Origin of the sequence: Psychrobacter sp. G (assembly GCF_000418305.1) — a bacterium.
Classification (GTDB): Bacteria; Pseudomonadota; Gammaproteobacteria; order Pseudomonadales; family Moraxellaceae; genus Psychrobacter; species Psychrobacter cryohalolentis.
Genome location: NC_021661.1, coordinates 2,939,972 through 2,997,642 on the forward strand (window position 1 = coordinate 2,939,972; position 57,671 = coordinate 2,997,642).

43 protein-coding genes, 4 tRNA genes and 3 rRNA genes (2 of these 50 running past the window's edge) are annotated in these 57,671 nt (G+C 44.0%); 24 read left to right on the forward strand and 26 right to left on the reverse strand.

All coding sequences use genetic code 11. The annotated features are described in order from the left end of the window. The 5 genes from gltX to PSYCG_RS12350 form a co-directional block, all read left to right on the forward strand. A protein-coding gene (gene gltX / locus PSYCG_RS12330; protein ID WP_020444468.1) for a glutamate--tRNA ligase crosses the window boundary here: on the forward strand, positions 1-192 show its final stretch. Its footprint begins 1,338 nt before the window's first position; the window shows 192 of its 1,530 coding nt (coding positions 1,339-1,530); the start codon falls outside the window, past its left edge; it ends in the stop codon at positions 190-192. Between the two features lie 145 nt (positions 193-337). Beyond that, positions 338-703: a hypothetical protein gene (locus PSYCG_RS12335; protein WP_020444469.1), complete on the forward strand. Its 366-nt coding sequence runs from the start codon at positions 338-340 to the stop codon at positions 701-703. 122 nt (positions 704-825) lie between these two features. Then, positions 826-901, forward strand: a tRNA-Ala gene (locus PSYCG_RS12340). Between the two features lie 146 nt (positions 902-1,047). Further along, a tRNA-Glu gene (locus tag PSYCG_RS12345) sits at positions 1,048-1,123 on the forward strand. Positions 1,124-1,342: 219 nt separating this feature from the next. Beyond that, the gene (locus PSYCG_RS12350) at positions 1,343-1,996 is read left to right on the forward strand and encodes a LysE family translocator (protein WP_020444470.1); all 654 of its coding nucleotides are present in this window, start codon (positions 1,343-1,345) and stop codon (positions 1,994-1,996) included. An 88-nt stretch (positions 1,997-2,084) separates the two neighbouring features. On the opposite strand, the gene acnA is transcribed toward PSYCG_RS12350, so the two are convergent. Beyond that, a complete protein-coding gene (gene acnA / locus PSYCG_RS12355) occupies positions 2,085-4,892 on the reverse strand; it encodes an aconitate hydratase AcnA (protein ID WP_020444471.1) in 2,808 nt (935 codons plus the stop codon). Between the two features lie 411 nt (positions 4,893-5,303). Next, complete coding sequence (locus PSYCG_RS12360) at positions 5,304-6,347, reverse strand: DUF3025 domain-containing protein (protein WP_020444472.1); 1,044 nt, start codon at positions 6,345-6,347, stop codon at positions 5,304-5,306. Positions 6,348-6,461: 114 nt separating this feature from the next. On the opposite strand from PSYCG_RS12360, the gene PSYCG_RS12365 reads away from it, so the two are divergent. After that, positions 6,462-7,178, forward strand: coding sequence for a metal-dependent hydrolase (locus PSYCG_RS12365; RefSeq protein ID WP_020444473.1), 717 nt, complete (start codon positions 6,462-6,464; stop codon positions 7,176-7,178). 42 nt (positions 7,179-7,220) lie between these two features. Further along, positions 7,221-7,784 carry a YchJ family protein gene (locus tag PSYCG_RS12370; protein ID WP_041772335.1) on the forward strand — a complete coding sequence of 188 codons (564 nt, stop codon included), beginning with the start codon at positions 7,221-7,223 and terminating at the stop codon, positions 7,782-7,784. Between the two features lie 23 nt (positions 7,785-7,807). On the opposite strand, the gene PSYCG_RS12375 is transcribed toward PSYCG_RS12370, so the two are convergent. From PSYCG_RS12375 to PSYCG_RS12385, 3 genes are read right to left on the reverse strand one after another with little or no spacing between them, the layout of a single operon-like run. Continuing rightward, positions 7,808-8,716 carry a class II glutamine amidotransferase gene (locus tag PSYCG_RS12375; RefSeq protein WP_020444475.1) on the reverse strand — a complete coding sequence of 303 codons (909 nt, stop codon included), beginning with the start codon at positions 8,714-8,716 and terminating at the stop codon, positions 7,808-7,810. Further along, positions 8,717-8,977 carry a hypothetical protein gene (locus tag PSYCG_RS12380; RefSeq protein ID WP_020444476.1) on the reverse strand — a complete coding sequence of 87 codons (261 nt, stop codon included), beginning with the start codon at positions 8,975-8,977 and terminating at the stop codon, positions 8,717-8,719. A 43-nt stretch (positions 8,978-9,020) separates the two neighbouring features. Continuing rightward, positions 9,021-10,190, reverse strand: a complete 1,170-nt coding sequence (locus tag PSYCG_RS12385) for a homoserine kinase (protein WP_020444477.1) — start codon at positions 10,188-10,190, stop codon at positions 9,021-9,023. Positions 10,191-10,378: 188 nt separating this feature from the next. Here PSYCG_RS12385 and hisF point away from each other — a divergent pair, with 188 nt between their 5' ends. The 9 genes from hisF to PSYCG_RS12425 all read left to right on the forward strand — a co-directional run bounded on the left by hisF (position 10,379) and on the right by PSYCG_RS12425 (position 20,634). Then, positions 10,379-11,161 (forward strand): imidazole glycerol phosphate synthase subunit HisF, encoded by a 783-nt coding sequence (gene hisF, locus PSYCG_RS12390; RefSeq protein ID WP_011514696.1) that lies wholly within the window; start codon positions 10,379-10,381, stop codon positions 11,159-11,161. Positions 11,162-11,366: 205 nt separating this feature from the next. After that, positions 11,367-11,888: a 6,7-dimethyl-8-ribityllumazine synthase gene (ribE, locus tag PSYCG_RS12395; protein WP_011514697.1), complete on the forward strand. Its 522-nt coding sequence runs from the start codon at positions 11,367-11,369 to the stop codon at positions 11,886-11,888. A gap of 230 nt (positions 11,889-12,118) precedes the next feature. Then, the gene (gene nusB / locus PSYCG_RS13150; RefSeq protein WP_020444478.1) at positions 12,119-13,180 is read left to right on the forward strand and encodes a transcription antitermination factor NusB; all 1,062 of its coding nucleotides are present in this window, start codon (positions 12,119-12,121) and stop codon (positions 13,178-13,180) included. Between the two features lie 2 nt (positions 13,181-13,182). After that, on the forward strand, positions 13,183-14,217 hold the full coding sequence (gene thiL / locus PSYCG_RS12405; RefSeq protein ID WP_020444479.1) for a thiamine-phosphate kinase: 1,035 nt from the start codon (positions 13,183-13,185) through the stop codon (positions 14,215-14,217). Positions 14,218-14,220: 3 nt separating this feature from the next. Beyond that, positions 14,221-14,799 carry a phosphatidylglycerophosphatase A gene (locus tag PSYCG_RS12410; protein WP_020444480.1) on the forward strand — a complete coding sequence of 193 codons (579 nt, stop codon included), beginning with the start codon at positions 14,221-14,223 and terminating at the stop codon, positions 14,797-14,799. Between the two features lie 183 nt (positions 14,800-14,982). Further along, positions 14,983-16,359 (forward strand): bifunctional UDP-N-acetylglucosamine diphosphorylase/glucosamine-1-phosphate N-acetyltransferase GlmU, encoded by a 1,377-nt coding sequence (gene glmU / locus PSYCG_RS12415; RefSeq protein ID WP_041772337.1) that lies wholly within the window; start codon positions 14,983-14,985, stop codon positions 16,357-16,359. Between the two features lie 149 nt (positions 16,360-16,508). After that, positions 16,509-18,353, forward strand: coding sequence for a glutamine--fructose-6-phosphate transaminase (isomerizing) (glmS, locus tag PSYCG_RS12420; RefSeq protein WP_020444482.1), 1,845 nt, complete (start codon positions 16,509-16,511; stop codon positions 18,351-18,353). A 323-nt stretch (positions 18,354-18,676) separates the two neighbouring features. Further along, positions 18,677-18,904 carry a TnsA endonuclease N-terminal domain-containing protein gene (locus tag PSYCG_RS13775; protein WP_084674203.1) on the forward strand — a complete coding sequence of 76 codons (228 nt, stop codon included), beginning with the start codon at positions 18,677-18,679 and terminating at the stop codon, positions 18,902-18,904. Positions 18,905-19,677: 773 nt separating this feature from the next. Further along, the gene (locus PSYCG_RS12425) at positions 19,678-20,634 is read left to right on the forward strand and encodes a GlxA family transcriptional regulator (RefSeq protein WP_020444485.1); all 957 of its coding nucleotides are present in this window, start codon (positions 19,678-19,680) and stop codon (positions 20,632-20,634) included. A gap of 41 nt (positions 20,635-20,675) precedes the next feature. On the opposite strand, the gene caiE is transcribed toward PSYCG_RS12425, so the two are convergent. Genes caiE through PSYCG_RS12440 form a run of 3 tightly spaced genes read right to left on the reverse strand, consistent with a single transcriptional unit; the run spans position 20,676 to position 22,864 of the window. Next, entirely contained in the window at positions 20,676-21,266 is a 591-nt protein-coding gene (caiE, locus tag PSYCG_RS12430) for a carnitine operon protein CaiE (RefSeq protein ID WP_020444486.1), read from the reverse strand. Between the two features lie 16 nt (positions 21,267-21,282). Next, positions 21,283-22,065: an SDR family oxidoreductase gene (locus PSYCG_RS12435; protein ID WP_020444487.1), complete on the reverse strand. Its 783-nt coding sequence runs from the start codon at positions 22,063-22,065 to the stop codon at positions 21,283-21,285. Between the two features lie 13 nt (positions 22,066-22,078). Then, positions 22,079-22,864, reverse strand: coding sequence for an enoyl-CoA hydratase-related protein (locus PSYCG_RS12440; RefSeq protein ID WP_020444488.1), 786 nt, complete (start codon positions 22,862-22,864; stop codon positions 22,079-22,081). 281 nt (positions 22,865-23,145) lie between these two features. On the opposite strand from PSYCG_RS12440, the gene PSYCG_RS12445 reads away from it, so the two are divergent. The 3 genes from PSYCG_RS12445 (at position 23,146) to PSYCG_RS12455 (ending at position 28,260) form a co-directional block, all read left to right on the forward strand. Continuing rightward, complete coding sequence (locus PSYCG_RS12445; protein WP_020444489.1) at positions 23,146-24,312, forward strand: acyl-CoA dehydrogenase family protein; 1,167 nt, start codon at positions 23,146-23,148, stop codon at positions 24,310-24,312. A 62-nt stretch (positions 24,313-24,374) separates the two neighbouring features. Further along, a complete protein-coding gene (locus PSYCG_RS12450; protein ID WP_020444490.1) occupies positions 24,375-26,468 on the forward strand; it encodes an acetate--CoA ligase family protein in 2,094 nt (697 codons plus the stop codon). Between the two features lie 163 nt (positions 26,469-26,631). Then, positions 26,632-28,260 (forward strand): BCCT family transporter, encoded by a 1,629-nt coding sequence (locus PSYCG_RS12455; protein ID WP_201765217.1) that lies wholly within the window; start codon positions 26,632-26,634, stop codon positions 28,258-28,260. Positions 28,261-29,150: 890 nt separating this feature from the next. Here PSYCG_RS12455 and ahr read toward each other — a convergent pair. The 5 genes from ahr to recG form a co-directional block, all read right to left on the reverse strand. Then, positions 29,151-30,152 (reverse strand): NADPH-dependent aldehyde reductase Ahr, encoded by a 1,002-nt coding sequence (gene ahr / locus PSYCG_RS12460; protein WP_020444493.1) that lies wholly within the window; start codon positions 30,150-30,152, stop codon positions 29,151-29,153. A 369-nt stretch (positions 30,153-30,521) separates the two neighbouring features. Further along, positions 30,522-33,620 (reverse strand): efflux RND transporter permease subunit, encoded by a 3,099-nt coding sequence (locus tag PSYCG_RS12465; RefSeq protein ID WP_020444494.1) that lies wholly within the window; start codon positions 33,618-33,620, stop codon positions 30,522-30,524. Then, positions 33,617-34,939, reverse strand: coding sequence for an efflux RND transporter periplasmic adaptor subunit (locus PSYCG_RS12470; protein WP_020444495.1), 1,323 nt, complete (start codon positions 34,937-34,939; stop codon positions 33,617-33,619). Before PSYCG_RS12470 ends, PSYCG_RS12465 begins: the two co-directional genes overlap by 4 nt. 398 nt (positions 34,940-35,337) lie before the next feature. Beyond that, on the reverse strand, positions 35,338-36,453 hold the full coding sequence (locus PSYCG_RS12475; RefSeq protein ID WP_020444496.1) for an OmpW/AlkL family protein: 1,116 nt from the start codon (positions 36,451-36,453) through the stop codon (positions 35,338-35,340). 426 nt (positions 36,454-36,879) lie between these two features. Beyond that, positions 36,880-39,234: an ATP-dependent DNA helicase RecG gene (gene recG / locus PSYCG_RS12480; RefSeq protein WP_020444497.1), complete on the reverse strand. Its 2,355-nt coding sequence runs from the start codon at positions 39,232-39,234 to the stop codon at positions 36,880-36,882. Between the two features lie 267 nt (positions 39,235-39,501). Between recG and PSYCG_RS12485 the strand changes: the two genes are divergently transcribed. Continuing rightward, the gene (locus PSYCG_RS12485) at positions 39,502-40,509 is read left to right on the forward strand and encodes a patatin-like phospholipase family protein (RefSeq protein ID WP_051130950.1); all 1,008 of its coding nucleotides are present in this window, start codon (positions 39,502-39,504) and stop codon (positions 40,507-40,509) included. Between the two features lie 123 nt (positions 40,510-40,632). Here the strand turns inward: PSYCG_RS12485 and PSYCG_RS12490 are convergent, their stop codons facing one another. Continuing rightward, entirely contained in the window at positions 40,633-41,220 is a 588-nt protein-coding gene (locus PSYCG_RS12490; RefSeq protein WP_011514709.1) for a hypothetical protein, read from the reverse strand. 402 nt (positions 41,221-41,622) lie between these two features. On the opposite strand from PSYCG_RS12490, the gene argA reads away from it, so the two are divergent. Beyond that, a complete protein-coding gene (gene argA / locus PSYCG_RS12495) occupies positions 41,623-42,945 on the forward strand; it encodes an amino-acid N-acetyltransferase (RefSeq protein WP_020444499.1) in 1,323 nt (440 codons plus the stop codon). A gap of 128 nt (positions 42,946-43,073) precedes the next feature. Here the strand turns inward: argA and PSYCG_RS12500 are convergent, their stop codons facing one another. Further along, entirely contained in the window at positions 43,074-43,805 is a 732-nt protein-coding gene (locus PSYCG_RS12500; protein WP_020444500.1) for an FKBP-type peptidyl-prolyl cis-trans isomerase, read from the reverse strand. 426 nt (positions 43,806-44,231) lie between these two features. Here PSYCG_RS12500 and PSYCG_RS12505 point away from each other — a divergent pair, with 426 nt between their 5' ends. Beyond that, positions 44,232-45,929, forward strand: a complete 1,698-nt coding sequence (locus tag PSYCG_RS12505) for a mechanosensitive ion channel (RefSeq protein WP_020444501.1) — start codon at positions 44,232-44,234, stop codon at positions 45,927-45,929. Positions 45,930-46,050: 121 nt separating this feature from the next. Here the strand turns inward: PSYCG_RS12505 and PSYCG_RS12510 are convergent, their stop codons facing one another. Then, the gene (locus tag PSYCG_RS12510) at positions 46,051-47,382 is read right to left on the reverse strand and encodes a hypothetical protein (protein ID WP_020444502.1); all 1,332 of its coding nucleotides are present in this window, start codon (positions 47,380-47,382) and stop codon (positions 46,051-46,053) included. Positions 47,383-47,706: 324 nt separating this feature from the next. Here PSYCG_RS12510 and PSYCG_RS12515 point away from each other — a divergent pair, with 324 nt between their 5' ends. Then, entirely contained in the window at positions 47,707-48,519 is an 813-nt protein-coding gene (locus PSYCG_RS12515; protein ID WP_020444503.1) for an SDR family NAD(P)-dependent oxidoreductase, read from the forward strand. 131 nt (positions 48,520-48,650) lie between these two features. On the opposite strand, the gene PSYCG_RS12520 is transcribed toward PSYCG_RS12515, so the two are convergent. From PSYCG_RS12520 to PSYCG_RS12530, 3 genes are all read right to left on the reverse strand, one after another. After that, entirely contained in the window at positions 48,651-49,382 is a 732-nt protein-coding gene (locus tag PSYCG_RS12520; protein ID WP_020444504.1) for a lysophospholipid acyltransferase family protein, read from the reverse strand. Between the two features lie 134 nt (positions 49,383-49,516). After that, positions 49,517-51,403, reverse strand: a complete 1,887-nt coding sequence (gene parE, locus PSYCG_RS12525) for a DNA topoisomerase IV subunit B (RefSeq protein ID WP_020444505.1) — start codon at positions 51,401-51,403, stop codon at positions 49,517-49,519. Positions 51,404-51,513: 110 nt separating this feature from the next. Beyond that, positions 51,514-52,146, reverse strand: coding sequence for a YqiA/YcfP family alpha/beta fold hydrolase (locus tag PSYCG_RS12530; protein ID WP_020444506.1), 633 nt, complete (start codon positions 52,144-52,146; stop codon positions 51,514-51,516). Positions 52,147-52,334: 188 nt separating this feature from the next. On the opposite strand from PSYCG_RS12530, the gene PSYCG_RS12535 reads away from it, so the two are divergent. Continuing rightward, the gene (locus PSYCG_RS12535; RefSeq protein WP_020444507.1) at positions 52,335-52,595 is read left to right on the forward strand and encodes a DUF1289 domain-containing protein; all 261 of its coding nucleotides are present in this window, start codon (positions 52,335-52,337) and stop codon (positions 52,593-52,595) included. Between the two features lie 42 nt (positions 52,596-52,637). On the opposite strand, the gene PSYCG_RS12540 is transcribed toward PSYCG_RS12535, so the two are convergent. The 7 genes from PSYCG_RS12540 to PSYCG_RS12570 form a co-directional block, all read right to left on the reverse strand. Next, positions 52,638-53,027 carry a hypothetical protein gene (locus PSYCG_RS12540; protein WP_020444508.1) on the reverse strand — a complete coding sequence of 130 codons (390 nt, stop codon included), beginning with the start codon at positions 53,025-53,027 and terminating at the stop codon, positions 52,638-52,640. A 117-nt stretch (positions 53,028-53,144) separates the two neighbouring features. Continuing rightward, a complete protein-coding gene (locus tag PSYCG_RS12545; protein WP_020444509.1) occupies positions 53,145-53,549 on the reverse strand; it encodes a hypothetical protein in 405 nt (134 codons plus the stop codon). Positions 53,550-53,889: 340 nt separating this feature from the next. After that, positions 53,890-54,003 (reverse strand): 5S ribosomal RNA (rrf, locus tag PSYCG_RS12550). Between the two features lie 182 nt (positions 54,004-54,185). Next, positions 54,186-57,047: ribosomal RNA gene (locus PSYCG_RS12555) — 23S ribosomal RNA — on the reverse strand. 366 nt (positions 57,048-57,413) lie between these two features. After that, positions 57,414-57,489 (reverse strand) — tRNA-Ala (locus PSYCG_RS12560). A gap of 6 nt (positions 57,490-57,495) precedes the next feature. Then, positions 57,496-57,572 (reverse strand) — tRNA-Ile (locus tag PSYCG_RS12565). Between the two features lie 85 nt (positions 57,573-57,657). Further along, positions 57,658-57,671, reverse strand: a 16S ribosomal RNA gene (locus tag PSYCG_RS12570); it runs 1,525 nt beyond the window's last position. Together the 16S, 23S and 5S rRNA genes with 2 tRNA genes alongside form the textbook arrangement of a ribosomal RNA operon.

Here is a 57,671-nt window from a genome sequence, read left to right on the forward strand (position 1 = left end):
CCGTTCTTTATCGCTATCGCTGGTAGCACCTCATCGACGCCAGTCATGAACTCTATGGCAATTATCGGCGCTGATATGACATTGACACGCTTGCGTCATGCGATTGACGTACTTGGTGGTTTGGGCAAAAAGAAGCTGAAAAAACTAGAGAAACAAGCGGCAGAGTTGCCAGATTTTTTGGCAGCTGAATAGTTGTTTGTTAATAATATTGTTGATTCATAATACTATTAGTGAATAAAAAAGAGGGGTCAGGCTATTACTGACCCCTCTTTACATGAATCTCAGCATTTGCATACGAATACTGAATCTCTATTTAATATTTAAATTGGAAATAAAAATGGCAGCCAAGACCGTCACAATAGAAAGTAAAGATTATGTCTTTAACACGCTAAAAGAAGCTCAAAAATACTATGATGCAATCATAAAAGAGCTATACGATACCAAGCTAATCCTCACGACCGGTCAAGACTTTGATGACTTAAAGTGGATATATCTCTCTTATTGCAGTTATATCAATCATAATGTCGATCGATTGAAAGAATCTGACATCATTGGTTTTAAAGGTATCAGCACAGTACAACTAAAAGGTGGGCAATATATCCCCACAGAATGCGGTGCAGTTATTTTTTCAGATGGTACTGAAGAAGAATTCTTTACCGATAAAGCCATCAAAGAGATAGCCAGTCAGCAAAACCCACGCTAAATTGGGCTTAGTAAGTTAATAAAATAGCTTTGAACACTTTTTTTTGCATATTTATGCATTATTTTTAAAATAGCAGTTGACAAGACTGCTGGTCTTACATAAAATACGCACACTCTTAGCGAGGGGCTATAGCTCAGTTGGTAGAGCACTTGCATGGCATGCAAGGGGTCAACGGTTCGACTCCGTTTAGCTCCACCATACTATTTATTGCAAAGCTCAGTTCACTGAAACTTTAACGTAAATACTCGCTAGTAGGACGATATCAGCACCTAGGCAATGCTTACTTACTAAGCTATCTGATATTGTGAAGTACCGTTGTAACCACTGGTTATAACACTCTATGCGTCCCCATCGTCTAGAGGCCTAGGACACCGCCCTTTCACGGCGGTAACGGGGGTTCGAATCCCCCTGGGGACGCCACTATACGGCGTCACTTATTAGCACTTTTGCTTAGCATCAGATTAGACTAGTAAGCGAACAATAAAAAATTCCAGTCATCATACGGTGACTGGAATTTTTTATGTCTGTCATTTCTGAAAAATGCGAGCAAGGCTATATAAACCTTTGGGAATATTGATAGAATGCAAAGGCGCTCTATAACATATCGAGCTTAACTGCGATCACAAGGAAGTATTGGCTATGTTTGGTATTGAGAATTATCTCGGGTTTGTCATGGCAGCTATCTTGTTAAACCTAACCCCTGGCACCGATAGCATGTATATCATTACTCGTAGTATGTCACAGGGACAAACTGCAGGATTCTACTCTGTATTTGGTATTATCTCTGGTATTTTAGTACATACTTTGCTGGCTGCGCTCGGATTGTCCGTCCTATTAGCTAATTCACCATTTGCATTTACGCTAGTGAAATATATTGGCGCAAGCTACTTATGCTATCTAGGCTTTAAAATGCTGACTAGCAAACCAGTACCTTTACTTGCCAGTAATTTACCCATTGAAGAAAAATTAGCGTCTACTCGACCGTTAGATAGGTGGCAGATATATAAGCAAGGGGTCATAACTAATACCTTTAATCCAAAAGTCGCCTTATTCTTTTTGGCGTTCTTCCCACAGTTTATCGACTCGAGTTACGGTAATAGCATGCTGTCTTTTTTAGGTCTTGGGCTAACTTTTGCTACGACCGGTTTTATGTGGTTCTCGTGCTTGGCATTACTGTCGTCAAAGTTCAGTGAAAATCTGCGTAAGAATCCTACTATTGAAGTAATTTTAAATAGAATAAGCGGTGTGATATTTATCGGCATGGGAGTCAAGCTGCTGACTGAGAAAGGTTGAGCAATAAAATTACCTAAGCACGATAATATTGCATAAAAGAGCCCAATCATATGATTGGGCTCTTTGTCATACTAAGTCTAATCAATTATTACGCAGCGTCTTTGCTCTCAGCTGCCAGTTGACGTAGCACATAGTGCAATACACCGCCATGACGCACATACTCGCGCTCTTTTGGCGTCTGTAACATGACATTGACATCAAAGCTCTCAGACGAACCATCGGCACGCGTAGCCGTGACTTTGGCGGTCTTGCTCTCACCATTATCTAGACCTGTGATACTAAGCACTTCAGAGCCGTCTAAGTTAAAGGTCGCTGCATTTTCACCATCTTTAAAGGTCAATGGCAAGACACCCATACCGACTAGGTTTGAGCGGTGAATACGCTCAAACGAGCTGGTCAATACCGCTTTTACACCGAGTAGGATTGTTCCCTTCGCCGCCCAGTCACGGCTAGAGCCAGAACCATATTCTGCACCGCCAAGTACCACGAGCGGACGCTTGTCTTCTTTATACTTCATCGCCGCATCATAGATAGCCATTTCTTGACCGTCTTTTAGCGTGGCGCTATCGCCATTGAAGTAATAGGTATAACCGCCCTCTTTGCCCGCCATCATGGCGTTTTTGATACGGATATTGGCAAAAGTACCACGAGTCATGACCGCATCGTTACCACGGCGTGAGCCATAACTGTTGAAGTCAGCTTCCATCACACCACGCCCTTGCAAGTACTTACCCGCAGGAGAATCAGCATCGATATTACCAGCTGGTGAGATATGATCGGTGGTGATTGAATCACCGAACAACCCTAAGATACGCGCGCCTTCGATATCAGGGATACCTTCCGGCTCCATGGTCATGCCATCAAAGAACGGTGGGTTCTTAATGTACGTAGACTCTTCGCTCCATGGATACAGCTGGCTATCGGCTGAGCTAATCGCGTTCCATGCTGCACTACCGTCAAACACTTCGCCATAGTTTTTGCGGAACATATCGGCGTCGATATTATTGGCAATTAGCTCGTTAATTTCTTCTGACGTTGGCCAGATGTCTTTTAGGAATACATCATTGCCTTCTTGGTCTTGTCCTAGCGGATGCGTGGTCAAGTCAATATCGACAGTACCTGCCAGCGCATAAGCGACTACCAATGGCGGTGATGCCAAGTAGCTGGCTTTTACGTGCGAGTGAATACGACCTTCAAAGTTACGGTTACCTGATAGTACAGCAGCGGCAACCAAATCACCTTCTTCGATAGCCTCTTCAATCGCCCCTAATAGCGGACCTGAGTTACCGATACAAGTGGTACAGCCATAACCAACCAGATAGAAGCCTATTTTCTCTAGCTCATCCATCAATTTGGCTTTTTCAAGATAATCAGTTACTACTTTTGACCCTGGAGCCAGTGAAGTTTTAACCCATGGTTTAGCTGTTAGGCCTTTTGCCGCGGCTTTTTTGGCAACCAAACCTGCGCCAATCATCACTGCTGGGTTTGAGGTATTGGTACAAGAAGTAATCGCTGCGATAACGACAGAACCATCACGCAATCTATACTCTTCGTCTTCGATTTTGACCGTGCAGTAAGTACTGCCTTCCGCGCAAAAAGGATTAGGTTTTGCCGCGAGCGTTTTTGCTTGCTCTTGCTTACCGCCTTCTTCATCGAAGCGAACCTTGGCTTCAACTTCTTTCTTACGGTCTTTGGTCATCGCCGTCAAGGTTTCGCCAAATTTTTCATGCATATCAGATAGATTAATACGCTGTTGTGGCAAGTTCGGACCAGCAAGTGCGGGCTGTACTGATGATAAATCCAATTCCAACTTACTTGAGTAGGTCGCTGCTGGCGTATCTGCATCATGCCATAAGCCTTGCGCCTTGGCATATTTTTCAACCAACTCTATTTGGGCTTCATCACGACCTGATAGACGTAGATAATCAATCGCCATTTGGTCAATCGGGAAAATACCGCAGGTTGCACCATATTCTGGTGACATATTGGCAATGGTGGCACGATCTGCAAGTGGCATACTATGTAAGCCTTCGCCATAAAATTCGACGAACTTACCAACCACACCATGCGCACGCAGCATCTCAACGACGCGTAACACTAAATCCGTTGCAGTAACGCCTTCGGTTAACTTACCTTTTAGCTCAAAACCAACCACTTGTGGGATGAGCATTGATGATGGCTGACCAAGCATTGCCGCTTCCGCTTCAATACCGCCCACGCCCCAACCAAGTACACCAATACCATTAATCATAGTAGTGTGACTGTCAGTACCAAATACCGTATCAGGATAAGCGGTCAGCTCACCGTCGACATCAGCAGCCATTACCACACGGGCCAAGTACTCTAAGTTAACCTGATGCACAATACCTGTGGCTGGTGGCACGACAACGAAGTTTTTAAAGGCATTCTTGCCCCAATGCAGAAATTCATAGCGCTCATTATTACGCTTGAACTCAATCTTTTCGTTAAGATCTATGGCATCTTCGCGGCCATAAGCATCGACTTGTACTGAGTGATCGACGACCAATTCACTTGGGATAAACGGGTTAATTTGCTCAGCTTTGCCGCCAAGCTCAACTACGGCATCACGCATCGCTGCCAAATCGACTACCGATGGCACACCAGTAAAATCTTGCAGGACAACACGGGCTGGCATAAAGGCTATTTCTTTTGACGCTTCTGCGCCTGCATCCCAATTGGCGACCGCTTCGATGTGATTTTTGCCAACAGACTGCCCGTCATCTTCATTACGCAATAAGTTTTCTAAAACGACTTTCATGCAAAATGGTAACTTGCTGATGTTTTCGTAAGTCTCGGTTAGCTTGGGCAGACTATAATAGGTATGGTCCTTGCTATCGACCGTAATGGTGTCTTTTACATTAAAAATATCACTCATGGTAGCTTCCTTATCGTTGTTATAGATCCTGAACATAAATGACTCTTGAACTAATATGACTATCAATCAATAAGCATTTATGCTGATAATTGGTGGCTAAATAATAGTGCTTAAATTTTTACTAAATGAATTTAATGGCTAACTTTAGTAGCTGTTATTAACAACTCAAATTAATGACTCATAAGAGTTGCTAAGAAAAATAGACCGCTGTATTTTTATACTAACAAAATCTTAGGTAACAAAAGACATAAGCATATCTTTAGTATTTAACAGTAACGTCCTTTTACCATAACAAATAACCCGAGCTTTGTTAACGTCTAGACGTAGTCAAATCGTGGCACAATCGTAAACGTAACAATGCTTTAGCGGTTAAGCATTAACGGTTAACTCGTAAGGTATTCCCTTATCTTTTTATTTTTGACGGCGACCACTGCGAAACACTTGGCTATCATCATAAAAGTTAGGCTTGGCATTTTCAGCCCAAAAATGCGGCACACCCAAAATAGGCAATGGAGACAGTTTGCGCGGTGTCACATCCGGTTGTGATAATAATGCCTCCATATAATCAGCTACTTTCTGATCCAAATGACTAATACGCTCAGATAGCGATAAGACAAAAAAATCTGGCGTCACATAAATAACAATACTATGGGCGCATAATGCCTTGCGCGGCTGAAGTAGCTTCTCTAATAGTGCATGACCAAAAATATAAACCGCCGCCCGAGAGTGGTTATTCGATTGCTTTGGCTTATCCCACTGCTCGCGCGGTTCTACCAAACTTTTTTGCCAGTCAAAATCCACTAGTGCCTCACCAATACTAGGCTCTGCTGTCACTAAAATCGCGCCGTTCTCATCAAGTACGGTAATGGTATCGCGGACACGCCCGCGACTGGCACCAATACCTTGTTGATTGATTTCAAGCATATGATAATAATTCAGCAGGGCTTTGGTCTTAGGAAAGGTTAGCCAAATGCTACCGTTAAATAAATCATGCAAATTATTACGGGTCGGAATATTACCAGTCGTACCGATAAAACTCTCGTACGCTTCGCCTTCTGGCAGCGCATTTTGTGAGACAAATCGTAAGGTGTGGGATTGATTGTTTAGTGCAGGTTTGGTTTGCGGTAATGACTGAAGTAGGTCATCAGCCTGTTGCTGCAACACTGTATTTAAAACCTTGGCGATAATATCAGGTGAGTTTTCAATTTTATCTGTCTGAGCAGGGTCGTTCTTTAAGCCACTTAGCTGAGTAATGGCGTGACTTATATAATCTAACTGATTTAAGTGACACAGCCATGGCGCTTGCCAGTCAATAACAACAAAGCTGTCATCAAGCCTGCTATCACCTGCAGACGAGTTATCAATAACAGCTTCAACAGGCGCATTAACAAGCGCATCGAAAGGAGCGTTGCAAAGATTGGTATTAGGCTTGGCAGGTAATTCAGTGGCGGTCATATTCACTATCTCTATTAGACGACTGGCGTGGCTATGGTATCATGGAGCGCTTTTTTACGGCTAGACGAGCCGCTCGAAATGACGTTTTCGTGCGCTACTTATTGATGAGTTTTTATGGCAAATTTTAACACCCACTTAAATGTCGCATTCATGGTCAGTGGTACGATGAGTCTAACGGTTTATAAAGCTGGCTTGATTGATGATTCAGGTTTTTTGATGTGTGTGGCGCTCGGTACCATCGGGGGACTGTTGCCTGATTTAGATTCAGATAACTCGACGCCCATTAAACTTGGTTTTAATATTACCTCGTTTATTTTTGCCTTTGGTCTGGTAATGCATTGGCGTAGTGAGCTGAGTTTACTGGCGCTCATAGCATTATGGCTAGCAGGCTACGGCTTTATGCGTTATGTGGTATTTTCGATTTTTACCAATATGACCGTGCATCGCGGTGTCATTCATTCGGTGCCCTATATGGCGATAATGGGGCTTGGAATGACCTATATTAGCTACGATATTTTACACTTACCGTTGACGGTTAGCTGGTTTTACGGCTTGTTTTTATTCGGCGGTGCGATAGTGCATTTGGCATTGGATGAGCTATATAGTGTGAATTTATCCAATATGAAAATGAAGCGCTCATCGGGTACGGCGATGAAGTTCTATCAGCATAAAGATAAATGGTGGTATCTGCTACTGTACGTCATCCTTGCGCTCCTGCTATATTTTGCGCCACCGTTTGATGGTTTTTGGCAGCAGCTACTTGACCCCGCACCTTGGGCAAAGCTTAAAATCGGTCTATGGCCAGAATTGATAAAAAACTGGCTAAATTAAAACTTATGAAGCTATCAAAACGAATAATAACTTGAGTAAATAATGTCAATTTCCCTACCAATCTGCCCTTGCCAAATGAACCCGTCATCGGATGACATTAGCGCGCTGCTACTTTATCAAGATTGCTGCCAGCCTTACCATAACAGTTTATTGAGCGAAGAAACTGATAAAGCTGACGGCATAAAAACTGACACTGCTGAACGCCTCATGCGGTCGCGTTATAGTGCCTTTGTGTTGGTCAAGACAAACTATATCGTCAAGACTACACTACCCGCGCAGCAAGCATTACTTGATATTCATTCGATTGAGAGTTGGGCAAAAAAGACGGATTGGGCAGGATTGGAAATCGTCGCGCACACACCAAAGCTAGGTAAACGTCATGCGCAAGTTGAATTTAAGGCTTACTTTAATGTCTCTGATAATGAAGATGATGGCTTGCAGGCGCATCATGAATTGTCTGCCTTTGTAAAAGTAACAGACAAAACGAACAACGATGCGCGTTGGTACTTTTTAGATCCAACAGTAGAAATGACTATAACCCAAAAACAGCCGTGTATTTGCGGTTCGGGTGAGAAATTTAAGCGTTGTTGTGGAATGTATATTTAATTAACATCCACTATTCCCCACTCCTAAACACTCGCCCCAACTGCCCGTGCTACCGCAACGCCTTCCTCAATCGTCAAAAACTTGCGCTGGCTTGGGCTGTCTTTATAAATGACATCCCCATCTTGAAATATTAAACACTCATTGACTGCCAACTGTTGCCATTTTTCATTTTCAGTCAATGGCACAGTCACTAAGATAGTCACTTTATCTTTATCAGTGGTTACATCACCAAAGTTAATCGCCAAATCATCATCTGCTAATTTCGCTTCACCAAATGGCGCTTTGCGCGTGAGATAAAACAGTAAACTGCCAGCATAAGCCAATTGCCATTGACCATTCGATATTAAGCAATTAAACAAACCGTTAGCTGATAAATAACGACATTGGGTGGTCAAAAAGTTAAATAGTGTTTTGTCATCTGGACGAGTTTTAAAGCTGCTTTTCAGGCGATTAACCAGATAGCAGAACGCCATTTCAGAATCAGTTGTGCCGACTGGTTGGCAATGTGAGGCATTACCATTGTCTTGCAGGCGCTGGCAGCGTTTAATAAATTCGCTATTCATCTGTCCATTATGCGCAAATACCCACTGCTCGCCCCAGACTTCACGGACAAAAGGATGGGTATTCGCCAAACAATTCTGACCTTGGGTGGCTTTACGAATATGTGCGATAACATTCATCGCTTTAATTGGATAATTATTAACCAAATCAGCAACGGGCGATAAATGGCTTGGGCGATTGTCATGGAATAAGCGTAGACCAGTCGAGGCATTGTCCGACTTTTCACTATTAGTGCATTCGCTACGCTCAAAAAATGCAATACCAAAACCATCCTCATGACTGTCTGTCATGCCGCCGCGACGACGGAAGCCTGCAAAGCTAAAACCAATATCGGTTGGTGTATTACAGTTCATACCTAAAAGTTGACACATTTATAGAGTACCGCCGTTATTGTCGTCTGTTTCAGACAAGCTTGCCGCATCCTTATCAATACTATCCAAAATGCGTTTGGCATGTACCAAATCGGTATCTTGTACCCAAAGCACGATGCCAGAATTCATACCAGGCATCGCACTCAGCGGTTGTAGAGAAACAGTAATATCGTTATTACGCAGCAAATTGGCATGTAACTCACCTTGGATATTGGTATCGTAGCGTGCCAGTTTGTGCCAGTTATCAACTTGATCGGTCATGAGTTCGCCTTTATATTTGTGATACAAGAATGCTCAAAAAAAATTATACTAATTGATCGAGCGTATATTCTTTAATAATAAAATCGCTGCTACTACCTAAACTATCACATGTTTGCTCAGCTTGCGTAATACTGCTAAACACACCGGCTATCGGCTTTTTGATCTTATTATTAATAGCTAACAGTACAAATACCGTATTTTGTGCTTTTTCAACATGTGACCAATGATAAGCAGCTAGACGCTTCATCAAGTCAGGGTTTTTGACCATGATGTTATCACCGGTACGACCTTCGGTACGGTTATAATGAATGACGTTGAGACGTAATAGCCAAAAAATCACCGCAGCTTTTGCGAGCATAACAGGTAGTGCATGCTTTTCATCTTCACCGAGCATGCGTTTCGACTCATAGCCTTGCAAAAAAGCCGCCATTTTGCTGCGGTCAAAATTCACCGACTCGCCTTGTTCAGCCATACCCCAAGTAGTACAAAAGTCATTAATGGTAATGGCAATATCCATCACATAATGCTCGACGCTGACTTCGGTGAAATCTAATAACCCCGTCAGACGCGCTTCACCTTTTTGACTGTTATTTAAAGATAAGTTCCATAAGGTATTATCAGCAAACATGTCTAAATGACATAAGCCTTTTGGCAAAGTTGCAAGCGGCAAGTCCGTATAAGACTGCCAAATATCGCTCATCAGTTTGGCTTCATCAGCTGGCATAAACTGGCTTTCACGGTCGCGCACATCGCTCCATGGGTATAACGGCACGCCATACTGCTCGCTTGGCTGTAATGCTTGCAAAGTTTCATGCAACATTGCTAAAGCGGCGCCAATTTCATGGCACATCGCTTGCGTGGTCTGCTGTGGATGCGAGCCTGCCAAACAGGGCACTAGCGTAATCGCTTTATTGTCATAGCGTATGACATAACATTTTTCTGCACTATCAACCAATGATAACGGCGCCGCTACCGGCAATTTACCGTCTAGTTGATTTAAGATGACCGCCATCTTTTCGATGTCTTCTGGTGGACGTTCTTCAAACAAGGTAAACACATAAGAATGTGCACCATCTACATCGTCAGTCGTCTGAATAAACCAGTTAGAGTTTTTGATACCTTGGGTAATCGGAATGGCACGGGCGAATGACACGCCAAAACGTTGGCAAAAGGTAGCAAATTGGTCATCGGTTAACTGGGTATAGACGGACATGACATCTCACTTATGGCAATTAAATAAAGGTAAATAGGATAAATATAGACGGTGATGGCGACGATTGCACCGCTTATAGATAAACTTTGGCAAAAAGCACATTAATCTTGCGAAAACCTGCCTGAGATGGCGGTGATTTTGCTAGACTAGCGCTTATAGAATGAATTGATTATAAGGTGAAAGACCCTATGTTAGCAAAGCGTATAATCCCTTGTTTGGACGTTGATAATGGGCGCGTGGTCAAAGGCGTACAATTTGTCGATATTAAAGATGCAGGCGACCCTGTCGAAGTGGCGAAACGCTACAATGAACAAGGCGCCGATGAGATTACTTTTTTGGACATTACCGCAACCAATGACGAGCGTGACACCACTTATCATACGGTAGAACGTATGGCGGAAACGGTATTTGTGCCATTAACTGTCGGCGGCGGTGTGCGTAAAATTGCCGATATTCGTAATTTGCTTAATGCAGGCGCGGATAAAGTAGCGATCAATTCTGCTGCAGTATTTACTCCTGAGTTCGTCGGTGAAGCCTCGCAAAAATTTGGCAATCAATGTATCGTCGTTGCTATCGATGCCAAGCGCGTTGCTGATATTGAGGTTGATGGCATTATCATGCCACGCTGGGAGATTTTTACCCACGGCGGTCGTAAGCCAACGGGCATTGATGCCGTCGCTTGGGCAAGCAAAATGGCTGAGCTTGGCGCCGGTGAATTATTGGTAACTTCTATGGATGGCGATGGCACCAAAAAAGGTTACGATTTGGCGCTCATGAAGCAAATTACCAGTCGTGTAAATGTACCAGTTATCGCGTCAGGTGGCGTCGGTAATTTACAGCATTTAGCCGAAGGCGTATTAGAAGGCGGCGTCGATGCCGTCCTTGCTGCCAGTATTTTTCACTTTGGTGAATATACCGTTCAAGAAGCCAAAGCATATATGGCAGCGCAAGGCATACAAATGCGTTTGTAAGACGTTGGTAAAATACAAACATAGTAGAAAAAAATGTTATCATAGCGCTAACTGCTTATTATCATTTGGTTTTCGTTCATTTGACTGCCTATTTATCTGCTCACTAGCCAATTAAATAAGCGATTTGAACCTAGCAATATATTTAGATTCCTAATACTTAGATTCTTATACTTCTATTAATAGCCTATTCGGCAAAGGATTTTTTATGTCAAATTTACAACAGCAACGCAATGACGTGACCCATATTGATGGCAATTTACATCAAAACGAGGACGTGCGTATCGGTATCGTCGTCGGTCGTTTTAATGGTTTTGTCGTTGAGTCATTGGTTGATGGTGCGATTGATGCATTGCTTCGTCATGGCGTATTGGGCAGTAACATCACCGTGATTCGTGTGCCGGGTGCTTTCGAGTTGCCATTGGTTGCACAGCGCGCTGCTGAGTCTGATCGCTTTGACGCTATCGTTGCTTTGGGTGCGATTATCCGTGGTAGCACGCCGCATTTTGACTTTGTCGCAAGCGAATCTGCTAAAGGTTTAAGCAGTGTTGCCATTGACTATAATATTCCAGTAGCAAACGGCGTATTGACTACTGACAGCATCGAGCAAGCGATTGAGCGTGCTGGTACTAAAGCTGGTAATAAAGGTTCAGAAGCAGCGATGGTTGTACTAGAAATGCTTGCTGTGTTATCACAGTTAGACATTGATGATGGCAGCGAAGACGCTTAATTGCACTCACTGTTAGCCGCATTTATGAGTATAAAATTATTATTTATTGTTTGAAATGGGGCTATGGTTATAACGATAGCCCTCAGCACTTTACAATAGCATTAGCATTAATATTTTAAATGATTATCGAACATTCATCTCCAAGACTGACTAGCAACATTTGCGAGTCGACCACTATTTAACATTTTATTTTTAAACTTATTATCTCAAAAACTAGGTATAGACCCCTTATGACTGACCAACTCAAGCGCGCTATTAGCGCTGCACAAACCGCACAAGTTAATGACCAACAAGCTGAAGCCACGCGCATCGCGAGCAGCAGTGCGGGTGATCAAACCTTTGATATGAGTGAGTCTTCTTATAAGACCAGTCACACTGCTATTCGTAAGGCACGCCGCTTTGCTATGCAAGGTCTATATGAATGGCTGGTTACTGACCGCCGTTTTGATATCGATGGCAAGCTTGGTTGGAAAGCCAATGCCCCGCACGATATTGCTGCTCGTACACGCGCGACCAATGCCATGCATACTGTACATATTGGCTACTATCATGAAATGATGCGCGATATCCCAGAGCAGATTGATGCCTTAGATGCGCTTATTAGCCAGCATCTAGATCGTGAAATTAATAAACTCGATACGGTTGAACATGCCATTCTTTTGGTTGGCGCTTACGAGCTACAAAATCGTTTAGAAATTCCGTACAAAGTGGTACTTGATGAAGCGATGAAGCTAAACAATCATTTTGGCGCAACCGATGCACATAAACTAATTAATGCCGTCTTAGATAGAATGGCAGTTGAGCTACGTGCTGCCGAAGTAGAAGCGGATAGCAAAGCCAATCTTCGCACCTCACAAAAAGCAGCAGCCAAGCCTGTTACTAAAGCGGATAAAAACACAGATATCAATGCTAATAATAGTGATATCGAAGAAAAGCCAACAGCATCAAATAAACCACGTATCAGTGCTAATAATGCCAGTGTTAAACGCAATAGTGTCAGTAAAGCTTTAGCAAATATTACTGATTACAAAGCCAGTAAGCAGAACGATACTCAAAATACGGTTGAGGAAATTATTATTAAACCGACTAGCATCGAAACAGTCATCGTTGATAAAGCAGACGAGATTGCCGTTACTGCCGAAAACATTGCCAATGATCAGCCAGTAGAAGAAAACATCGCTGCTAGCAATGACAAAGTTACAGCAGAGGTCGAATTACTTGACTCGAATAGCGTTGATTTTGATACCAAAAGTGCTGAATTAAACGATACTGATGAAAAAAGCCAAGACTAGCCATGAATGAATTTGAGCTGATTGAGCGTATATTTTCACAGATGCAAGCGGCACAATCATTATCGAATGGTGTCGAAAAAGGCATCGGTGATGATGCGGCAGTGATGGCGTTGCCTATAGGCTCGCGCTTGGTCAGCTGCATTGATACTTTGGTTCAAGGTCGACACTTTAGTGCTGGTTGGGATCAAGTTAATGAGCTGGCATTTGCTATCGGTTATAAAGCAGTAGCCGTTAACGTCTCGGACATTGCGGCGATGGGTGCCACGCCGCATAGCATTTTACTGGCATTAGCATTACCTCAGCGCCTTGCTAATAGTCAGTGGCTGACTGAGTTTGCCAAAGGTTTATTTCATGCTTGCCAGTTATTTGGCGTAACCCTTATCGGCGGCGATACGACCCGTAATGATAGCTTAGTGTTAAGTGTCAGTGCCCAAGGGCTGCTTGCCGCAGATACTCCAGCTGTCTATCGCTCAGGTGCGCAAGTCGGTGATAAAATTTATGTATCAGGTACACTTGGTGATGCCGCTTATGCCTTACAGCACCCTGATAATGCTATCGGTATTGAACTTGCGCATCGACTTCATATGCCAACACCACGTATTAGCTTAGGTGCAGCACTAGCACAAATCGGTGCAACGTCAATGATAGATATCTCTGATGGTCTTTATCAAGATCTTGGTCATATCTGCGAGCAAAGCGGCATCGCTATGAGACTTAATTTGGAAGCTCTTCCTACCAGTAACCCTTTAGCTAGTATCGATGTATCTGAGCGGCTATTGTGTCAATTGGCTGGTGGCGATGATTATGAGTTGGCTTTTACCTTGCCTCCCCATATCGAGCCGCCTTCTTGTACCGACGTTAATACGCCTGTGACTTACATTGGTAATGTGATTGCATTGGCGAGTGATAGAAATACAGATAATGCGGCGCATAAACGTCCTGAACTTTATTATCAAGATCAGCCAGTAACACCCACCCATCCCTCACCGTTTATTACTTGGCCCAATCTTACGGGTTACCAACATTTTGCAGGTTAACCCATGACCGATCACGACCTAGTTAAGCCCGATATCCGTAAAGCCAATGATTGCCCTCCTCTGCCAACCAACGCCACCATACTTGACCGCGCAGTTTATTGGCTCGGTATTGGCTTAGGCAGTGGTTTACCTCGCCGGGCACCCGGCACTTGGGGTACGGTTGGCGGCTTAATCGTTGCAATACCGCTGCTAAGCTTAGGTTTTATACCATTTTTAATTATTACACTTTTATCTTGCATCATTGGTATCTGGATATGTGGTCGCACCTCAGATTTGATGGGCGGTCATGATGACCCACATATCGTCTGGGATGAGTGGGCAGGTATATGGATTACCTTATTGCCGTTGTCTTATATAGGTATTGCTGACGGTAATTTTTGGCACAATATCTCGCAACCTTTTTCTGTCGCTGCTCTGATCATGATCTTTATACTCTTTCGCTTTTTTGACATCATTAAGCCACCACCCATTGGATGGGCAGATAAAAAAGTCGCTGGCGGTCTAGGCATTATGTTAGATGACATTATTGCTGGCATTATGGCAGCGGCAGTTTGGGTTATTATTTATAATATGATCCTCTAATTTTACATTAGCAGCGCATTTATTTTATCTTGTAACCAGATGGTTATACCACAACAACTTTCATCATTTAATATTGCTGTTAGCGATAGCTGAATTACAAAGAGGTCACGACATAGCGTTTTAGTTAAATGCCAATTTACGCTATAATCTCAAATTATATTTTGTTACATTTGTAGGGCTATTATGACATCTTCTCTTTCGGTAATTATCCTCGCTGCTGGTAAAGGCACGCGTATGCAGTCGGCCAAGCCAAAAGTGCTACAGACATTGGCTGGCAAGTCATTGCTAGGTCACGTGTTAGACACTTGCCATCAATTGACGGTTGATGACACCATCATTGTCCATGGTTTTGGTGGCGAGCAAGTACAACATCACATTGACCAGCAATATGCGCATTTGCCCATTACTTGGGTCGCCCAAACTGAGCAGTTGGGCACGGGACATGCGGTCAAAGTGACTCTGTCTGAGTTACCAAAAGATGGACAAAGCCTCATTCTTTACGGCGACGTGCCATTGGTTAGCTGTCAAACTTTAGCGACACTACAGGATGCCAATACTGACGGTATGTCTATGTTGACGCTAACCGTAGATAATCCATTTGGTCTTGGTCGTATTAAACGTGATAAAGATGGCAATATTGAAGCCATTATTGAGCAAAAAGACGCCAATAGCGATGAGCAGCAGATACAAGAAATTAATAGCGGTATTTACTGCGTCGATAACGCTTTATTGCATAAATTTTTGCCCAAGCTATCAAATGACAATGCGCAGCAAGAATACTATCTGACCGATATTGTCAAAATGGCGGTTGCTGATGGCATCACTATTGCAGCGATTGAGCCTGAGTATACCTTTGAGATTGAAGGCGTGAATAACCGCCAACAACTTGCTAGCTTAGAGCGTACATGGCAAGGTAAACTGGTCGCTGACTTACAAGAAGCAGGGGTACAGTTCGCTGACCCTACTCGTGTCGATATTCGTGGCACCTTGAGCGCAGGTCAGGACGTGTTTGTCGATGTGGGTGTGGTATTTGAAGGCGATTGTGTCTTAGGTGATAATGTTTATATTGAAGCGGGCTGTGTCATTAAAAACGCCCAGATAGGCAACGCTTGTCATATAAAACCTTATTGCGTGATTGATAGCGCTGAAGTTGGCGCAGGTGTAGATATTGGTCCTTTTGCGCATTTACGTCCTGAGACCGTACTCTCTGACAACAGCAAAGTCGGTAATTTTGTCGAAATTAAAAAATCAACGATTGGTGATGGTAGCAAGGTTAATCATCTAAGCTATATTGGTGATGCCACTATTGGTACTGGTGTCAACGTTGGCGCTGGTGTGATTACTTGCAATTATGATGGTGTGAATAAATCACAAACCATCATTGAAGATAATGCCTTTATTGGCTCTAACTCAAGTCTAGTGGCACCAGTGAAAATTGGTGATACCGCTACTGTGGCAGCTGGTTCAGTAATTACTAAAAACGTTGATGCTCATGCACTAGCCTTTGGTCGTGCTCGTCAAACACAGAAAAATGACTTTAAGCGTCCGACTAAAAAATAATGGCAGCGTTGACAGTTAGCTAAATAAAAACGGCTCTTAGCAATCTCAAGCAGTACGACAATGATTTGTGGTGCTGCTTATTTATATTTATAGATTAACCAGACATCGTCATATATCGAAATACTAATAATTAAATTTAAGGAATAGTTATGTGCGGAATAGTTGGAGCAGTGGCTGAGCGTAATATCGCCAATATCTTACTTGAGGGACTTAAGCGCCTAGAATATAGAGGCTATGATTCTGCTGGTCTGACTGTCATTCGTGATGGCGAGCTCCACCGTGAGCGCCAAGTGGGTAAAGTTCAGGCCTTAGTCGATGCCGTCGCAGTCAACCCAGAGTTTTTCGATGGTCATATTGGTATTGCGCATACACGCTGGGCAACGCATGGCGAGCCGGCTCAGCGTAACGCCCATCCGCATGTTTCAGGCAAGATTGCTGTGGTACATAATGGTATCGTTGAAAACTACGCCGAGCTAAAAGAAGAATTAATTGCCAAAGGGTACGAGTTTACCTCGCAAACCGATACCGAAGTCGTCGCGCATCTTATTAACGATATCTATAAAGCAACGCCTGACTTATTAGAAGCCGTTCGCACTGTCACTCCTTTATTACATGGCGCATTTGCCCTTGGCGTTATCCATATTGATTGCCCAGAAGAGCTTATTACGGTACGTTTGGGCTCTCCTTTAGTGATTGGCGTCGGTATTGGCGAAAACTTTATCGCCTCCGATCAATTGGCACTTTTACCAGTGACCAATCGTTTTATGTATCTAGAGGAAGGCGATATTGCCCGATTAACGCGTAATAGTATTCAGGTTTACGCTAATGGTATCGAGGTCACACGCCAAATCCATGAAATTGACGCAGCACAACACAATGCGGACAAAGGCGAATTTAAGCATTATATGCTCAAGGAAATCTACGAGCAGCCAGATGCCGTCGCTCGCACTCTCGAGATGGCATTAGATAATGATGGGCCAACTAAACTGCGTGATGATTTTCTGCAACGTCATGAAACGCAATTAAAAGGCATTAAGCACGTACAAGTGATCGCTTGTGGTACTAGCTATCATTCAGGTTTGGTCGCAAAATATTGGTTTGAGAGTCTTATTCGTGTGCCTTGCTCAGTGGAAGTTGCCAGTGAGTTCCGTTATCGCAATCCAGTCGTCATTGATAACTCTTTAGTGATTTGTATTTCTCAGTCGGGCGAGACTGCTGATACTTTATCTGCACTACGTGATATTCAAAAACAGTCTCCTATTGGACTGGTAAGTCTGGCATTATGCAATGTGCCAACCTCATCATTGGTACGTGAAACGGATATCTTCTTACCAACGCTTGCCGGTCCCGAGATTGGCGTGGCATCTACCAAAGCCTTTACCACTCAGCTTGCGGCACTGATGTTATTGTTATTAAAGGTAGGTGTGACCCAACAGCGCATGACTGATGAAAATTTGAGCACGCTACTTGGTCAACTGCAACAACTACCGGGTCAGCTCCATGCCAGCTTACACCTCGACGCGCCTATCAAGATCATGAGTGAGCATTTTGAATATAAGAAAAGCTGCTTATTCTTAGGTCGTGGTTTACAGTTCCCAATTGCTCTAGAAGGCGCATTAAAGTTAAAGGAAATCTCTTATATCCACGCTGAAGGCTATGCAGCAGGCGAGCTGAAGCACGGACCATTGGCATTAGTGGATAAAGATATGCCTATCGTGGTGCTAGCCCCAAAAGACAGTATGTTTGATAAGCTAAAAGCCAATATGCAAGAAGTACATGCCCGTCATGGTGAGTTGTTTGTCTTTGCAAGCGAATCCAGTCAAATGGTCGCAGCAGATAGATTGCACGTGGTGTATGTGCCAGATGTTTGCGAAACGCTTGCGCCGATTGTTTATAGCGTGCCAGTACAATTGCTGTCATATCATGTCGCAGTAATGCGCGGTACAGACGTTGATCAGCCACGTAACCTAGCAAAATCAGTTACAGTCGAATAATGTTTACCAATTTAACAATATTTATTGTCAGCGAGTAATTACTTATCATACTGAGTAATTACCTATCATACTATTGTGTGATGATTAATCCTTTGCTATCTTGTATTAACGAGATGGCAAAGGATTTTTTTTGAATAACAAAAATACAAAAAGAGCTATGACAAATAAGTCTTCAAAAGATTATCAGCCATTTGTCAAAGTAGCTGATATATCCTCACTTGGAAGATCTCACCGTGTCTTTGGTCATAAGACTAAACGAACACACCACCTGGTCTTGAGCTTGCGGTATTTTTCTTTTCGAGTGACAAAGTAGTACTGAAGGTATACAAGAGCAGTTCCCTCTAGATATCAATATAACTAAGCAAATTGCTGATGATATAGGAATTAAGCATCCATCTCAAAAAGGTGAGTTCAAAATAATGACTACTGACTTTTACGTTATATCTAAAAACATTAAATCAGTAACGTCTCAATTAGCGCTGCAAGCTAAATATAGCAATCATTTAGATGATACTAGGACTATAGAGAAGTTAGAGTTAGAACGCAGATAATGGGAACAAAAAGATATGGATTTCAAAATCATTACTGAAAAAGACATTTCTAGAGCTGTAACTGACAATATAAAATGGTTGTCTCCCTCTGAAAATACTTATCTGATTACTATTGAAGAAAACGATTTTAATTTCTATTCAGAGCAGATGATTAAGAGCCCTACTCTAAAAATCATAGATTGATGGTAATTCTAAAAAAACTTATTGCTGAAAGGCTTCGCACGGTTAACTTATTGGGGTTTGGCACGTTCGAAACTACAAACAAGCGACAAGAGCGGCGTGTATCCTAAATCTTTCAGAGTAAAAGTTCTTGCGCAATCGATGACAACCGTCAAATTCCTTTGTCCAAAACTGGTCGTCCCATACAATCAATGCAATCCATCTCTTGATGCTGTACGATCCGCATAAATTGGTACATGTATATTTTATGCATGTATATTTTCCCGTTGTGTAGCCCTAAAAAGATCTTCATAAGAGTCATGCACACCTAAGAATAGGGGTGTCACTAGAAAATTATCTTTGCCATTCCCCCACTATCCACTGTACTGATGGCTGGCTGTGCCACAAACTCCGTTTAGACTATGCCTTCTAAACAAAGGGCTTTACTCATTTCTGAATTCTAATACTCACTGTTTTCTGGCGAGTAAACTAGATGGGAAATAACTGAATGGACTTAGCCTAAAAACCTAAATTCGGGGACAAATTTATCTAGTGTAGATACTTACATATTCCGTTGTCTGTTATAGTATTCAGTAAAAACTTGGTTTATCACTATGATCCTAAAGCCTGATAAAGATGGCGCCTTTACTATTTCCTTTCTGCTTTTACCTGAATACGCAATGGTCGCCCTACTGTCTGCTATTGAGCCGCTGCGAGTAGCGAACCGCTTTGCCGGCCGCGAGATTTTTCGTTGGCAATTGCTTTCCGAGGACGGCCCATCAGTGGTAGCGAGCAATCTATTGGCTTTGCAACAAACAGTTGCCATCTGTGATGCTGCAGCCCCCCTTAATCTTTTTGTCTGCTCTAGCTTTAATCCGAAAAACTATATCCGGGATGAAACTGTTGCTTGGCTTAAAAAACTCAACCGAGGAGGCTCTTTAATAGGTGCCATGGACACCGGCTGCTATCTTCTGGCTGCAGCTGGGCTTCTGAAAAATCGCAAAATAGCCCTGCACTGGGAAGCAGCACCTTCCTTTCAAGAAGATCATCCCGAACTGGAACTCACCAACGAGCTGTTTGAAGTGGAGCACAATCTGATCACCTGTGCCGGCGGAACCTCGGCCATCGATCTGATGCTTTATATCATTCAGGCAGAGCTAGGTCACGGTCTCGCAATCAAGGTTTGTGAACAGTTTATAAAAAGTGGTATCCGTCAGAAATCGGACAAGCAACGCATCGACTTATCCGCACGTCTCAAAATATACCATCCACGCCTTCTGCGCGTGTTGGAGAAGATGGAAGCAAATCTGGAGTCTCCCTTGTCCACCAAAGAGCTGGCAAAGTACGCACACATTTCCGTTCGGCAGCTGGAACGCCTGTTCCGCAGTTTTCTGAACAACTCACCTTCTGGCTATTACAAGAAGTTGCGGCTGGAACGGTCTCGACAGTTGCTGAAAGAGTCCAGCTTAAGCATTTCTGAAATCAGAATCATCTGCGGATTCAATTCAGCTCCCCATTTCACCCGAAGCTACCGCAAACAGTTCGCTCGCAGCCCAAGTGAAGACCGTTGACATACATCAATTTTTTTTGAATATACCACTTCGATTCTATCTCATACTTTGGGTTGTACGACGGTCACTCCTTTTAGTCTAGGGCGATCTGCTTCCATCTCTAGCAGCGGCGAAACCACGTTCATGCTCGCGGCTGAGCGCAAGACCAACGACTGATATTCTTTTGTATTGAGGCTTTTCCAATGCAAGTCCTGTTCGCTAACCTCACGAATCACTTTGGCAGGCGAACCTACCAACAACTGGCGGGGTGCCCCTTTAAAGCCGGCCTTAACAAAACTGCCGGCGGCAACGATGCTGTCCTCACCAATAATGGCTCCGTCCATCACTACCGCATTCATACCCACTAGCGCATTACGCTTTACTATGCAGCCATGAAGAATTGCGCCGTGCCCAATATGGCCGTTAGCCTCAACAACGGTGTCAGTGTCGCAATATCCATGCATCACACAACTGTCCTGAAGATTGGAACCATCCTCTAAGATTAAGCGGCCATAGTCTCCACGCAGAGATGCTAGCGGGGCAATGTAAACATTAGAGCCAACAATCACATCACCGATCAGCACTGCTGTGGGGTGAACATAAGCACTAGGATGCACCACCGGAATCAAACCTTCAAACTCATAACAGGGCATAAAAGTCATCCTTTGATTAACGTTGCGGAGACGCGCCTGTCAAGTGTTCACCACCATCCAGAGCGAGACATGTGCCGGTGATAAAACCAGCAGCGGGTGATGCCAAATAAGCTACTGATTGAGCAACTTCTTCGGGTAAACCCATGCGCTTTATCAATAGCTTATTGATGCCCTCCTGCAGCGCAACTGGGTCATACTGATCCAATGCTTCAGTCTTGATAGTGCCCGGTGCCACGGCATTCACTCGAATACCAAGATTTGACCATTCCCAAGCTAGAGTTCGGGTTAAGTTGACGACACCTTCTCTGGCAGCACCTGCGTGCGCCATACCGGGCAGCCCGTTGGCCTGGCACAAAACAATATTAATGATACATCCGGGGAGCTTGCGGTTTATACAGTGCCGGGCAAAAGCCTGACACATAAGAAAAGTGCCAGTGAGGTTAAGGTCAACAACCGACCGAAAGCCATTAGGAGAGAGCTCTAGGGCAGGCGCAGCAAATTGTCCACCAGCGTTATTAATCAATATATCAATACCAATTCCCTGCAGCTCTAGCTGTTCTATTAGACCTGCCACAGAGTCGCTATCACGGATATTAACTTCCAGTTCGATCGCATCGACACCAGCCTCACGCAGGCTCTTTCCCGCTTCAATCAATCGTTCTTGGTCTCGAGCCGCAATCACCACCCGAGCCCCCAAAGTACCGAAATTACGAGCTATTGCCAGGCCAATGCCGCTCCCGCCACCGGTTATCAAAACCGTTTTACCAGCAAACAAATCAGATCTAAATATATTTTCCATAACCTATCTCCTTTTAACACCCTTTCCAAATTGGGGGGCGGCCTTCCGCAAAAGCATTGCTGCCTTCTTCGGCATCCTGTGATTGCAGCATGCGTCTGTAAGCCGGCAACGATCCGCTACGCTGAAGTTCAAACGCTTGCTGTACGGAAAGTGATTCTCCGGCAGAGACTAGTTCCATGATTCCCTGTTGAGCCAAGGGGGCACTTGCAGCGACTCTTCCGGCCAGCGCCAGTGCCGTCGCTATCAATTCGTCCGGGGCAACAACGGCGTTCACTAATCCCCAACGCAGAGCCTCGTCTGCACTCAGGCGACTACCCGTTAATAGCATCTCCATAGCAACTGCTCGAGGCAACCGCTTGGGTAGACGAAACACGCCACCTGAATCAGGAACAATACCAATCTGAGCTTCGGGTAGGAAGAACTGAGCATGGTCAGCTGCCACGATTAAATCGCAGGCCAAAACCAGTTCAAAACCACCACCAACTGCCATGCCGTTAACCGCTGCAATAACAGGCTTGGTCAGACTGAAAAGTTCGGTCAGCCCGGCAAAACCACCAGGGCCGTGGTGAGCATCTACCGCTTCCCCCGCGGCGGCGCCTTTAAGATCCCAGCCCGCTGAAAAGAAGCGCTGGCCGGCTCCAGTAATAATCGCGACCTGAAGAGAAGGGTTCTGCTCAAATTCAGCCAAGGCCTCGTAAAGCTCAAGACTTGTGGCGCAGTCAATCGCGTTAGCTTTGGGGCGATTCAAGGTGATTAATAACGCTGAGCCCCTGTGTTCGGTATGTACAGACACTGACATATTGTTCAATCCATAGTTTGTTTTTGTATTGGTTGTTCCATTGCCACCACCTTAGCGCAAAGCCCGATATACCCATTGCACAAAATCGTCATAAAAATGCACCAAAACGACAGAACAGATTTTACGCCACAAAACGACACCGCTCATTGTCGTATTTCATGATAAATACGTCGTTTTTGGTCAACCACACCCTTGCACTCCTGCGTAGAGTTAATAGGAGTTTAGGCCCGTAAACAAACGGCACGTAATCAGCAACACTAACATTCCCTGGAGACTTTACAATGGATTTTAATCTTTCCAAAGAGCATCTTGAACTGCAAGCAAAAGCCAAAGAGTTTACCGAAACCGTTCTCTTCCCTCATGAAATGGAGTGTGAAGAAAATGACGGCATCAGCCGTGAAACCCACCAAAAGATTATTGATGCCACATTGGCGTGGGGCTTTAACGCACCAAACCACAGCAAGGAAGATGGCGGCCAAGGCTTTAGTATCTTTGAACAGACCATTCTCAACGAGCAACTAGGCAAAGCCACTGGCGCCATCTGGGACGCGCTTTGGTATCCCTCCTATCCCATGCGCTTCGCTACTCAGGCGCAAAAAGAAGAATATTTAATCCCGACTTGTCAGGGCAAACGTCGCGACGCCTATGCCATTACTGAAGCTGATGCAGGCTCTGACCCGACTCAGTGCATGACCCGTGCAGACAAGGTCGAGGGTGGCTGGAAAATCAACGGTGAAAAATGGTTCGTAACCATCGGAGACATTGCCGATTATATTCTAGTACACGCTCACGTAGATGGTGATTCAACCAAACCCACCGTATTTTTTGTTGAAAAGAACTTGCCTGGTGTAGAGCTCAAACGCACACCGCTTTATACCCACCATTTTGCGTTCAAGCACCCTGAGTACATCTTCAACGACGTGATTGTTGGAGAAGATAAAATTCTAGGCGAAATCGGCCAAGGCTACGATATGACCAAGGATTGGTTTGTTGAAGCACGCCTAGGAATAGCCGCCCGTTGCGTTGGTGGCGCCATTCGAGCCGCTGAAGAAGCAAACAAGTTTGCCGCCGAACGCATCCAATTTGGCCAACCGATTAATAACTTTCAAGCGATCGAATTCATGCTTGCTGATATGGGCGTCGAAATCATGGCCGCCAAGTCCATGCTCTACCGATTGAGCTGGGAAATCGACCAGACCAGCGATCGCAAGCTTAATCACGCCAAAGCGGCAGCATTGAAGCTGTATTGCTCCGAAATGGTGGGCCGAGTTTGCGACAAGGCTGTACAAATTCTGGGTGGTCGCGGTTATATGCGTGAACAAGCGGTTGAGCGTTTGTGGCGTGACACCCGAGTCGACCGTATCTGGGAAGGCACTTCAGAAATCCAACGTGTTATTATCAGCGGCCAAATTAAGAAGCGTGGCCTCGATATTTACACTGGTTGGTAAGTCCCCTAGGGCGCGTACGAGCGCACCCTAACTCTTTTTTTGGGCTTATAAGGTTTCTAATCATGACAAAACAAGAAAATCTTCAACGACTGCTTTCACCGCGCAGTATTGTATTTATTGGCGGTTCCAACCTGGCACTTCCTATCCAAAACACTCGAGACATCGGCTTTGATGGCGAAATATGGGTGGTTAATCCCAAGTACGACGAAATCGCTGATATACCCTGTTTCGCCAGCATTGATGATTTACCTGGCACTCCTGACGCAGCGTTCGTATCCATCAACGCTAAGCTGACGGTTCAAGCCGTCGCCGACCTGAATAAACGTGGGTGCGGCGGCGTGGTTTGTTACGCCGCTGGCTTTGCTGAGGTAGGCAACAATGGCGATGAACTGCAAGACTCACTGATAGAAGCGGCCGGAGATATGGCATTAGTGGGCCCCAATTGCTATGGCTTGCTAAATTTTACCAACGGCGTCGCGTTATGGCCGGATCGCCTTTGTGGTGAGCGTACCGATAAAGGCGTCGCTATCATCAGCCAAAGTGGTAACGTAGCGCTGAATCTGACCATGCACGGCCGCTCACTTTCAATCACCCATGTAATCAGCGTTGGCAATCAGGCGGTATTAGGCGCAGGCGACTATATCGAGCCACTGCTCGAAGACGATCGTGTAACCGCCATCGGTTTTTATATCGAGGGGCTAAAAGACATTGAAACGTTTAGCCGCGCTGCCCTGAAGGCTTTAGATAAAGGCATTCCTCTGGTAGTTCTCAAGGCAGGCACCTCAGAGATCGGCACCCAGCTGACCATGAGTCATACCAGCTCCTTAGCGGGCTCTGATGACATGTATCAGGCGATGTTCGATAGGCTGGGCATCCTACGTGTGCACTCTTTGTCTGAATTGCTTGAAACCCTAAAGATTGCCTCTCTGTGCGAACTTCCCAAAGGGGATCGTATCGGCGTGCTGACCTGCTCTGGCGGTGATAGTGCCATGCTAGCTGATAGCCTGGATCACTATAATCTTCAGCTGCCAAGCTTATCCAAGGTACAGGAACAAAAACTAGGTGAATGGCTGCCCGATTTTGCCAGCTTTTCCAACCCCCTAGACTACAACACCTCAATTTGGGGCAACCTTGAAGCCTGTACCGAGGTATTTGGCATTATGATGGAGGGCGACTATGACGTTACCGTATTAGCTTTGGACTTCCCCAAACAGGGTATTGGTAACGATTACGAATGGCAAGTGGCGGTTGACTCTTTAATTGCGGCTCACGCCAACCACCCCAAGACCTGCGCCGTGATCTCTAACCTCAGCGAGCTAATGCCGGAGAACGCCCGCCAGCGGTTAGCGAAAGCTGGTATTGCACCATTGCAAAGTCTGAAAGACGGTGTTGCAGCGTTGGCACGGCTTGTGCGTTATGGCGAGCGCCGCCGTCAAGTGGCCGCAATGTATGACTCTGAGCAACTACTTCTGCGTGGGCCTTTATTGGTGGAAGGCGAGAGCAAGATGCTAGATGAGTGGGCCTCTAAACAACTGGTTAGCCACTATGGCCTGCAACTACCTGGCGGTCGCTGTGTAAACAAAGCAGATGTGGTAGAAGCAGCGGACGAAGTTGGCTACCCGGTGGTGATGAAAGGGGTCAGCGACAGGCTGGCTCACAAGACCGAGGCTGGGGCCGTCATGCTCAATCTTAAAGATGGCAGCGCCGTGGCCAGCGCCGTTGAGGTAATGGCGGGGCGCCTAGCCGAACAGGGACTCGCCGATGCCCGCTTTCTGATCGAACCTATGATTTCAGACTTTGTTGGCGAGCTGATCATTGGCCTCAAACGAGATGAACAGTTCGGACTGGCATTGATTATTGGTACGGGCGGGATTCTGGTCAACCTGCTCAACGACAGTGCAATTATGCTGCTGCCAATCACCCGCGAAGCAGCTAGTACGGCTGTTCTATCACTCAAAGGCAGCGCGTTGCTGCGGGGTTTTCGAGGCCGCCCGGAAGGCGACTTGGAAGCCGTAGTAGATGCCATTATGGCCGTAGCTGATTTTGCTATGGATCACTGGGACAGTGTTACCGAACTGGATATCAACCCCTTGATGGTCAGGCCTAAAGGTAAAGGTGCAGTTGCTGCCGATGCCTTGATTCGATTACAACAATAGCTTTTTTCTACCGGTTCACACACATTTTTATTGAAACGATTTTTTAAATATTAGAAAAATATAAGGTATCAATAATTGACAGTGCCGGTAATAATCACCTCAAGCAATAACAAATAAAACTTGAGGTACCCCTCCCTAAAGGACTATGTGTGAGGTAAAGGTAATGAATACCGTTCAAAAAAACAAAAAATTAACGATCGACCCGGGAATTTTCTGGTCTTCGCTAATTGCTATTTTAGCTGCAAGCATTCCTCTTGCTTTATATCCAGAGGCGGGAAAAGCCGCTGTTGATGGACTTTTAAGTTTGTTCACCGGCACCTTCGGTTGGCTCTACTTACTAACCGGAATCGGCAGTTTCTTTTTTATGGTCTGGCTTGCATACGGCCCTCTGGGGCGGATCAAAATGGGCGCACCCGACGAGCAGCCAGAGTTCAGGACCATTCCTTGGATTTCCATGCTGTTCTGTGCAGGAATCGGCATCTCAATCTGTAACTGGGCCTTTGTAGAACCGCTCTACCTCTTGTCAGGTCCGCCTTTGGGTATCGAAGGCGGCACCACTGAGGCAGCCGAATGGGCCGCCATGTATCCGATGTTCCATTGGGGCGTAGTGCCCTGGGCGCTGTATTTGATGCCCGCCCTACCTATGGCGTATGTTCTATACGTACGCAAGGTCAATGTATTGCGCCTCAGCGAAGCCTGCCGCGGTATACTCGGCAACGCAGTCGACGGTCCTATTGGCAAGCTGATCGACGTCGTTGTGATCTTTTCGATCGTCGGTGGTGTGGGAACCTCTCTAGGACTTTCCGTGCCTTTGGTGTCCGCCCTCTTTCAGGAGATGTTCGGACTGGCAGATTCATTTGGATTGCAGATGGGGATCCTGACCGCCTGGACCGCGATGATAGCCTGGAGTGTTTATAACGGTCTGAACAAGGGAATTCAGACGCTATCAAATATCAATGCGGCGCTAGGTTTTCTGCTGCTGTTTTTTGTCTTGATTGTGGGGCCAACGATCTTTCTGTTGAACCTTTGGACTAACAGTGTAGGATTGTTCTTAGATAATTTTTTCCGCATTAACTTCTGGACTGATCCAGTGGCAAAGGGTGGCTTCCCCGAGAGCTGGACCATCTTCTACTGGGCTTGGTGGATCGCTTACGCGCCTATGATGGGGTTGTTTGTAGCACGTATCTCGCGCGGTCGTACCATTAAGAACATAATCGTTAATGGCGTAGTCTGGGGTACCCTCGGCTGCTGGGCCTTCTTTGCAATCTGGGGCGGTTATGCTATTGACCTGCAGCTTAGTGGTGTAGTCGATCTGCAGGCGATTTTGAGCAGCGATGGCATACCGGCAACAGTCGTAGCGATCTTGAAAACCTTGCCAGTAGCATGGTTGGTAATCCCGTTATTCACACTGCTATGCTTTGTGTTTCTGGCCACAACTGTAGATTCTTCCGCCTACATGCTGGCATCTATCTGCACCAAGGAACTTACCGGTTATGAAGAGCCAGCCAGATGGAATCGTATCTTGTGGACCCTTATGCTTGCCTTGGTTGGTGTAGGGCTGCTATCCGTTGGCGGCCTCAAAGCGGTTCAGACCTCCACTATCCTGGTAGCACTACCGATGATACCAGTACTTATTATCATGTCTGCATCTTTGGTTCGCTGGGCTTACCGTGACTTTGGCGCCGAACTCTCTCCATACGCCATCGCCCGCTGCCAGGTTCAGGGAAAGACTGTAGTGGTACAACAGTACGATGATGGCAAGAAAGTGACGCTCGACGACGGCAAAGAATAGGTGTTCAATTCTAATCCGGATTACTTCGTCAACGCCAAGCTAGAACTGAAGCGTTAAACTCAATGCAACAAGACTGACAGTTCAGCCGGCTTTTTAAATCCTTCTCGAGTTCAGAGGCCCCCAACCGGAGCCTCTGATTTTTTTGCGCCCGATTTTTATGAGGGTCTTCTGAGCGTAATAAATAGGAGTACATCATGAGCATTATCAACATCGGTGTGATCGGCGCCGGACAAATAAGTCTTGGCACCGCCCAAGTCTTGGCTACTCATATAATTAAGACATTTTAACGAATAAGTATGAAACAAACCGATATAGAAGAGAATGAAAGTAAGCCAGAAAGAGATCGTCAAGCGGATCATTCTTCACAAGTATGCTCTCGGTAGTATTGGAGTTAGAAATAGTCAGATTAATATCAAAAATAGATCCTGTATATTCATATCCAACGTATCAAATATAGCATAGTATTTAAAATAGAAGCCATTAATAATATGGGAACATCAGTATGATAGCTAATTACTAAATATTAGGCTCAATAGGTAAGATTAACTAAACGAGTATGATAGGTAATTATTATTAGCCATTTATAGCTTTTATACTTATCAAGGATTTAGAACACTTCTAGTATGATAGGTAATTACTCAATGACATTTATTGTCAGCGAGTAATAAAGTATCATATTAGACAATTCATTCTATTGACTCAACTATTAGCCCTTGCTGTTGTTTAATACCACAGCAAGGGTTTTTTATGCGCTCAAAAAAAAGCAAAAATGGCTTAAAGAAAGTAGAGGTACAATACAAAAAAAATAGCGATAACTCATCATTTATCATTTGAGGTATCACTACTATGACTATGCTTCGTTACCTTTAATAACTTTTAGCCAATAACTTTTAGTCTCTTTCTAATACCACTCTATAGCGAGCGTTACCACTCTCTAGGCGCTCAAATGCTTCATTGATATCAGACATTTTATACGTTTCAGTCACTGGCTGAATATTATGTCGAGCGGCAAAGTCTAACATTTTTCGCAGGGTTGACGGTGATCCAACTGGTGAGCCTGACAGACTGTTTTGAGACATAATCATTGGTGCAGCTGATATCTCTAATGGAGCTTCTAACAGTCCAACAAAGTGTAGTTTACCTTTTGGTCTCAAAGTCTTGATCACAACATCCCAGTTCATATCGACGTTCACTGTTGATATGATTAAATCAAAAGAACCAGCGGCTTTTTCAATTTCACTATCCTCTCTTGAGTTTAATGAGTGATGAGCGCCCATCTCTTTTGCTTCTTCCATTTTTGATTCACTGGTAAATGCCGTCACTTCACAGCCCCACGCATTGGCAAACTGAAGCGCTAGATGACCTAAACCACCGATACCGATAACAGCGACTCTTGAGGTTGGCGTGATGTCGTACTGCATAAGCGGATTAAACACCGTAACGCCACCGCATAGCAATGGTCCTACCGCATTAAAATCAAGCCCTTCAGGTATCTTGATGACGCTAGTATCTTTTGCGCGTACTTTATCTGCAAAACCGCCATGGTTACCAATGATAGTACCTTCTTGCTCAGGGCATAGATTGTGGTCCCCACCGATACATAGATCACAAACGTTGCAATATCCTTTATGCCAGCCAAGCCCGACTTTATCGCCAAGCTCTAGGTGCTTGACGTGCTTGCCCTTTGCGAGGACTTTTCCTGCGACTTCATGCCCACCTACAAACGGATATTGGGTCATTCCCCATTCGTTTTGCCACATCGATAGATCGCTATGGCAGATACCGCAGCTATGTACTTCGATTTCTACTTCATGATCCCCTAATGTGCCAGGATCATATTGATAAGGCACAAACTCGCCACCTTTTTCTTTTGCTGCATAGGCATTAATCATAGTTATTCCTTGTTTTCTAATATTTGTAGAAACTGGTTTATAGTTCTAGTAATGATCAAGACACGGATAGCATCCAAATATCGATATAAACCGTTTCTTTGATAAATTTAACTGAATCGACTATAACAAAGACTTGCTCAACTAAACCACTAAACTTACCAGTTTAAGACTAACGTCATACAAAGAACCATAATTAAAGCCCATTACCTTGGTAACTTGTCTCCCAATAACACACATTACGACTCTTTGACCTCATAGTAGCTTGAATTAATCTAGTAGCTAACATCTTACCCATAAAAAGCTCAAACTATACCTGAATATAGTTTGAGCTTTTTATGTCGCTTACTAACAGTAATACTGTTAGAGCTGCTATTTTTCCTCAGTCACTCTATCTGGCTTACCATTTGGAGCAAGCCACTTAGCAAACCATTCTGATAGGTCATCCATCAGCGTATAGACAACTGGAATGACGACCAAGCTTAATAAAGTTGAAGTGACCAAACCACCCAATACGGCGGCCGCCATCGGTCGACGGAACGTCGGATCGGCATCGCCCCAACCAAAGACCAATGGCAGCATGCCCGCACCCATCGCAATGGTAGTCATAATAATCGGGCGCGCACGCTTACGACAAGCATCGATAATCGCCTCAAAACGTGCTAAGCCGCGCCGCTGAGCAATCAGTGCATAATCGACCAAAAGAATAGAGTTTTTGGTCGCAATGCCCATCAACATAATAAAACCAATCATCGAGGGCATCGACAGGCTGCTATTGGTAATTACCAAGCCTACAAAGGCACCACCGATAGACAAGGGCAATGCCATGAGAATCGTAAATGGCTGCAAGATGCGTCCAAATAATAATATAAGTACGCCCAAAATACAGACCACGCCGACCGACATTGCAATCACAAAGCCGCTAAATAACTCGGCCATATTTTCTGCTTGTCCTTGATCAATAATAGTAATAGAGGCTGGCAGCTGTTGCATACTAGGTATACTCTTGACCGCTTGTACCAAATCACCAAGCTCACCATTGGCAGGCTGAACAGTAATACTAATCGCCCGCTCACGATCAAGGCGACTGATTTGCGCAGGTCCAGTACCAAAGTCGAGCGTCGCAACTTCGCCAACACGCACGCCTTGTCCTACTGGTAGCGCACTTGGTACATATAAGCCTTCGAGTTGGCTGACGTTTTGCTTAGCGATATCTGGCAAGCGCACGACAATTGGTATCTGCCGCGTATCTAAATTCAGCTTGGACAAACGTTGCTCATAGTCACCAACGGTCGCCACACGTAAGGTCGTGGCGATGTCTTGCGTCGTCACCCCTTTATCCGCCATTGCTAGCCTATTTGGCGTGACGGTCAACTCTTGGCGGGGCAGGCTGCGATCACTCGTGACAGCACCAGCACTTGGTAGCTCACGGATCTCTGACATCATCTGCTGTACGGTTTGCTCAAGCAGTTGCGGGTCGGTGCTGGTCAAAGAAAAATTATAACCTGTCTCACCGCCACTCGATAACCCGACCGTAAAGCGCGCACCGGGTACTTCCGCCAATATAGTACTCATCTTACGCTCAATCTCTTGCTTAGAGCCGCGCTCTGCTCTTGGCGCAAGTACAATATCTAGACCTGCTATATTTTCTGCCTTGCCACCGCTAGAGTTTGAGTCCATTGTCGCCTGCGCCTCACCTACCGACGTAAAGATATTGGTCACTTCAGGCATGGCTAAAATACGCTCACTTGCCAGCGCGGCAACTCGTTCCGTGTCCGCTAACGCCACATCGGGTGTCAGCTCAATCGCCACCCGTGTTTGGTCAATATCATTATCAGGTATAAAAGAGGTGGGTAATAATTTTACCAAAGCCAATGAAGCCACAAACAATACTAAGGTAGCACCCATCGTCATCCAGCGATGATCTAGCGTCCATGAGACCACTTTAAGATACCAATCCATCAGCGCGCTCTGCTTTTCAACGTGCTTCTTTTCTGGTTTCAATATATATGCTGCCATCATCGGTGTGATAAGGCGCGCGACCATTAGCGAGGCAAATATTGATAATGCCGCTGTCCAGCCGAACTGCCGGAAAAACTGACCAACGATACCGCCCATAAAGGCAGTCGGTAAAAATACGGCAATCAGGGTAAAGGTAGTGGCAACAACCGCCAAGCCAATTTCATCCGCCGCTTCCATTGCCGCCTCATAAGGCGTCTTACCCATACGCAAGTGACGAATAATATTTTCAACTTCTACAATGGCATCGTCGACCAGTACACCAATGACCAGCGACAGCGCCAATAAGGAGATAATGTTAAGACTAAAACCAAACAGATACATACCCAAAAAAGTAGGTATAACGGACAATGGCAATGCCACAGCAGCCACAAAAGTCGCGCGGATATTGCGCAAAAATAAGAACACCACGACTACGGCAAGCAAACCACCTTCTATCAGCATTCGTAATGACGCTTGATAATCTTCAGCGACTGGCGTTGCTCGATCATAAACCTTTTCAATACTGATATTGCCCACATCTGCTGACAGCTTGGCAAGCTCAGCGTCAACCAGCTCCATGACTTCCACTTCACTGGCACCACGCGAGCGCGTAATATTGAATGCAACCACCGTTTGCCCATCGAGCTTAGCAATAGAGCTGGGATCAGCCGCGCCATCCGTAATTTGTGCCATGCGTCCAAGCGCTTGCGTACCACCCGTAGGCACTGCAACTTGTAAGTTATTTAAATCGCTTGCACGCTCAACGGCACCAAGTACACGAATGGTCTGCGTGGTTTTGCCGACTTCGGCTTCACCGCCTGAGCTGTCCTGCTGAATACCGGTGATCTGATTGGATAATTGCGTGATAGAAAGCTTTAGACCACTCAAGGTAATAGGGTCAGCGGCAACCGTAATTTCACGCTGTAAACCGCCGATACGGCTAACAGTACTGACACCGGGTATATCAGATAAACGCTTGGTGACGGTATCATCGACAAACCAAGACAAGTCTTCTACATTCATGTTTTCAGCAGCGACAGAGTACGTGACGACTGGGAATCCTGATGTTGAGACTTTGGTAACGATAGGGTCATTGGCAGCGGCAGGCAAATCGCCACGTACCTCACCGACTGCTGAACGTACATCATCAACCGCTTCTTGGATGTCTTTTTCTAAGACGAACTCAGCGACCATAGTAGCGGCGCCCGTCTGTAGCGTGGTACGAATGTGCTTGACGCCCTCAATACTGGTGAGCTTATTTTCCACCTTCTTTGCAATATCGTTTTCAAGCTGCGATGGCGCAGCGCCCGGTAAAGTAACCGTGACCACCACTGCTGGCAGGTCAATATCAGGAAACTGCTGCACCTTCATTTGCATAAAGCCATAGATACCGCCTAAGGTCAGCAGTACAAACAGCAAGATGGCCACTAATGGATTTTTAATCGAGTAGGCGGAAACATTGAAACTCATGAGCGCGCCTGCGTGTCTGTGCTAGTAGCCTGCTTACCAGTTTGACTCAGACCATCAACGACACGTACCAAGTCGCCATTATTTAAAAAGCTTCCCCCTTGCTTTACAAGTCGGCTCTCTGCAGGGAGTGGCTCTGTGAGAATAACACTATCGCCAAAGCGCTCTCCCAAGGTCACACGTTGTTGTTTGATACGGCCAATGTTGTGACCGTTCTTACCGTCTTTAGTACTGATATTGGTCACTAGCATCACATAGTCATAGCCGTCATTGCTGACAATGGCGCTATTAGGAACCGTTTGAGCGCTGCTACTACCCAATAAAAACTCGCCCGTTTGATACATGCCTGCTCTTACTTTTGCGTTAGCAGCAAGGCTAGCATAAATGGTAATTTGCCTATTATTATCAGCAGTTGGTGCAATGCGACTGACCTCCCCCATGACAGAATCGCCGCCCGGTAGGCTAACTTGGACTGGTGTGCCAACATTAACCTCACCAATCAGCTTAGGATCGATATCCGCACGCCATTCCAAAATACCACCTTTGATAATAGTAAATAGTGGGTCTCCACCAGCAACCATACCAACTTCAGCCATTTTCTCACTAATAATACCGCTAACCGGTGCAACCACATTGGCATTATTGACACTCAAGCGCTGCGTACTCAGTCGAGCTTTAGATGCTTGTAGTGACGCCTGCGCTTGTAGTTTAGCCGTACGATAGCGATCCGCTTCTTGTTTGCTAATGGCATCAATATCAATAAGTGGCAAGACGCGGGCGGCATCGGCAGTGGCATTGGCAAGCGTCGCTTCTGCTTCAGCAACATCTGCTTCTGCTTGCAAGACTTGCTGCTCCATCGCGTCGGTATCAAATACAGCCAGTATTTGACCAGCTTTAACACGCTGACCTTCTTCGACCAATATCCGTTCAATCGCTACGCCGTTTACTTTGGCACTGACATTAGCGACATCCTTAGCATTGATGGTTCCGTCAGCACTGAGCGTATTACCAATATTATCTTGGCTTGGTAGCACTGTTTCGACCGATAATACAGCTTGCTCAATGCTAGCATCTTTTAGGTTAGCGCTATCGTTTTGCACATTGTTAGCAACGGGCGACTCATTGCTCGCTTCCTCATCATTGCCCCAGTACTTACCAACCAATACCCCAATAACGAGCACAATAGCCAATACTGGTAATAACCATAAAGGAAATTTTGATAATGGCTTATCTGATAAAGGCTTAGACGCTCGCGCATCAGATTGGCGGTATGGGGGTAGCTCAGATTCAACTGGCAGCTTGTTGTCTTCAACATCGCTCATGATAACTCTCTGTCAATACAGGCAATAATAAGGATATATAATATGAGGAAAATAATAGGTGAAAATAGGCTAGCATTACGTTAAACGAGCATCTTTATATGGTCAAAATGCTGTTTGTGACTACAATAGTTCGTAAATTTATTGAGCATAGCATATATTAAGTTGTCATCTGATTTATATATATAGTGTCTGAGCTTCGTAAGTTCCATACTGACTCAATATCGGCAGATGTAAAAACGCTCCAAGCGAACATATTAAAAGTGATAAGCAATACATACTGCTTATTAATGAATTTGACAGGATAGAGATTCTTTTTGTAGATCGTAAGACAAAACGCACATTCCTAAGAATGTGCGCTATGTTTATCCTACTATTCTGTAGTTACTATAAATCTTCTGTTAGAAACGATAGCCGACGCCAAGGAAAGTAATATAAGGATCGATATCGAGGTGAGCTTTCGATCGAATCAACTCTTCATTCTTATCATTATTAACGGTGATGGTCGTATCGCTGTCCAGTTTTGCATAAGACAATGACCCGACTCCAAACCATCTATCATTGAAATCATAAGTAGCGCCAACAGTGACGATAGGTGCAAAAGCGCTTTCTGCCTCCACATCCACGTTCATCTCTCGATTGGATGGCACATTTTCTAGCGCAGCACCCGATTTGCCATCTTTGATATTCTGAATTTGATGTCCAGCTGCCTCTAAATCTTTACGAATACCCTCATTTAGCTCAATACCGTTAAAATAGGCATACATGACCCCAGCACCGACATAAGGGCGAAACTTATTGACCCCAGATTTGCCAAACTGATATTGCACCCCCGCTGCCGGTAGCCATGCGCGAGCACTCGACGCGACGCCATCACCTTGTTCTAAATCGGTTATAAGCTGTTCTTTTTTAATTTTAAATTTTGGTAGTGCATATTCTCCTATTCCACCAGCTGTAACCTCACCAGATATAGGTGCATACACTTTCCCTTTACCCATAATATCTACTTTAGGAGGAAATCCGGCTTTGACTTCAATCGACCAGTTATCATTTAGATAATAGTTAAATAGCGAACCAAAAGTATCAACATCAGCAGACTCAAGACCCGTACCTGGACTGCTGAAATTCTCTAAACCGCCAAGCTTAACTTGACCTGATACATCACCTAGGGTAGTTCTAGACAAATCAGTTTCTTCACCTCTAAAGCTTACTACCCCTATAGCAGTTAGGCCTGTATTTACTTTAACTTTAGTAAGCTCACTTTGATCAGGATCAATAACCTCTCTGACAGTTTTTATTTTAACACTGCCGTTTTTAGCGACAGTACCATCTTTAATGGCTGTCGTATTTTCTAGAGGATTGGCCGTGCCTTGCGGAGAGGCATGCAACCAGCCAGCAGAGACCGAAAAGCGTTTGAAGCTACCATCGGTTTTAAAATAATCGAATGCAGCAAAAGCAGACTGGCTAAATAATAATGGTGTGGCGATAGCACAAACGAAGGTTAACGTCTTTTTCATGAAACATCCTTGTTAATAAATTCAGGTCGTTAATAAAAAGCATGAATGGCACAGTAGTCATCAGAAAAAGCAGATAGATTGCCACTATGAAGTTAATCAAGTTCTCATCCTAACGTCCTGTTAGAATCGATAAAACGACTAGAAATACGCATATTTTAACCATATATCATTATGTAAAACGCGATATCCTAGCAAACACATGGAAGACACTGTGCCAATCCATTATCGTAAACTGCCACACAAATAATCATAGTTCAATAATAACTCATGAACACATAAGTCAATATTAGTTCATTAAAATAAGAATACAGTGTTAATTATTGGTTGATAAATGATTTATAAAAACCATAAAAAAGCCATTATTTTAAGAAAATAATGGCTTTTTTATGGTAACCAGTAATAGAAAACAGGTTGAGTTAACTATCATTAAGCATTGGTATAACGACTTGCCTCTGGCATCCAACGATGAATCAGTTGGCTGACATCGGCTTTACGTGCAGGATCTGCAATCAGATGCTTTGCCAAACGCTGGGCAATAGCAAATAACTGCTCATCCCGAATAAGGTCCGCCAAATAATAGCCGACATTACCTGTTTGACGCTTTCCTAATAACTCGCCCGGACCACGCAGCTCTAAATCTTTTTGCGCAATGACAAAACCATCGGTACTATCTCGCAGTACATTTAAGCGCTCTGTACCTGTCTCCGACAACGGCTTCTGATACAACAGCACACAATAGCTTTTTGTTGAACCGCGCCCGACTCGCCCGCGTAATTGGTGCAATTGCGATAGACCCAATCGCTCTGCATTTTCAATGACCATCAGAGAAGCATTAGGCACATCAACACCCACTTCGATAACTGTGGTAGCTATTAACAAATCAAGTTGTCCTGCCTTAAACGCTTGCATAATGGCTTGTTTATCAGCGCTTTTCATTTTGCCATGCACCAAGCCAATACGAATATCTAAACGCTCGCTCAAATCTTCATAAGCCGCCTCAGCAGCTTGCGCATCGAGTACACTCGATTCTTCTACCAGTGAGCACACCCAATATGCCTGCCTGCCAGCTTCACAATTAACTGCAATACGTTCAATCACCTCATCACGGCGGTTGCGGTCAATTGTTACGGTAGTAATTGGTGTACGCCCTGGTGGTAGCTCATCGATAATAGAAGTGTCCATATCGCCATAAACACTCATCGCTAGCGTCCGCGGAATGGGCGTTGCAGTCATAATTAGCTGATGCGGTGTGCTACCAGCCACGCCTTTATTGGTCAATGCCATACGCTGCTCAACACCAAAACGATGCTGTTCATCGATAATAACCAAACCCAATTTGGCAAATTGCACCTGGTCCTGAAAAAGCGCATGAGTACCAACGACTACTTGTACGGTATTCTCGCTCACCGCTTCTAACGCTTCGCGGCGCTGCTTCGCGGTTTGTTTACCAGCCAACCAACCGACCCCAATACCTAACGGCTCAAACCAGTTTTTGAAATTAACCAAATGCTGTTCCGCTAAAATCTCCGTCGGTGCCATCACCGCCACCTGCCAACCACTATCTAATGCATAACCCGCCGCGCCTGCCGCGACTAAGGTTTTACCAGCGCCAACATCGCCTTGTACCAATCTGAGCATTGGTATTGAAGTCGCCATATCAGCGGTAATATCCCTCATAACTCTTTCCTGCGCGCCCGTTAAATCAAATGGTAACGCACCAAATAATTCATCTGCCAATGGACTTTGGATAGCACATTTTGGCGCTTTATACTGATGCAATTGCTGACGGCGATATAATAAGCTGAGCTGATGTGCAGTCAACTCTTCAATAATGAGGCGTTGACAAGCAGCATGAGTACGAGCGCTTAATTGGGTTAATAATTTGTATTGTTGACCAGCATCAGTATAAGTAGGCGGCGTATGCAGTAATACCAACGTTTCAAATATGGTTAAATTATAGACGTTATTGTTAGCCATACTTATAGCATCGGAACTGGTATTATTTCGACTATGATAAAAAGAGGGCTTCGTTCTATTGACGCTACTGTTACTGCTATCACTAACACTACTACTAAAACTGTTGTCAGGCACACTACGCGCGAGGGTGGAAAAGATATCTTCTGGATAATCTGGCTCGGTTATCGGTATTTTAGCTGGTTCAAAAGGCACTAATGGCAAATCCGCAACGACTGAAAAATCCTCAGGCGTAAATAAAGTCATCGGCAAGCCCTGACTACGAACCGTTTGCAGCGCAAGCTTAATTAATGTACGCAGCTTATTTTGATGTAAACCTTTAACGCTTGGATAAATAGGCTGTAAACCCGTATTTACTACCGTCTCGTTACTGCTGATAATTTGATATTCAGGATGATGTATCTGCTTACCGTAGCGGCTCACTTTGACTTCACCGAATAATTGCAGATGGGCACCTAGACACATAGTTTGAGCAAGTCCACGATATACCTTAAAAAAGCGTAGAGATATCGTACCCGTGTCATCATCTACAATCACCGTCATGCCGCTGCGATTGGTATCAACATGCACGACGCGACCAGTAATCATGGCGGCTTGTCCATGAGCCACATCGCCTATCGATACCAAGCGACTACGATCTTCATAGTCGCGCGGCAGATGTAGTAGCAAATCAAAGATACGGGCAATGCCCAATTGCGTCAATTGCTCGGCCACTTTTGGTCCAACACCTGCCAGCGCCGTCACCGGCATATCAAGTGCCAAAACATCTAGTAAATGAGGTGTAGCAGGGTTAACCGATGTGGGCATCAAAAATCCTAACGATGTTAATATAAATTTTATAGGCTCAAGTGTCTTGTTTAAGAATTCATGCTAGCTTATAAGCTGTCTTATCATGTGATAATGATCAATATTCTGTAACGTGCCTAGCTATACCGCTAAATTATTATGCTAACTAATACCTTATGCTAAGCTATTTCGCCATACAACGTCTAGCTGATTTCTGCGTAACCTATTGATGAATACCCTACTACACCGCTATTTATTCCTCTATGATAATTTTTGATAAGGTTTTTTATGTCCTCTCATTCTATCTGCCACCCTTATTATCATTTTTTATTGATGCTTCGTCTGAGCCTCTTCGCTATATTTGCTATATTGATGAGTGCTTGCAATAGTTTGACACCAGTCGCGCCAACAGAGGTACAGCTAACCAATAAACCTACAGTGGCTTTAGTATTAGGTGGTGGCGGTGCAAAAGGTTTCGCTCATGTAGGCGTGATTAAATCATTAGAAGAGAACGGTATCAAACCGACACTGGTAGTAGGCACCAGTGTCGGGAGCTTAGTTGGTAGCTTATATGCCAGTGGTCATAATGCAAAGCAGCTTGAACACTTGGCACTGACCACCACTGATAGTGAGTTGACAGACTTTACCTTATCTAACCAAGGCTTTATCGAAGGTACTAAGCTCAAAAACTTTATCAATGCAAAAGTACAAAAACAGGTTATAGAAGATTTTCCCATCTCCTTTGCCGCGGTTGCTGCTGAAAAAAGTACGCTAAAAAAGACCGTCTTTACCACTGGCGATGTTGGGCTTGCGGTACAAGCATCCTGTAGTGTGCCTAATATCTTTATTGCACCGCGCATCCCTGAAAAAGTCGGCAAAAAATATATTGATGGTGGCGTGGTCAGCTTAGTGCCTGTGGATAGCGCCCGTGATTTGGGTGCCGATATTATCATCGCCGTTGATGTGACTGCTGCTAACGCTAATACATCGACTGTCAATCAAAAACCGAACCTCCATTCATTAACCAGCTTTTGGGGCTTTCTTGAAAACAGTTTAATCGCCAATGCAGCCTATAATGCGAAAGCATCTCCAATTAACCATAGTGCTGCATCAATGCGTCATGAGCGTGATCGTGCTGATATTGTGATTATGCCAAATGTCGGTCATATCAGCTCGCTAGATACCAGCCAGCGTAGCGCTTTGATTGCTGCTGGCTCGCAAGCCACTAACGCCCAAATTCATGCCATTAAGCAACTTATTAACGAAAAATCCAAGAGTAAATATGCCACTCTTTAATTTATAGTGGAAAAGGATATATAAAAAATCCTGCTAACTACAGATATTAAAGATTGATGATAAAAAAAGCACCACAGTGATTACTGCGGTGCTTTTTTTTGAAGCAGATATTAAAGCATAAACTTATTTGACACGTGCACGGTATTTCACTGCGACTGTATCATTAAGACCTACGCCTTCCAAATCCCAGCGTACGGCTTTATAGAATTTTAACGGAATTTCTTGCAACTGATTGTCAACTTTTCCACGTAGCGGCATACGAGCAAAGGTATTGCCATCTGCACTACCATAAGGAAAATCAGGAGAAACAGCACGCAGCAATTCTACTTGTTCAGGAATACTCATCGTCACGGTCATTTTACGAACACGATCCGCATTGGTATTGGTAAAATAGCCTTGATACTCTAAGACATTACCTGACTGCAAACGCGTATTTGCATCCACAGGAACCAGTATTTCTTTACCATTGGCATCAACACTAATCAATGACGCTGTAATTCTACTGTTAACTGCTTGCGCATTTGACTGACTGTTTTGATTAAAGTTTGACTGAACCGCTACTGAATTATTAACGGCTTGCTCTGGTGTGGGTAACATCGCTGATGCTTGCGTGACAGCCATTACGCCAACGAGCGTACCAGCGACAACATGAAACAAACGGTGTCCAGTCCATGCACTGAATGGGTTCGCAAAATGGTTACTTTTCTTCATGACATTCATTATCCCTAGTTGATGTATCGGTAAAACAAAGCTGGTAAAAAAGGAGCTGGTAAAAATTAGTAGTTTTAAAAATATAGGAGAATAAGCAATTTACCATCATATATGGTCATACTCAGTCATGTTAACTTTTAAACATTATTATTTTTATCAATTATCTGCGTAAGCCATCGGTAAAGCAATAGCGCTTAGCATAGCAAAAAGCATTTATACGTATATTAACCCTGTGTTGATGTTGTGTATATCGTTAATCTGCTGTGAAGACTCTTTAACGCTACTGAAATAAAAGATAGCTCATAACGACGTTTTTTGCTATGGTAAATCTTTAGCCATCCTTTAGCGACAGGCATTCTCTGTCACGCCCTTTTTCTTATTCTAACGACTATTGCTCCCATTATGACTACTAGCGCCATGCCCCAGATTAACCCTGAATACGTCCATTGGTTCCGTAATTCTGCCCCCTATATCAATACCCATCGCGGCAAAACGTTCGTGATTATGTTTGGTGGTGAGGCGGTCAATCATCCAAATTTCAGCACACTGATTCATGACTTTGCTTTATTGCATAGCTTGGGTATCAAGCTGGTATTGGTGCATGGGGCGCGACCGCAAATCGAGAAAAACCTCAAAGATGCTGATATTGAATCGCCACTGCATCAAGATATTCGTGTGACACCTCGCGTCGCGATGCCTTCTATATTACAAGCGGTTGGTGCTATTCGCTTGCAGATTGAAGCGCAGCTATCGATGGGGCTTGCCAACTCACCTATGTACGGCTCACGTATTGATGCAGTGTCGGGCAATTTTGTCACTGCGCGTCCTTATGGTATTCGCGATGGCGTTGATTACCAGATGACGGGCGAAGTACGCTCTATCGATGTTGAAGCCATCAAAAATAATCTACTACACGATCATATTGTAATTTTAGGCTCTATGGGCTATTCGGCAACCGGCGAAGTCTTTAACTTATTGGCTGAAGATGTTGCTCTTAGTGCCGCCGTGGCGCTTGGTGCCGACAAGCTTATATTCTTAGGAGAAGAAGCCGGTATCAATCACAATGATCGTTTGTTACGTGAGATGATTCCAAATGAGGTCGATCGCTTCTTACGTGACCGTGATCTAAACTGTGAGATTAATTACTTCTTAAGCTGTGCCAGCAATGCCTGTCGCCAAGGGGTTCATCGCACCCATATTATCTCTTATGCCAAAAACGGCGCACTACTTGAAGAGCTATTTACCCGTGATGGTTCTGGCACCTTGATTAGCCACGACCCTTATGAAGAGATTCGCCGCGCTGATGTCGATGACGTGGTAGGGCTGATAGAGCTATTATCGCCGTTAGAAGAGCAAGGTATCTTGGTGAGTCGCTCACGCGAACGCTTGGAGCAAGAGATTGATAATTACAGCGTCATCGAACGTGACGGCATGATTTTAGGTTGTGCAGCGCTTTATCCACTCGACACAGATTCAGCAGAAGTTGCCTGCGTCGCGGTACATCCAGAATATCGCAGCGGTAGCCGCGGCGCTGATTTACTGGCATTTTTGGAGCAACAAGCACGCAGCCATGGTCTACACAAGTTATTTGTATTGACCACTCGTACAGCACATTGGTTCGTTGAACAAGGGTTTGCTGAAGTTGAGGCAAGCGCCTTACCTGAAGTACGCCGCGAGAAGTATAATAACGGTCGCAATTCTAAAGTTTTCCAAAAGAACCTTTGATAATGGCTCATTAACGTCGAAAGAAAGCTTAAGTGCTATTTCTTACGCAAAAAGAAGCCCTCTTAAATTAAGAGGGCTTCTTTTAACGTCTACTGTATCAATACTAAATTAGCATTAATTACTGCTAATTACTTTACCTTTAATAGCTCAACGGTAAAGATTAGCGTGCTATTAGGCTCGATACCTGCGTTACCCGCTTCACCATAAGCGATATCAGATGGGATATAAAACTCGTATTTACCGCCCTCTTTCATCAACTGTAGACCTTCAGTCCAACCAGCGATTACTTGGTTTAGTGGGAATTCAATTGGCTCACCACGCTCATATGAGCTATCGAATACAGTGCCGTCAATCAATTTACCTTCGTAGTTTACTTCAACCACGTCCGTAGCTTTTGGCGACTTGCCAGTACCTGCGGTCACTACTTTATATTGTAGACCTGAAGCAGTGGTTTTTACGCCAGCTTTTTTGCCATTCTCTACTAAGAATGCGCCGCCCTTAGTTTTGTTTGCACCCGCTTTAGATTCCATATCTTTCACAAACTTCGCTTCCTGTTCTTTTTGATAGGCCATTAACACTTCTTGCATTTGCTCTTCTGTCAATGCCGCTTTTTTGCCTTCATAGCCATCACGGAAACCTTTTTCAAACGTATCTAGGTGCAGATCCCCAACCGCTTCTTTATTCCCTTCTGCCATCATATAGCCCAAGCTATAGCCTACTTTTTCCTTGGCAGGGCTTTGTTCAGTCACTGAAACACTTTTGGTAGCGGTTTCTTTACTGCCATTGTTTGCGCTACAGCCTGTGATTAATAACATAGCACTAGCAAGGGCACTGATGCTTAGGGTAGTGATTTTTTTCATAAAATGCTCTCAAATTGTAATAATAGTGGCGAGATGTCACATTTATCTATAATAGCAAATCTTAGTTTTGCCTGCTATGACTCACTTGAAATTATCGGTCAAATGTACAGTCTATGTTAATATTTACCGTAAAAATAACAACTTATCACACAAATATAGTAAGACGTTAAGCTTTCTATCTTTAAATTCATAATTACATAAGTTAAGCTAAATTGGTTAAGGAAAGAAATAACAAAAGGTATGTTTTGTTAATAGTGACTACTGATTGTTAAGTATGAATTTCTTATAAAGTACTAAAATCAAATTTTCAAATAATTTTAATTAAAAATACTAATAAATAGGTGTGTGTTTGCCTCAGATGAAACGCTTGAATTAAAGTGATTTTCTTATCTTATAGCAGACACATGATCATTAGAGGAGGACAGGATGAATCCAATGTTTACATCGTTCAACGGTTATCTGGGTGGCCCTATCGGCTCCATCATCGGCGCTATTCTTATTTTTATCATTGGTTGGCTTGTCGCCTTGGGCATTGCTGCTCTGGTACGCGGCGTGCTGTCTAAAATCAATCTCAATCAACGTATGAACTCTTCAACAGGTAAAAGCTATGACTTAGAGGGCATCATCTCTAAGATTGTTTTTTGGTTTATTTTCGTTATCGCTATTTCTGGCGCGTTAAGTCAGTTAAACCTAAACTCTATTTCAGCACCGTTTGCCAACATGGTAAACCAAGTACTCACCTTTATCCCTAATCTTATCGCTGCTATTGCAGTTGGTGTGATCGGTTGGGTTATTGCAACGGTTGCACGTACTGCCATCAATGCTGCACTTTCAAAAACCTCAATGGATGAGCGTTTGAGTGCAAAAGCTGGTGTAAAACCAATGAGCAGCACGATTGCTGACATGGTTTATTGGTTCATTCTATTAGTAGTATTGACCATGGTATTAGGCCAACTAGAGCTAGATGGTTTATTTGCTCCATTAACCAACATGGTTGATAAAATCTTCAGCTTTATCCCTAATATTCTGATTGCTGCTGTAGTATTCGTAGTAGGTTACATCATCGCCAAAGTGGTACGTGGCATCGTAACCAACCTTGTTTCTACTTTCGATGTCCAGAAGCTTGCAACCAAAGCTGGCTTAAGCGAACAGAATAGCTTACCGAACATTGCAGGTTCTTTAGCCTTTCTAGTAGTGATTATTCCAACAATCATTGCTGCTTTAAATGCCCTAAAAATTGATGTAATTGCTCGCCCTGCAACCAACATGTTAAACAAAATCATGGAAGCCTTGCCAAATATCTTTATGGCAATTGCTATCTTGGTTGTGACTTTTTATGTTGTACGTATGGTTGCAAACATCATCAAAGGCTTGCTTGAAAATACGCAAATCAATCAGTTACCTGCCAAAGTCGGTCTTCAACAGACCATGGGTGATAAAAAGGTTTCTGACTTAGTTGGCTATGCCATCGTATTTTTTGCCATGTTATTTGCCTCTATCGCTGCTGCTGACTTATTAGGTTTTGAGCCTATCTCAGCCATTATTGCGATGTTTATTGCTTTCGGTGCTAATATCATCCTAGGCGCAATCATCCTATTCATCGGTTTTTGGCTTGCCAACATCATCGCTGGTGTCGTTGAGCGCTCTGAACAAGGTTCACAGTTCCTAGCAAATATCGTGCGCGTTTTGATCATGGGCTTAGTACTTGCCATGGGTCTAAAAGCAATGGGTATCGCTGACTCTATTGTCAACCTAGCATTTGGTCTAACTTTAGGTGCAGTTGCCGTAGCATTTGCCCTATCGTTTGGTCTAGGTGGTCAAGAAGCAGCAGCACGTTTCTTACGCAAAATGCAGGATAAAATGGACAGAGAACGTGACGAAGCAAAAGCAAAATCTGCTTTGACACCAAGCTCATCGACTCAAGATAAGGTTGCTGCTTCAGTACGTGACAATACGCCAAGTACAGCTACTGATACGTTTGGTAGCAGCACAACCCAAGTAGATAATAATACCATCACACCTAATAACTTAAGCTCTACCAGTGATGTAAATTCTTCTACGGTTGATATCAATCATATTGCAACTGATGATAGTGATATCGATGGTCCTAATAATCTAAGATAATTTATCGTCATTAATTTATTTTATAAAAAAGACAGCTTAGGCTGTCTTTTTTTATGTTTGATAATAAGTAATTTTAGTCATTATTATTAGGGCGAGATGGAATCGAGACATGTAGGCGGACTTATGATAGATGATTAGAGTCAGTTTTTTTCTTATTATCTTCGGTAATTTCACTAGCATTACTTTGATTACTTTGCTGCAACTGCTGAACCTTTTTAGTCAGTTGGCGCTCGCGCTGGGTCATGGGATTAACTGGCTGAATCCATAAATCAATATCCATAAAAGCATCTTCAGCCTCTATTATAAAATCTATACCCAATACAACCACATGATGTAGTTCTGCCATTGGTAACCGTGTCGTCACATCTAAAGCGATTTTCGCTAAATTTGGGCGTATAGCCAACTTACCATGCTTTCCTTCTGCATCTTGTCCATAAAATATTAGTACATAATGCCGCCCCAAACACTCGTAAGAATGTTGATGGACAACATAGCCTTGTTGCTGCAACTGCTGCGCTTGCTTGGGATGCTTATATAAAGTGCGAATTAACTCATGACGCGAAAACAATGACTCATCCAATATCTGCCGTTGCCAATGAGAAAAATCTGCCTCACTAGGCTTCTCCGATGATTTTTTTTGCTTAAACGCAGCAGGATTTTTATAAACTGTTTCTAACATCTGCATGCTAAGTTGTGACCATAAGACAGCCGCTTGTGCCATATGCTGTTGATACATCTGCTTAGTTGGGCTATTGGTTTTCTGTGCCAGCGACATCGCTATCAATGCCGAGTTAGGCTCATTTTGCAAACCATATTTTATCAACGCATTATCTATCGTAATTGCAGGGGCAAAGAAGTCGGCAACATTTAGAAAACCAGTAATAATATCGTTTTCGGAATTTGTTATATGATCCTTATTACCCTGCTGTGAATGCCCTAAACGATAGTATAAAAATCGCCATAGCTCGCAAGGTATCTGTAATTTATGTAAATAAAGGTGCCAGTCATGCCAGCCAAATGCTTGTAATGGCTGAATAGATGCACTTGTATCAACGATCGAACCCTGTACTAAATCACTGTCCGTAAAACTATGGGCTAGACGTTGAACAGGATTTTTTTTGCAGGATTTATTATCAACATCATGTTCAATATCAATTTGACGTTGGATATCCAAAACCAAGACGTCAATACTACATAACTGGCTGTCTATAGATCTTGATATATGAGTCTTGCACCATATATTTACAGCATTAAAAGCTGTCCTACCTAGTGTCTCAATATCAGCTGGCAGCATGTCATTAGGCAAATATATCACCAACTCTACTAAGTTAAGTTCGCCCAGTGGTAGCTGGTACTGAGAATACTGCGCTTGGTAGTTGCTCTCTACCACTGGCATATCCGGTAAGATAATCTTTAAGATATCTGCTCGTAAATAACAAGCCATTTCATTCATAAGATAGCTTCCATCAGACATTATCATCGTCGAATCACTGGGCACAGTCACCACCTTTTTGTCTGAAAAAAATACGCTATTATAAGCGGCGCAATTGGTGTGCAGCGGATAAATGCAACTGCTACTCCAAGACTATTGGATAAAAAATAAACTACATAATAGCAATTATACATGGTCGCTTTCAGCACAGTGTCTTGTTATGATGATATAAAAGCGGTATTACTCGCGTATTGAGGAATCAATTAATACGCATGCTACTTTACAATATGATTAGCCCATTTATGTATCAAATAACTCTCTGATGATAACAAGGACTTGCCCATCATGAAACGCTTTAAAGAGAAAACAGTCGTCGTAACAGGTGCCGACTCACATATTGGTCGTGCAACTGCCATTCGTTTTGCGAATGAAGGTGCTAACGTCATACTCGTCGGACGCTCGACCGATACATTAAATCAAATCACTGAAGGGTTTCCACAAGACCGTACATGGATTCATACCGACAACTTTTTAACCATTGCTTGTGACATTGGTGTTGAGAGCCAAGTACAAGAGATGATAAAAAGAGTCATCGATAAGTTTGAAACAATCGATATATTGGTGAATAACGCAGCACAAACGACGCAAGGCAGAAATAGTGGGCTATCTACTGAACAGAAGAGTCCGGCTGTTGATGACTATTTAAGTGAAACCTTGTATGTCTGTCAGACGGCTATGCCTTACTTAATACAGAGTAAAGGTAGTATCATTAACGTTCCTTCATTTGCAGCTTGTAGTAGCGATCAGAGTGCAGCGACTTATGATGCTGCCACCTCAGGTATTACTGATTTGACCCGTACGTTGGCTTCGGCACACAGCGCAGACGGCGTGCGCGTTAATGCAGTAAATCCAAGCGTCACTCAGTCTGATATATCAGATGCGATTCAAAACACCGATATTCAAAATACTGATATAACAGATCTTCAAGCAAATATAGATGAATCATCAGATAATAGTCCATTAGGACGCTGTGCCACACCAAACGATATTGCCGCGGTGATTACTTTCTTAGCAAGCGATGATGCTGCCATGATTACTGGTACCAATTTGCCCGTCGATGGCGGTGTAAGCACTTCTAACCGTCAGTTACCTTTATAAGAAGTTTAATTATAAGCAACTTTATAAAGCCTTAATGTGTAAGGGCTCAAGATTAATAAGCGCAAACAAGAAACCCCTGATACTCCATATCAGGGGTTTTTTATAAATATAATCAGCTACTACTTAAAAAACTACTCCGCTGATTTATTAACGTCCTGTAGCGGCTGCGATAAACGCTCAGGATGTCTTGGAATTACACCTTGATATTGAGCATATATTTTTGGCAAATCGGCTTCGATATCTCCGGTAGGATAGACCAAAGGCATAAAGCGTATCTCTTTGGTATTGTAATCCAGCGCCACTGGCAAGATTGGCACACCGGCACCCACTGCTAAATAATAAAAGCCTGACTTCCAATTTTTGGTGTACTGACGCGTACCTTCTGGCGACAACCCCAAAAATAATGGCTCACTTGTTTTAAATTTATCAATACTCGCTTGTAATACGGAACCTTTATTACGGCGATCAATCGGAACAATACCTATCCAATGCAGCAACTGTGCAAGGACCGGCACCTTAAATAAGGTGTGTTTGCCCATAATACTGATTTTCAAATCGAGCGCAAACAAACTAGGTATCGCATATACACCGTCAATATTTGATGTATGCGGAAGCGCTAGCACCACCGCCTGTGGAATATTTGCTATCTCACCAACGGTACGCCAGCCTGCCGCTTTTAACAATGCAGACGCAATCACTGGCGCAATCTTGTTGCCGCGTCTAGGAACCAAATTCCCAAGCTGTTCTTTATTGAGACTTGGTAATGTTTTAGAGCGTGGCGGCTTAGCATTGTTAGCATTGTTAGCATTGTTAGCATTGTTAGCATTGTTAGCATTAGAGCGATTAAATAATTTTGATGTCATAACGGCACCATGTAGTAGAAGATATCCATATAATACCATTAAGCTGGTATCACTAATCTGGATTTTACATGCTTTTGTTATGTTATATCTTACTCAATCATGATTATAAATAATGCTAAGCGTCCTAAAAATAGCTATGAGATATCAGCTAGATTACCTTTGTCTTCTAGCCATATCTTACGATCAGCAGCACGCTTTTTGGCTAGCAGCATATCCATCACACTGTTGGTTAGTACCATGTCATCCATATCCAATTGAACCAGACGTCGAGTATCGCGATTCATGGTTGTTTCACGCAGCTGCTCGGCACTCATCTCACCCAAGCCTTTAAAACGTGTGATTTGGGCTTTTTTATTGCTCGGTACATTGGCTAAAATATGCTGAAGCTCGGTTTCATCTAACGCATAATGCACTTCTTTAGCCACATCGACGCGATAGAGTGGCGGCATTGCGACAAATAAATGACCAGCATCGACTAAGGCAGGAAAGTGCTTCACGAATAGCGCACAGATCAAGGTAGCAATATGCAGTCCATCAGAATCGGCATCCGCTAGGATGCATACCTTGTCATAACGTAGCTCAGATAAATCGTCAGATGCCGGATCAACGCCAATGGCAATCGCAATATCATGAATTTCTTGACTCGAGAGCACTGTATCTGATGAGACCTCCCAAGTATTTAAAATCTTACCGCGTAGAGGCAGTATCGCTTGATAATGACGATCACGTGCTTGCTTGGCACTACCACCAGCAGAGTCTCCTTCTACTAGGAACAGCTCTGCGCCATCACGCAAATCCCCACGACAGTCTGCCAACTTACCCGGCAATGCTGGCCCTTGCGTGATTTTTTTACGTGCGACTTTCTTGGCTGATTTTAGACGACGTCCTGCTTTATTAATCGCTAGCTCTGCGATTTGCGTGCCCATATCAGCATGTTGATTTAGCCACAGACTAAAGGCATCTTTTGCCAAAGTCTGAACTGCTCCAGCTGCTTCACGACTAGACAGACGCTCCTTGGTTTGCCCAGAGAACTGCGGTTCAGAAAACTTGAGTGACAGGATATAATTTACCCCATCCCACACGTCTTCTGCTGTCAGCTTTACACTACGCGGTAGTAAATTATGAATATCACAAAACTCACGCAATGCCTCTAAGATACCCGTTCGCAGCCCATTGACGTGCGTACCACCTTGAGCTGTCGGAATTAGATTTACGTAGCTTTCTTGAATCGGTGTACCGCCATCAGGTAACCAAGACAGTGCAAACGTAATGCCTGCTCGCTCGCCGCTTTTTGCCTCATAGTTATAATAAAATGGCGCTTCAGGCAAGGTCTCCAGACCATCTAGCTGCTCGCTTAGATACTCAACCACACCATCAGTGAACTGCCAAACCACCTTTTCATCATTAATCTCATCGGTGAATTCAATCGTCAGTCCAGCTGCTAGCACTGCTTTGGCTTTCAAATTATGCTTGAGCTGCTTTACATTGAATTTTGGCGTATCAAAGAAACTACCATCTGCCCAAAAGTGCACTTTAGTACCGCGTTTGCGCTTATTCGAGCTGACCGCTTCGGTCAACGGCGTGACTGGTGCGCCGCTTTCAAACGCCATATCAAACTGTGTGCTATCACGCCATACCGTCACTTCAACACGCGTTGATAGCGCATTGACGACAGAGATACCCACGCCATGCAAACCACCTGACACCTCATAATTGGAGGTCGAAAACTTCCCTCCTGCATGTAAGCGAGTCAAAATCAGCTCAATACCTGATTGGTTAAATTCAGGATGAATATCCGTTGGCATACCGCGTCCATCATCTTCGACAGACAACGACCCATCACTATGCAATTGAACCTTGATAGTTTTGGCGTAACCACCCAATGCCTCATCGACGGAGTTATCAATAACTTCTTGCGCCAAATGATTGGGGCGGGTGGTATCGGTATACATACCTGGACGACGACGTACTGGCTCAAGTCCTTCTAAAACTTCTAACGATTGCGCATTATATTGACTCACAAATGCATCCTTAACTGTTCGCGTGCGTTTAATTCTATCAAACCATTATAACGAAAAATAGCGACATTAACGTTAACAGTCCATCGCTTACGTCATATAATGTCGTCTGTTTAGACCCGTCCTAAATCTTGTAGCATATCTATCACCATTGGCAACTGTTTATCAAAGTCACTAAATCTATGATCACCACCTGCTTGCACCGTTACCGATGCGCCCTTACTCCGATAAAAAGCTTTAGACAATTCAGAATTTAACAGCTCATCGCCTTTTTTCAGTAGCACAGCAACTTTATCGGGATAATTTACTGCTAAAAGTTGATGTTCTGCAAACCATTGTAAATCTGAGGGAGTAATATTCCAGCCGCCCGCCGTCGTATGCAGGACTTTGTTATTAGGTAACCCATCACTGCTATCTCGATTTGATATCGATGCATTATAAAAACGCTGTAGGGTGATATGAGGCTGAGTACTGGGATTTAGCAGTAACGCTGGGCAGCCTAGATGGTTGCTTATTAATGTGGAAAAATAACCACCTAATGAGCTACCGATCAGTACAGTTTTAGCACCTTTATTTAATTCGGTTACCAATTTAACTAACTGCTCAAAAACTTGCTCAGGAGCACTATTCAGGTTAGGACGATAAACATTGATATCAGAATGGTGCTGATGGCAATAATCCTCTAGCAACCTACCTTTGGTAGAGTTCGCATCACTGTCCAGTCCATGGATATAAATCAGGTTCACGTATCATCTCACTTATTAATTTTGTTATGATTATCTTATATAGGCTAGTGAAGCTAAGCATAGCACCCGCTAGACAAAAGTAATAACAATAAAACGGCACACTATTAGTCAGTATTTGCGACATAAGAATATTGTCATAGTGATTGTATGCAGGTCAAAGGAATGACGGTAATAGCAATGGAGTCGCCATGAACCAACAGTTTGAACTGTTTGATATCACCAATCCATGTATTGGTGTTTGCACGAGCAATAAAAAAGGCTATTGCTTTGGTTGCCTGCGCAGTCGTCCTGAGCGTCAGTTATGGCATGAGATGACGACTGAACAGCGTCGTGAAGTGCTACGGCTCATCGTTGGGCGTAAACAGCGTATTGAACAGATGAGACAGCGTAAAGGAGAGCAGTTAGGATTTGATTTTGAAGAAGAGTTTGAAATTGAGGAGTTGTTTTAAAAATAAAAAAGTCAAATATTATTTTTAAATTTCTAATTGTATTTATTTCCACTCTTTTGGATCAGTACTATAGTTTTGAGCCATAACCTTCCGCAACTCTGTAAAAATATCAGGTAATTCTTCGAATACCTCTTTAGAAACATCTATAAATATAGGTAATGAGAAATTAGTACGCATACCTTCTTGCCAATTGTTCCAAGTACTTTTTCTTACTCTACCTGATTTACGCAAGAATATTTGTTCATTACAAAAATCCATATAATTGTATATTTCATTTGAAGCTTGTTTTATTTCTTCACCGATCAAACTTTTCCCAATCAATGCATTATAGGGAATATTTTGAGATATATCTCGATACTCTTTAGAAATAGAATCTTCGAAAGTTGTCTTAGACTGCTCCGTATTTCTCCAAACTTGATATATAGCAACCATAACTCCTAGAGCAGTTGCATACGGAGCTAAGAAAACATAATTTTTTAGTAACTCAATGATAATTTTCTGTCCCTATAAAATAATACTGTATTAAGTGAAAAAACTATCGACTGAACATCATTTACTTTTTAGTAGGACAATTTGATCAATTAAGTTGTTTGAGTCATACCTCACTTCATACGCCATGTTATTACCATCGAATGCTCCTTCTGTAGGAGTGCCAACGACTTCCCATAAGCCTAGAGTTAATATATCAGCTGTTCCATGAAGAACAGCTCTCCCAGCTTTAGCTCCTTTGCTATAACCTTGGGTGAAAGAGTAAATTTCATACTTTTTACCATCATCACGCACTCCAGCTACTGTTGGAAGACCAAACTCAGCTAAGAGCATACTACGTGGAGTTCCAACTTTAAAAAGATCAACGTCTTTTTTGTCTGGTTGGTCAACAGCCATAAAAACTGCACAGCTAGAAATTGAAGTAACAAAAAAGAAAACGATTAAAACTCTTAACAGTTTAGACATTGTAGGCCTTTTATATTTCAAAATTAAAGGGTCGAATATAATACATCTATTTACAGGACATGAATAATATAGCAATAAAACTCTCATTAATGATTCATTAAATGATTTTTAAAAATTATCATTTCCATTCTTCAATTAAGTTACTAAACTCCTTAAGAATCAAACTCCCTAACGAATTAACATTGAGAGTTCAACTCTGAATGGAGAGTTGATAAATAGTTAGAGCACCATTAAGACGTAATATAGCTTTGCTATGAAGATAGCTAGAAATAAAAAACAAAACCTCAGCCAAAAGAAAACCCCCAACGAATTAACGTTGGGGGTTTATCTAGGAATAGAGAGCTGACGATGACCTACTCTCACATGGGCGAACCACACTACCATTGGCGCGACGATGTTTCACTTCTGAGTTCGGGAAGGGATCAGGTGGTTCCATCGTGCTATTGTCGTCAGCAAAGGGGGTTAGATATGAGTCTGTTATTATTGTTTTGACGTCAAGATATTATCTATTGGTCGACCAACTTGTAACCTAACTGAATCAAGGTTAAAGGTGATATCGAAATTATATATATTCTAAAGCTTTCGCTTTACAAGATAGATTAATTAGAGCTTTCATACAAACCACTTGGGTGTTGTATGGTCAAGCCAAACGAGCAATTAGTACAGGTTAGCTACATGCATCGCTGCACTTCCACACCCTGCCTATCAACGTCGTAGTCTTCAACGGCTCTTTAGGGAAATCTAATCTTGAGGTGGGCTTCTCGCTTAGATGCTTTCAGCGATTATCCCATCCGAACGTAGCTACCGGGCAATGCCACTGGCGTGACAACCCGAACACCAGAGGTTCGTCCACTCTGGTCCTCTCGTACTAGGAGCAGATCCTCTCAAATTTCCAACGCCCACGGTAGATAGGGACCGAACTGTCTCACGACGTTCTAAACCCAGCTCGCGTACCTCTTTAAATGGCGAACAGCCATACCCTTAGGACCTGCTTCAGCCCTAGGATGAGATGAGCCGACATCGAGGTGCCAAACACCGCCGTCGATATGAACTCTTGGGCGGTATCAGCCTGTTATCCCCAGAGTACCTTTTATCCGTTGAGCGATGGCCCTTCCATACAGAACCACCGGATCACTAAGACCTACTTTCGTACCTGCTCGACTTGTGGGTCTCGCAGTTAAGCGCGCTTTTGCCTTTATACTCTACGACCGATTTCCGACCGGTCTGAGCGCACCTTCGTACTCCTCCGTTACTCTTTAGGAGGAGACCGCCCCAGTCAAACTACCCACCATACATTGTCCTCGGTATTGTTATACCTGAGTTAGAACCCCAACATGACCAGGGTGGTATTTCAAGATTGGCTCCACAAACACTAGCGTGTCTGCTTCAAAGCCTCCCACCTATCCTGCACAAGTCAGGTCAAAGTTCAATGTAAAGCTGTAGTAAAGGTTCACGGGGTCTTTCCGTCTAGCCGCGGGTACACAGCATCTTCACTGCGATTTCGATTTCACTGAGTCTCTGCTGGAGACAGCGCTGCCATCATTATGTCATTCGTGCAGGTCGGAACTTACCCGACAAGGAATTTCGCTACCTTAGGACCGTTATAGTTACGGCCGCCGTTTACTGGGGCTTCGATCAAGAGCTTCGCTTACGCTAACCCCATCAATTAACCTTCCAGCACCGGGCAGACATCACACCCTATACGTCCACTTTCGTGTTTGCAGAGTGCTGTGTTTTTAATAAACAGTTGCAGCAGCCTGGTATCTGCGACTGCCAACAGCTCAAGGAGCAAGTCCTATCACCATCGGCAGCGTACCTTCTCCCGAAGTTACGGTACCATTTTGCCTAGTTCCTTCAGCAGAGTTCTCTCAAGCGCCTTGGTATTCTCTACCTGATCACCTGTGTCGGTTTAGGGTACGATTCGTTTATAACTATTGCTTAGAAGCTTTTCCTGGAAGCATGGTATTTGCCACTTCGCTGTACAAGTACAGCTTGCTATCAGATCTCAGCATAGTGACAGTCCGGATTTGCCTAAACTGTCTGCCTACATCCTTTCACCTGGACAACCAACGCCAGGCTGACATAACCTACTCCGTCCCTCCATCGCATTATAAACAAGTATCGGAATATTAACCGATTTCCCATCGACTACGCCTTTCGGCCTCGCCTTAGGGGTCGACTCACCCAGCCCCGATTAACGTTGGACTGGAACCCTTGATCTTCCGGCGTGCGAGCTTTTCACTCGCATTATCGTTACTCACGTCAGCATTCGCTCTTGTGATACCTCCAGCATGCCTTACGACACACCTTCACAGGCTTACACAACGCTCCCCTACCACTTGAAAACAAATTCAAATCCGCAGCTTCGGCTCCTAGTTTGAGCCCCGTTACATCTTCCGCGCGGGCCGACTCGACTAGTGAGCTATTACGCTTTCTTTAAAGGATGGCTGCTTCTAAGCCAACCTCCTAGCTGTCTATGCCTTCCCACCTCGTTTCCCACTTAACTAGGAATTTGGGGCCTTAGCTGGCGGTCTGGGTTGTTTCCCTCTCCACAATGGACGTTAGCACCCACTGTGTGTCTCCCGGATATCACTCATCGGTATTCGGAGTTTGCATCGGTTTGGTAAGTCGGTATGACCCCCTAGCCGAAACAGTGCTCTACCCCCAATGGTGTTCGTCCGAGGCGCTACCTAAATAGCTTTCGGGGAGAACCAGCTATCACCGAGTTTGATTAGCCTTTCACCCCTATCCACAAGTCATCCCCTAGCTTTTCAACGATAGTGGGTTCGGTCCTCCGGTGCCTGTTACGGCACTTTCAACCTGCTCATGGATAGATCACTCGGTTTCGGGTCTATGCCCTGCAACTAAACGCCCTATTAAGACTCGGTTTCCCTACGGCTCCCCTAAACGGTTAACCTTGCTACAGAACATAAGTCGCTGACCCATTATACAAAAGGTACGCGGTCACCCTAATAAATTAAGGCTCCCACTGCTTGTACGCACACGGTTTCAGGTTCTATTTCACTCCCCTCACAGGGGTTCTTTTCGCCTTTCCCTCACGGTACTGGTTCACTATCGGTCAGTCAGGAGTATTTAGCCTTGGAGGATGGTCCCCCCATCTTCAAACAGGATTTCTCGTGTCCCGCCCTACTTAATATGTTAACGCTAATGTTTCGAATACAGGACTATCACCTACTACGGTCAGCTTTCCCACGCTGTTCTTCTACATTAGCATTAATCGGCTTCTCCCCGTTCGCTCGCCGCTACTTGGGGAATCTCATTTGATGTCTTTTCCTAAGGGTACTGAGATGTTTCACTTCCCCTCGTTTGCCTCTTGTACAAGTACAAGATACCTACCTTATGGTAGGTGGGTTTCCCCATTCAGAAATCTCCGGATCACAGGATATTGCCGCCTCCCCGAAGCTTATCGCAGGCTGTCACGTCTTTCATCGCCTCTGACTGCCAAGGCATCCACCATGTGCGCTTCATTACTTGACCATACAACCCCAAGTAGTCTTTCTCTATAAATAGAGTTAGATTTCTAAGTGCTATATAAGTCTAATTATGATAACGATATCACCTAATTTTATACGCTTGATTCAGTTCTCTTTACTTTTTTAATAACCCACCACTGGGATAACAACTGATGTCGTTAAGTAGTGAGTTATTAAGGTTAGAAACAACGCGTGAACACGTGTTCCTAACCCAGACTCATATCTATGTTTTTAAATAGTCTCTGTGCTCTCGTCGAGTCACAGATTCTGTATAAAACAGAAAGAAGTAATCTTGCCTTTACTAAGGCGAATCACTTGTTTCTATTTGATACCTATTTATTTATTAGCATCTAAAGATTCGTTTATTATGTGGTGGAGCCAAACGGAGTCGAACCGTTGACCTCCTGCGTGCAAGGCAGGCGCTCTACCAACTGAGCTATGGCCCCTAATAATGGTAGGCCTGGGCAGACTTGAACTGCCGACCCCCGCGTTATCAACACGGTGCTCTAACCAGCTGAGCTACAGGCCTGTACGAGGCATATACCTCTAGCTAATAAACTAGCTTAAACTAAAGAACAACTTGTTGTGAATTCTTGCTGACCGAATGCCATCTATAAGGAGGTGATCC

What these genes read in the sequence shown, in the direction of transcription:
- PSYCG_RS12335 (WP_020444469.1), top strand. Translation starts at nt 338, where the DNA reads ATGGCAGCCAAGACCGTCACAATAGAAAGTAAAGATTATGTCTTTAAC.
- PSYCG_RS12350 (WP_020444470.1), top strand. Translation starts at nt 1,343, where the DNA reads ATGTTTGGTATTGAGAATTATCTCGGGTTTGTCATGGCAGCTATCTTG.
- acnA (WP_020444471.1), bottom strand. Translation starts at nt 4,892, where the DNA reads ATGAGTGATATTTTTAATGTAAAAGACACCATTACGGTCGATAGCAAG.
- PSYCG_RS12360 (WP_020444472.1), bottom strand. Translation starts at nt 6,347, where the DNA reads ATGACCGCCACTGAATTACCTGCCAAGCCTAATACCAATCTTTGCAAC.
- PSYCG_RS12365 (WP_020444473.1), top strand. Translation starts at nt 6,462, where the DNA reads ATGGCAAATTTTAACACCCACTTAAATGTCGCATTCATGGTCAGTGGT.
- PSYCG_RS12370 (WP_041772335.1), top strand. Translation starts at nt 7,221, where the DNA reads ATGTCAATTTCCCTACCAATCTGCCCTTGCCAAATGAACCCGTCATCG.
- PSYCG_RS12375 (WP_020444475.1), bottom strand. Translation starts at nt 8,716, where the DNA reads ATGTGTCAACTTTTAGGTATGAACTGTAATACACCAACCGATATTGGT.
- PSYCG_RS12380 (WP_020444476.1), bottom strand. Translation starts at nt 8,977, where the DNA reads ATGACCGATCAAGTTGATAACTGGCACAAACTGGCACGCTACGATACC.
- PSYCG_RS12385 (WP_020444477.1), bottom strand. Translation starts at nt 10,190, where the DNA reads ATGTCCGTCTATACCCAGTTAACCGATGACCAATTTGCTACCTTTTGC.
- hisF (WP_011514696.1), top strand. Translation starts at nt 10,379, where the DNA reads ATGTTAGCAAAGCGTATAATCCCTTGTTTGGACGTTGATAATGGGCGC.
- ribE (WP_011514697.1), top strand. Translation starts at nt 11,367, where the DNA reads ATGTCAAATTTACAACAGCAACGCAATGACGTGACCCATATTGATGGC.
- nusB (WP_020444478.1), top strand. Translation starts at nt 12,119, where the DNA reads ATGACTGACCAACTCAAGCGCGCTATTAGCGCTGCACAAACCGCACAA.
- thiL (WP_020444479.1), top strand. Translation starts at nt 13,183, where the DNA reads ATGAATGAATTTGAGCTGATTGAGCGTATATTTTCACAGATGCAAGCG.
- PSYCG_RS12410 (WP_020444480.1), top strand. Translation starts at nt 14,221, where the DNA reads ATGACCGATCACGACCTAGTTAAGCCCGATATCCGTAAAGCCAATGAT.
- glmU (WP_041772337.1), top strand. Translation starts at nt 14,983, where the DNA reads ATGACATCTTCTCTTTCGGTAATTATCCTCGCTGCTGGTAAAGGCACG.
- glmS (WP_020444482.1), top strand. Translation starts at nt 16,509, where the DNA reads ATGTGCGGAATAGTTGGAGCAGTGGCTGAGCGTAATATCGCCAATATC.
- PSYCG_RS12425 (WP_020444485.1), top strand. Translation starts at nt 19,678, where the DNA reads ATGATCCTAAAGCCTGATAAAGATGGCGCCTTTACTATTTCCTTTCTG.
- caiE (WP_020444486.1), bottom strand. Translation starts at nt 21,266, where the DNA reads ATGCCCTGTTATGAGTTTGAAGGTTTGATTCCGGTGGTGCATCCTAGT.
- PSYCG_RS12435 (WP_020444487.1), bottom strand. Translation starts at nt 22,065, where the DNA reads ATGGAAAATATATTTAGATCTGATTTGTTTGCTGGTAAAACGGTTTTG.
- PSYCG_RS12440 (WP_020444488.1), bottom strand. Translation starts at nt 22,864, where the DNA reads ATGTCAGTGTCTGTACATACCGAACACAGGGGCTCAGCGTTATTAATC.
- PSYCG_RS12445 (WP_020444489.1), top strand. Translation starts at nt 23,146, where the DNA reads ATGGATTTTAATCTTTCCAAAGAGCATCTTGAACTGCAAGCAAAAGCC.
- PSYCG_RS12450 (WP_020444490.1), top strand. Translation starts at nt 24,375, where the DNA reads ATGACAAAACAAGAAAATCTTCAACGACTGCTTTCACCGCGCAGTATT.
- PSYCG_RS12455 (WP_201765217.1), top strand. Translation starts at nt 26,632, where the DNA reads ATGAATACCGTTCAAAAAAACAAAAAATTAACGATCGACCCGGGAATT.
- ahr (WP_020444493.1), bottom strand. Translation starts at nt 30,152, where the DNA reads ATGATTAATGCCTATGCAGCAAAAGAAAAAGGTGGCGAGTTTGTGCCT.
- PSYCG_RS12465 (WP_020444494.1), bottom strand. Translation starts at nt 33,620, where the DNA reads ATGAGTTTCAATGTTTCCGCCTACTCGATTAAAAATCCATTAGTGGCC.
- PSYCG_RS12470 (WP_020444495.1), bottom strand. Translation starts at nt 34,939, where the DNA reads ATGAGCGATGTTGAAGACAACAAGCTGCCAGTTGAATCTGAGCTACCC.
- PSYCG_RS12475 (WP_020444496.1), bottom strand. Translation starts at nt 36,453, where the DNA reads ATGAAAAAGACGTTAACCTTCGTTTGTGCTATCGCCACACCATTATTA.
- recG (WP_020444497.1), bottom strand. Translation starts at nt 39,234, where the DNA reads ATGCCCACATCGGTTAACCCTGCTACACCTCATTTACTAGATGTTTTG.
- PSYCG_RS12485 (WP_051130950.1), top strand. Translation starts at nt 39,502, where the DNA reads ATGTCCTCTCATTCTATCTGCCACCCTTATTATCATTTTTTATTGATG.
- PSYCG_RS12490 (WP_011514709.1), bottom strand. Translation starts at nt 41,220, where the DNA reads ATGAAGAAAAGTAACCATTTTGCGAACCCATTCAGTGCATGGACTGGA.
- argA (WP_020444499.1), top strand. Translation starts at nt 41,623, where the DNA reads ATGACTACTAGCGCCATGCCCCAGATTAACCCTGAATACGTCCATTGG.
- PSYCG_RS12500 (WP_020444500.1), bottom strand. Translation starts at nt 43,805, where the DNA reads ATGAAAAAAATCACTACCCTAAGCATCAGTGCCCTTGCTAGTGCTATG.
- PSYCG_RS12505 (WP_020444501.1), top strand. Translation starts at nt 44,232, where the DNA reads ATGAATCCAATGTTTACATCGTTCAACGGTTATCTGGGTGGCCCTATC.
- PSYCG_RS12510 (WP_020444502.1), bottom strand. Translation starts at nt 47,382, where the DNA reads ATGAATGAAATGGCTTGTTATTTACGAGCAGATATCTTAAAGATTATC.
- PSYCG_RS12515 (WP_020444503.1), top strand. Translation starts at nt 47,707, where the DNA reads ATGAAACGCTTTAAAGAGAAAACAGTCGTCGTAACAGGTGCCGACTCA.
- PSYCG_RS12520 (WP_020444504.1), bottom strand. Translation starts at nt 49,382, where the DNA reads ATGACATCAAAATTATTTAATCGCTCTAATGCTAACAATGCTAACAAT.
- PSYCG_RS12535 (WP_020444507.1), top strand. Translation starts at nt 52,335, where the DNA reads ATGAACCAACAGTTTGAACTGTTTGATATCACCAATCCATGTATTGGT.
- PSYCG_RS12540 (WP_020444508.1), bottom strand. Translation starts at nt 53,027, where the DNA reads ATGGTTGCTATATATCAAGTTTGGAGAAATACGGAGCAGTCTAAGACA.
- PSYCG_RS12545 (WP_020444509.1), bottom strand. Translation starts at nt 53,549, where the DNA reads ATGTCTAAACTGTTAAGAGTTTTAATCGTTTTCTTTTTTGTTACTTCA.